Source organism: Pelosinus sp. IPA-1 (genome assembly GCF_030269905.1).
Lineage (GTDB): Bacteria > Bacillota > Negativicutes > DSM-13327 > DSM-13327 > Pelosinus.
On the sequence record NZ_BSVC01000010.1, the window covers coordinates 115,344 to 173,014 of the forward strand.

The window sequence follows — 57,671 nt, forward strand, 5'->3', positions numbered from 1 at the left end:
AAATTAAGGCAGAAGATACATTACGAGTCCTACAATCTGAGGATTTGTCTTATGGGGTAGAACCTGAACAGGGTCATATCGAAATACTCTACGAAGACGATACCATGTTAGTCTTACATAAACCAGCCTATCAGCTCGTTCATCCTACAGGGCAAACCACTAGCGGTACATTAGCAAATTATCTTGCTTACTTACTTAAAGAGCGAGGCACTATAAGCACAGTTCGCCCTGTACACCGACTAGATAGGGAAACCTCAGGTTGTATCATCTTCGCAAAGGATTCCCGTAGTCAATTCATCCTAGAACAGCAACTAAAGGCCGGAACCTTAAAACGTACCTATTGGGCTTTGGTAAAAGGAATCGTCAATCCAACTGCTGCAACCATTAATGCCCCAATCGGTTTTCACGCCACCTTGGCCAACCGACGGGCGATAAACGAAAAAGGTGAACATGCTGTCACTCACTACCAAACCATCCAAACATTATCCTCAGCTTCATTACTTGAATTACATTTAGAAACGGGGCGAACCCACCAAATTCGAATTCATTTAGCACATATTGGCTACCCTATTATAGGAGACGCCATGTACGGAATTCGCACGTCTTGGATGCCAAGGCAAGCTTTACATGCGGCTTCTATTACTTTTAGACAAGTAGAAAGCAATGAGGAAATTACAGTAAAAGCCCCCCTACCGCAGGACTTTCTAGAGGCCATCAACTTTTGTAAAAAAGAAAATCCCTTTTAACTGATACATTTTGATATTATAAGAAAAGACTTGGCTTGTGCCAATACATCGGACGCGGGCAGAAGCCTTAGTCGTTCTTACTTGGAATCAAGAAGGTGTTATACTTTCTGATTCCGTAAACAACCGGGTGATAATTCTTTTTTGAATTATCACCCGGTTGTTTCAAGACGACCTCATCACCAAATCTATGTAAACTTTTATTTAAGAAAAGACTTGGCTTATGCCAAGTCCTCAGACGCAGGCAGAAGCCTTAGTCGCTCTTACTTGGAATCAAGGAAGTGTTATACTTTCTGATTCCGCAAAAAAGCACCGCAATAGCTGCGATGCTTTGGTTTTTACTTGGTGCCGAGGACCGGAATCGAACCGGTACGGAGATCACTCTCCGAGGGATTTTAAGTCCCTTGCGTCTGCCAGTTCCGCCACCCCGGCATATTTTAATATGCCAAACTGTTAAAGGCAGTATATAAAAATCGAATTGGAGGCGACACCTAGATTTGAACTAGGGAATAAAGGTTTTGCAAACCTCTGCCTTACCACTTGGCTATGTCGCCATAATTTGGAGCGGGAAACGAGATTCGAACTCGCGACCCTCGCCTTGGCAAGGCGATGCTCTACCGCTGAGCTATTCCCGCATTAATAACCATGTCTTAAAGCAAAATGTTCTTTATTTTTCTATTTATAGAAGATGGTCGGAGCGGCAGGATTCGAACCTGCGACCCCCTGGTCCCAAGCCAGGTGCTCTACCAAGCTGAGCCACGCCCCGAAATTTTTATCACCATTTATTGAAAAAACAACCGTAATTGCTGTTCAATAATTTACTGGGGTGACGAGTTCTAATTATAGCAGACATTTAAATATACGTCAACAGGTTATCTTCTTGTTTTTTTATTTTTTTCTAATAAACCAAAATCAGGGATTTCAGAATTTTTTTAGCCAACTCATAAGAAAAACGCTACGCGTCCTTTTCAAACCACTAAGACACAAAGGTCACAAAGGATTTCTATCCATTTCATTCCCATCTTCTTTGTGTGCCGCGATAGCGGCATTGTGTTATGAATTCTGATACCACTAGAAAAACCCTACAGTTTATTCTTAAACTATAGGGCCCTTATATTCTTTTAACACATTATCATCAAATAATTGCTGCTGCGAGTTTTGCTCCTAGGTTTCGGCAAAGATCAAGTCCTGACTCATCAGGAGTATTGTGAATCATCAGCCCTTCTGCTTCCAATTTAGCTCCCTGCTCTTCCATTCTTTCTGCCCAGTCTTTCAGCCACTGTCCATCGCCCCAATCATAAGAACCAAACAGAACTAAAGGTATGGAAGATAAGTTTTCACCCTCCAAATCTTGAATAAAAGGTTCCATTTCCATCTCTTCTAACACTTCATTTCCCATTGCCGAGCAGCCCAATGCCACAGCATCCGACGTAAGTACATCAGCCTTGCTTGCTTTATCTACAGATAGCAAATTTACAGAAATTCCTTCTAAGGCAGCACCTGCTGCAATGGCTTCAGCCATCTGCTTCGTATTCCCTGTTCCACTCCAATAAATAACTGTAATTTTCTTCATATCCTATCCCCCATTTTCTTGAATTTCAATTGAGACTAATTGTCAATATTTTTTCTAAAAAAATATCACTCTTACTAAATTAAACATCCACAAAGCAAGAAATTATCCGATAAAATGCAAAAAGCAGGCCTGAAGATGCTACTTTCCGTCACTCGCAAATTGATAATTTTTCTCAATTACACAAGCTAATATTAACAACAATATTACTTTCTGTCAACAAAAAAATGCTTACATTCTTAGGCAAAAAACAGGGAGAAATTAGAGTCATCTAATAAAAAAAACAGGCCTGCAATTATTATAAATTGCAGGCTGTTTGATTAATCGCTTATTGATCAATCATTATTTCTTTCATTCTATAATAAGAGGGTTTTGGCTGATAATCAGCATCAAATAGCAATCCATTACCTAACTGAAAGTACTCAAACATAGGTGCTAGAGAAGAATACCGGTCAGTGACACCCCATTGTCCAAAACTTTTCAGCTTATCTTGCCTGATACTCATTGCCAGCATGTCACCAAAACCACGGGCTTGCTCATTTAGTCGACGAGGCGTCGGCTTTGCGTTTAGATTCACATCCATCTCAGAAACTCGAACCTCTAGGCCCAAGTCCACTATCTTTTGCATATTTATTGCTACGAGCTCAGGCTGGGAACCGACATATTTACCAGCTTCCATGTCCTCATGCATTTGAAAGCCAATTCCATGTATTGGCACACCACGAGCTAAAAGACGTTTTACCAATGCATATAAAACATCAAATTTCTCACCTGGCTCCTCAATACCATATTCATTTAAATAAAGTCGAGCATTTTCATCCGTTGCATTTGCCTCACGAAAGGCAAAATCAATATACTCTTCTCCCATAGCCTGAAACCAGGGATTGGCGGAACGCAGCCCCTTATTCGTATTGTATCCCATATCTTTCAACGGTTCATTTACAACATCCCACTCGGCAACTTTTCCCTTATAATGACCTACCACAGTTCGAATGTGCTCAGAAAGAATTTGTTTTACTTCATCTGACGAATGTCGTCCCTCCGTTACCCACCTAGGCAATGCCTCATGCCACACTAAAGCATGTCCATGGACGCGGATATTATTGTTTTGAGCAAATTCAACTAAAGCATCTGCCTCATTAAATGCATAAACAGTAGGACCTGGATGGATAAACTGAAACTTCATATCATTTTCAGGAGTAACCATACTAAATTCCCGTCCTACCAGAGACTGATATTTTTCATCTGTAACTAAAGGAATCGCCGCAACGGCTGCACCAATATAAATTGGCTTATCCCGAGAAGAAGCAATTGCCCGTAAGGAATCAGGGTTGAAAGTGTAGGCTTTAAGTGGTTCGCGGTCTATGACTTGTACTTTAGATACTGTAGAAAGAGACTGGGCTGAAAGTTGACGAATTGTAAACCCGCCTCCTTGTTCTGCATCGGCTCCAAATACAATTTCTCCATTACTAAATACTCCTGGATCAGCTAATCGTCCAACTTGCTTTCCATTTATTTCAAATAAGAAATTCCCACCTATTCTAGACACACTCATTGTTACAATCCCTGTCGCCCCATCACCAAATTTCTTGACGATTGGATCAGGTGAACTACCATCCCAAACAAATACCATAAGCACCCCATTCTTTACTCCCAAACGAAGTCTCTTACCTTCTTGCCGCCATTCATCGTAAATAATTGGCAATGTTCCGTAAAGATCTAAATAGGCCTCTTTATCAGACTTTGCATCTATCAGGGTTGAAATAATAAAATCCCCCTCTACCTGTAGCAGTGGGCCGCGTAAGTTGATTGGCGGATTCGGCGTTGGTGGCATTTTAGCCATCTCTGCCACATCTGGATCTTTTGTTTCCTTGGGAACAGAAATTTTAGGAACAATCATACGGCCGACTGGCATAATTTCTATGCCATTATCAGTAAGGGTAGCGCCAGTAAAGTGTCGCCAATCATGATTCGTAATTAAATCTGCCGCTAAGCAAGAGGGTGAATTTAAAAGAATCACTGAAAGCATTAGCCCTAAGAATATTCTTAATAATAACTTGCTAAATCGCTCCATGATACCACCTCTCATTGCATCATTTTAGTACCACTATCTTTTTATCCAGGAACCAAGTCGCTGTAAACCTCTTTTCCTTAAGTAAAAGATCCAAAGCGACTTGGTCCTAAGGATAATTGGCGCCTTAGTTAGAATTAAAATTCATCTGGAACTTTTTATCTAATCTATTTTGCTGTAGGATCGTTTGTGGAAAAACATTTTCCTTGATAGCTGCAAAGCACTAGTCCCTCTTCCTTGACTTCAATCGTAGCCGACTTAAACGTCTGTGCCAAAGCAACAGGCTCACTTTCAATAGCATACAATGTGCCTGTCTCTTCTAATGAGGGTGGTGGCACGGCACGACGACGGTTTAAGCTACCGAATCGAACCAAATTATATTTGGACCAAAGTAGCATGATGATAAATACAGCACTTCCTACTAAAGTAAGACGGATAAGCATATTTATCGTTGCTTCAACATCCTGGGGAGTAAAGAGATAGTTGTAAAAATACGTTCCTGCAGCACCCCATAAAGCAAGGGTTAACATGATTAGGAAAAAACTAAACACAGCAAGACCAATTGTGATGATCGTATTATCCGCTGCCTTCTGTTTACTTGATTGAAGTTTAGGCTCATTAATGATTGCCATTAGAATTACCTCCTCTTGCACCATCAATCACTCGTATTCCTCTATCTGGACTGGTCCACGTTGCTGAAGTGCCTTTTTTCTTTAGAAAGGCTTTGGGGATCGCCCGTATTACAGCAAGTGAATTAAACATCCAATAAATTACTGGATACCAGATAACAACGAAGTACACGGCAAGTAAATTGGAATCGTATTTCCTATCGAGAAATAAACTAAGGGAAAATTGAATGAGGCAAGTCAGGGCAATTATGCCACCAGTCCATTGAGGTATTGCATTTCCATAAGGTGCAAAGGCCGACTGGATTCCAAATAACACTCCCAATACCCCCAAAATAGATACGGTTATAAAGGTTAATGCCCAAGTAACACTTAGCACATAGTCAAGGTATAGAGGCCATAAGCGACATTCCTTCCAACTTGTAAGAACATCGGAGTGACGTCTTAGTACTTCAATACCACCTTGGGCCCAGCGCACTCTTTGCCTCCAAAGGCCACCCAAGGTTTCTGGAACTAATATCCAACCAAGAGCATTGGTCTCGTAACGAACATCCCACTTCTTTTTCTCAATCTTCCACGTCATATCAATATCGTCCGTAATCATATCTGTACTCCATAGCCCTACGTCAATCAAAGCAGATCGACGAAATGCAGCTATAACACCTGATACTGTCAAAATCTTACCCAACAGCCTTTGGGTTCGCTTGATGAGACCTATTACACTAGAATATTCGGCTGTCTGAATTTTAGCCAATAAACTGGTCCGATTACGCACCCTCGGGTTACCAGTAACAGCTCCTACTCTAGGAAATTTTGTAAAGTGCCATACTAACCAATGTAATGCTTTTTTATCTAAAAGACAATCAGCATCTATGGTTACAACGATTTCACCTTTACTCATTAAAAACCCATAATTTAAAGCTGCTGCTTTGCCCATATTCTGCTTGAGAATTAAGGAACGAACCTTCGGTGATTCCGCTACAATGTCATCAATCATTAAACAAGTTTTATCGGTACTGCCATCATCAACAACAATAACTTCAAAATTTGGATAATCTGATTCTAAAATAGCATGCACTGTTTCCTTTATCGAATCTTCCTCATTGTGAGCTGGAACCATGATTGTCATTAGAGGAAATTCTTGCAAATCCGGATACTCAGGCACGTTACGCTCATAGCGGAAATAAAAGTAGGAAGCTCCTATCATCCAAACAATACTCATAATGATTGGATATAAGAAAATAAACTGTCCTAAAAATTCCATGTCCTCGCCCCCTTGATATACTATGGTATCCGTACCGTTTTATCTTCAAACACGACATCAGGGATGAAAATAAAGTCAATGGCTCCCTTGCTACGCAACGTATCCATTTGCGCTTTTAGATCCTTTTCTTTAATCCACAAATTTCTATTACTATCAAAGGTTTCTAATTCAAAAGCGAACTTTGTTCCAGTATTAGCTAGAGTCGTCTCTGCTATTTTTCCTAACCACTGTAAGTAGTCACCATTTTGTTTTTGGTGAAAAGGATAAGTCCTTATCACAGTGTAGTTAAAAGAATCTAAGTAACTCCCGAAATCCCGATCTTGCTCTTTATTAAGCAGGTCCTCTGCAGCTATGCTTTGCGCAAACAATGCATATGGTCGATAGGTATGAACGGAATTCATCATTTGAATCGTTAGATTTTGCACAGCCTCTTTTTGCATTTTCGTCCATTGACTGCGAGTCGACTCATCTTTTAAAACTTCGGCCGTAAGCTCTTTGTTAAATTTACTTTGAAAGCTTGCTTTCGCTGCTGACGAAAAGTCTTCAATAGTTGTAGGATACAAATCATCTTGAAAAAGTACTCCATCTACATACGTATAGGCAGCTAAATCAGCATAAAGTTCAACAAGTTTTTTCTGTACTATTGGACTAAAAGGTGTCGCCCTAGTATATCGACTATTATTCTGAACATCTGATATTATGAATCCATCCTCTGGATGTTCTTTAGTAAGCCACTGGGAGGACAAATCTGGCATCACAGCATATACTAAAAAGCCTCCCTCGCGAAGTTTGCTGGCTATATGACTAAAAATATCGGCTTTTACAGGCATTACCGTTGTATAAAAGTAGGCACTTTCTATATCCTTATTTTCATTGGTAAATGCTCTTAAAAAGACGGTGTTAATACCTGTTTTATTAAACCTAGCGATAGCAAGATTTAAGTTATTATCCGTTGTACGTAAGCTATTCGAATCGTAGATAGCATCAATATCTAACCGAGCAGCCCTCATAGGATTATTGTCTAGTCCTCCACTCTTAACGAAAGAAGCAAAAGATGATACAGTAGGATTTTTCATGATAATCCCTCGACGCGCTTCAACTAAGCTCTTTTGACCAACTTCATTCATTCCGCCACCCAATGCAAACATTGACTCAAAACCCTTATTTTTTGCAATTTCTATGGCGGTAAGATTATACTCACCGTAAGGCCAAACTAGCGCCTGGACTTTATGTCCTAGCTCTTTTTCAAATACTTTTTGAGATTGCTCTAAATCATCGGAAACCCTTTTCGTATACTCTTCCATGTTTTCATAATGGTCATTTGCATAAGTACGAGTCGACAATAATTCTCCCCGATCACCTTGAGGATCCATTACCGCAAAACGATGGGACCTAAAAGAATGAGAAGCGATTGTAACTAGGCCTGAGGCCTCCATCTCTCTTATTTGCTGCCAGTTTACCATCTTCCCTACGTCAGCAGGAGCATAATCTAGCCAAGAACCAACAATAGCAAGCATAGCAGGATAGTTATATTGTTTGAGCAAAGGATATACTTCATTGTAAAAGGAAATATATCCATCATCAAATGTGAGCATGACTGGTTTTTCCGGTAATGGTGCCCCATCTTTCGTAAATGCAATATATTGTTCCAACGAAATAGGGTGGTAACCATTGGCCTTTAAGTAGGATAAATGACTAATTAGTGTTTCTTTCGTAACTGTATATTCATTATTGATAGTTCCCCCTACGTCATGGTAACAGATAATGGGTACACCTCTATCTGCTGCCATGGCATTAGAAGAAAAAATAAACTGAAAGACAGCTACCAAAGTAATAATCCATCTCTTTGGCATAGGATCCTCTCCTTTTTTACTTCTTACCAGATAATTTGATACTGAAGATCATATTGACGAGATCCAAAATGTAAACCACTTGAATTGAGGAGACGATTTGTCCTTGCACCATATTCTGCTCCCACAATCAACGCATGATTGGGAGAAAAATTATGTCCATACTCCAAACGGAAACTTGGTTCAAAGTCATTTGGATCTGGCCTATCCCTGCCCCAAGCTAAGGTAGTAGTAGCTTCCCAGTAACCTTTAGGAATGACCCAACGTTGGGTGAAACCAGTTCCATAAGCCTGCCTAACGGTAGGACTTTCATACACTGTATCAAGTCCATTAATTTGTTGAAGTTTATAGTTACTACGATTAACAAAAACAAACCAATCTACACTTTTCCTTTCATTGTCAAACAAGGTACGATCCCATCTAAGATCATAACTATTCACTTGATTGCCATCGCTATAAAGGCCGCGAGTAAAGTTAAAGGAATACGTATCTTTTAGACCTACTTGCCGTGTAAATCCTATCCGATAATTTGATGACATAATACGCCCTAGAAGTTCTGCATTTGCTGGGTTTAATGCCTGTACATCCAAAATAGGAGTTCTTTCAAAGTCTAAGTTTAATACTGCATGATCATTAAAATAGTAATTATTATAAACACGATACCCTGAAAAGGTTCCACTGCTTTGATAACTATCTACCCATAATCTCGTATCAAACTTCATTCCAAGATATTGTAAACCTATTGATTTGCTTTTCAGAGTGGTACTTTCATTAACGTCTTTATCGGTAATACGATTTGTACCAATGCTAGCTAATACAGAATAGCTGCCACCAATGTTCTGATCCGAAGTAACCACAAACTGCCTGGATTCAATTCCCTTATAGTCGGAAGTATAGATATAGGAAAAATCCGCTCCTCCTTTACGCCTACTGTCATAGCTCGCAATTGCTGCTTGGCTTATGGCATTTCGAGCATATTTCTCTCTGAGAATACCAACAGCTTGACCTGCTGCATGATAGTCACCCACAGTTACAGCACTCTCTACCATTCCCGCGTTACCCACTAACTGTCCACCAGGCAGTTTTGCTAAAGCTGCAAATTGTTCATAAGCCTGACGAGGCATTTGGTTATCAGCTAAGGAACTGGCCATTTCCTGACGAAAAGCTGGAATATCGGGAAATTGTTCAACTACTAATCCATAAATGGATTTACCTGCCGCATACCGATTTTTAGCAACAAAATCATAGGCATCATCTAAAATAACCTCGGCACGTTTGGGATCTTCCTTCAATACTTGCCGGTAAAGTTCTGTCCCCTTCGCCACATTCCCCTCAGCCATATAAGAATAGGCTAGGCCTAATTTTACGTTAACTGAATTAGGGTCACGCTTTAATATATGTTCGTATACTTTCTCTGCCTTCTGCAATTGTCCACTGCGAAGATAAGAATCTCCTAACGCTTGAAGACCAAAATTAGGGATCTTGCCGTAATCAGGCCATAAACGTTCACCTTCAGAGATAGCTGTTTTATAATCTGCATTCAATCTTAAAGCAGTAATATAATCACCCTGCATCCACACATCAGCCGTTCCATCTTGAATATATGGTTTGAGCAAAAGAATAGCTCTAGCTTCATCCCCAACTCTTATGTATGAAATTGCCATGTCATAGTTTATCTGACGTCGTTTATTTATTCCTTCATCACCTGCTGGAACTAAACTAAGTGCCTTTTCAAAATCAGCTACAGCAGCCGTATGTTGGTTCATCAAGACTAATACTGACGCTCTACTGAGATATACATCTATATCATCAGGATTTTTATCTAAAAGTAACTTATATATCTTATTACCAGCCTCTACTTCACCCATCCGCAGCAATGACTGCGCTTCCCATATTAAAGCTTTGTGATCACCAGTTACTGCAACTTCATGAAATAGTTTTTGGGCTGCTTTATAGTCGCCTGTTTGATAATAAGCTCCTGCTACACTAACTTTTACATATGTAGGCACTGTTTTACTATTTAACTTTTCAAACATCTCAATCGCTGCTAAATTATTACCTGCCCAGTTAAGAACAACGACATAATCATATTGAACTTCTTTATTATCAGGATATTTCTGATACAACTGCTTGAAAATATCTAAAGATTCGGAAAATTGTTGAGACCTAGCTAGTGCAATTGCATATTCTTTAGCAGCTACTAAATTTTCTTTATTTTGATTATAAGTTAGTTGCTTTTCTGACAGATTCGGATCTTCAGCAGCAATAACTACCCCAAGATTCGACAACATTAACGTAAAGCATAATCCTGATATCCAATTTCCTACTTTCATATCTGCTCACCGTCCCCAAAATAGTTTAGTCTATTTGTCTAAAACCTTAAAAAGAGTATCCATTAAGGGATAATAATTCCATCTGCTATTTTAATAATAGTATATATTGATAATTATTATCGGTCAATATATATTTTCTCTTTATTGTTGTTATTTATTATATTTTTTCTTTATACACTTCTTACCATCTTTTTTATACTTAGTTACCAACATATTCACACAATAAAAAAGGTGAATAGAACTCTACCCCCTTGTAGAACTCCATTCACCTTTTTATTTTAGAAAGATAAACTATAAATAAGTCAATTCTAAATGTAGCTTTGTTTCCCCAGCCTCAAATTCCATCCTTAGTTGTGATACGTTCTTCTTATACAAAATAAAATGATTGTCACCCACAATTGTAAGTGGAGGTGTTATGCGATAATAATAACCCGTTCCCGCCAACAAGGCTTTCGCCCTTCCCGCTATCATATTCACTAGCTCAGCAACCCCATCATATAGTTCTTCATCTGCCAATTCTATTACCCTAATACCAGTCATAAAAGAAACAATTGTGGCTGCATGCTGTTTACTCATTGCCATAGACAATATTGCATTTCGCTCACTTAGAATCATCATGACTCCAGTGATTTCACCCTTACTGTTCTTGGAATTTTCAGCTTGCTGTTTAATCTCACAACATTCCAGGCCAACCATAGTACTAAATACATCCGACACAGCTTGGGCTAAGCATTTTTGCAACAATATAGGATCTTCAATTTCCATATCATTACATCCCCTCTCCCATACATTCTAATACTTTCTTCATTAATTCTTCAATAGTAAATGGTTTTACTAGATAATTAATGGCTCCAGCTTGAATGGCTCTTATAATATTTTCTTTTTCACTCTCCGTGGTAACCATCATAATGGGTATATGTTTTAAGGAGGCTGTATTTTTAACCTTTTCTAAGAAAACTAAACCATCCATCCCTGGCATATTCCAATCTAATAAAATTAGAAGGATCTCTTCACCAGACTGTTCTAGTATAGTGAAAGCCTCCATCCCATCTGCGGCTTCCACTAGTTCGTAATCAAGCAATTCGACTCCGCTACGAATAATTTTTCGGATGATGGCCGAGTCATCTACTGATAATATTTTCACAACTCCCACTCCTTACGCGATAAAAATTGGCATTTTTATAATTCTCGGCTTCATAGCATTCTTTATAATCCAAAAAGACTTCTGAGTTCCCTAAAATTAATACACCCTTAAGTAAGAGGGATTTGTTAATTTTTCTGAAGACTTCTTCTTTGAATTGCTCGGAAAAATAGATCGCTACATACCGGAAAAAGATTACATCAAATAAACCTAAACTTGCAAAACTATTTTGCAAGTTAAATTGCCTGAATTGAACACTATTCTTAATTTTTTCGTCCAATAACCAAATACGCCCTTCCTGACGAAAATATTTATCTCGATAGCTCTCTTGCATTCCACGCACCATGGAAATATTGTCATACTTACCCATTTTAGCCATGCGCAGCACAGTGTGGGAAATATCAGTGGCAATTATTTCGAAATGATCTAGGGTAACATCTTTAATGTTCTGCTCTGCCAGGTAATTATCAATACACATGGCGATTGAATAGGGCTCTTGTCCCGTGGCACAGGCAGCACTCCAAATTCGAATTTTTCCACATACACCTTGCCTAATTTGCTCAATGTATTCTGGCAACAACTTATCCTCTAATGCTTGCCAAGGAGTTTTATCTCTAAACCATAAGGTTTCATTTGTTGTGATGGCATCAATAATTTGTTCCGCCAGGGTTGTCTGTTTCTGCTGGCTTAGCATGCGATATAGTTCATCAAAACTAGATAAGCCAAATGTAATTAAAAATTTGGAAAGCCGACTCTCAATCAAATAGGCTTTCTCATCGCGAATGACAATTCCACACTGTTCTTCAATGTATTTTTGAAATAAATGAAATGCTTGGGACGACAAGTTGGTACTCATTGATCATCCCCCCTATATTAATAATGAATTAATTTATACAGTAAAGCGTTTTGCCAATTCTTGCAATTTATTAGACACAATTACAAGTTTATCCGCAGCCTCAGTTGTTTGAACTCCCTTTGCTGCCGTATTATTAGAAGCTTTATCCATCTCATTAATACTTCTAAATATTTCCTCTACATTTACAGCAATTTTTTGTGAAGCATTCGCTACATCTTTCATTCCCACAGAAGCACTTTCTGTATTTTTGGCCAAATCCCCCGCCGTCAAGGATAGATCGCCAACTGAGCGAGCAATCTCTTTTACTCCTAGAGTACTTTCTGCCGCACCTCTTGCTACATCACGAGATTTTTCTGCAATATCACCAATTTCATTTGATATAACATTCACTTTTTCGGCAGCGATAATTACGGCGGCCGAAATATCCCCAACGACAGCCGATTGTTCTGTGACCGCCACTGCAATGTTATTGCTATTGTCATTAATAGCGCTAATTACTTGAGTAATGCCACTTACCGCCTGAACAGCTTCTGCCATTTCCGCCTGCATTGTTTCTATCTGATTGGCAATCTCATCTGTTGCCCCTGAAGTTTGTTTTGCTAATTCCTTAACTTCATTGGCTACAACGGCAAACCCCTTCCCTGCATCACCTGCACCTGCAGCTTCTATGGCTGCATTTAAGGCTAGCATATTGGTTTGATCTGCAATATCATTAATTAAATTTATTACCTTACCTATCTGTCTTGATACACTACTTAACTTTTGTATAATAACAGTAGTTTCCTGAGCTCTCATTTCTGCATCTTTTGCTACAGAAATTGAACGTTCGCAATTCTTACTTACTTCACTTAACGATGAATTTATCTCTTTAACAGCAGTCACTACATCTGTTACAGAGCATGAAACATCTTTTGCAGAACCAGCAACCAAATTGATCCCGCCGGATATTTTATCTACCAGAATACTAACTTGATCCAAGTTAACGGAAGCCTGCTCAGAAGCTGATGCTAAGCTATGAATCGTTGCAGATATTTCTTCCGTGGCAGCAGAAATGGAATTAATGTTACCACTGAGCTCTAGAGATGTGATTGCTCCATTATTCACGCTCACAGTAATTGCTTCAGTAGCTTCGCTTGCCCCACTAATAACAGCGCTCATCTCTTCGCTATTGGCTGCTACCACTTCAGCAACAGACAACATATTACTAGAAGATTCATTTAAGATAATGGCTGTATCGTATATTTCCTTGTTCATGTGATGCATCGTTTCCACCAGTCTATTAAAAGACAAAATTAACTTCCCCATCTCATCTTCAGAATTCACCTTGCCCTGCACAGTAAGATCTCCTCTCTCGACTTGGGCCATGAGAGACTGTAATTCTTTTACTGAGTTTGTACTAAGGCGTGTAATCAAAACAACGAGAGTAAGAGCCGCTAAAAAACTGACTACAAGTAAAATCGACATATTCTTGGTGGCTGCCTTTGTTATTGCGGAATTACTTGCTGCTTTCTGACCAGCTTGCGCCATTTGCAACTCCATTAAGCGATCAATAATTTGACTGAGTTCTACTGAATATTGATTCCCTTGCGTCGAATAAAGAGCATAAGCTGCTTGATTCTGACCTGTCAACGTCAGCCGCAGAACATCGTCCAAAATAACAGCCCATTTTCCTTGAATGGTTTTTAGCTTATTGAATTCCTGACGCACTTCTGGTGATTGAATATTTTTTTCAAAATTATTCAATTCCGTGTCCATTGTTTTATGCAACTCAGCTACAGTATTTACATACTGTTTCTTCTTCTCTATATCATCTTCTGAGATCAATTGTCCAATACTCACACGAATACGCTGATAAGCCATTCCAGCTTGTGCAATATCTCCAATCGATAGTGTATTTATCTCATATAACTCAGCATCAATTACCTCAATTTCTTGGATATTACGTATACCTACTACCCCCACCAGGGCGGTAAGAATGACGATTATCATAAAGCTCACCATAAGTTTTTTACCAATGTTTAAGTTTCTAAACCATTGCACGCTACCCTCTCCCATCACATCTTCTTTATACAACATCAATTATTTTTTCTATATCTAGCAGTAACATAACCTGTTCATCTAGTTTTACTACTTCTGAAATAAATTGCCCTTCTACATTCCTTATATTCGCTGGCGGCAGTTCACACATCGCAGACGTTACATCAACTACTTCTCCCAAATTATCAATAAGAAACCCGATCTGCTCTCCATGAGATACCCTTTTAAGGATAATACACCGAGAACTTATCCTATCATTTTTCTCTACAAAATGTAATACTTCAGTCAAATCAAATAGGGTAACTACCTGTCCCCTTACATTTAATAATCCGACTATATGAGCTGCTCCACCGGGGACAGATGTATATTTGATATTACGATTAATTTCTTTCGCCAAGGTAATATCAATACCACACAAGCTGCTTCCAAGATAAAAGGTCAAAACTTTTCCTGTCATGTTAAGCATCCTCCACTTGCACAGCCGCAACTTTTTCCAATAAATCCTTACGATCAAACTTACATCCGTAGGAGTTAAAACCAGCCTTTAGCATGGCTTTTTTTTGTATTTCATTTTGGGACTCATCAGATACCGCGATCACTGGTATCTCCGCCAAATTTTCATCAGCACGAATACGTTGTAACATTTCCATACTGTCCATATCGAGGGCAGTGACAACAACATCAATTTTTTGCTGACGAAGAAATCGTAATGCCTCTCTTCCATTCTGAGCGACAAAGACTTGATAGCCAGCATATCCTAAGTACTTTTTCACAAGTCTTTTACAAAACGGTGTATCTTCTACTAGCAGCACATTTTTAACTACCTTTTGTAACTGATTGTTTCCCCAAGGGATTTCTTGCAGTGGTACTGCCATTTCCAATAGTTCATATAAATCCAATAATAATACAATTTTTCCATTTACAATCGTAGATCCTAATAAGCCTTTGGACTGTATGTCATCCTCCGTCATCAGTAAGTCAATTTCCACTGTGTCTTGAATTTTTCCTACTAGAATGCCAACAGACTCTTTGACTGTTTTAGGATGAATGACATACCTTTTTTCTCCTACACTTTCTTGATAAGCAACCGGAAGATACTTTTCTGGCCTGATTAATTCTACAATATTTCCCTGGAAATGATAAAATTCTTTGTCGCCAATTCGTTCAATTTGGTGAGAACTAATTTCATTAACCCTAGCTACCATAGATAAATGTAAGGCAAATGTCTCCGGTCCAGAACACTGAAATAGCAATATTTTTTGTAAATGTTCTCTTTTCGCTTCTCCTGCTGCCAATTCGATTTGCGAATTAGTAGCTTCCTCTTCGGTAAACACTAGAGCAGCTTCGGCAATGCCAGTGGCATCCAGCACCATGGCAATACTGCCATCACCTAAGATAGTGACTCCAGAATAAACCTTTCTATCTCTTAAATGAGTTGGCATTGGCTTAACCAAAATTTCTTCTCGCCCATGAATTTCATCGACAATAAGGCCAAAAATGTTTTTCTTAACTTTTATGATTAAAATCCGTGTTATGCGTTTATTCTGTTTTTCTGGCAGTTTCAATCCAATTACTTCTGCCAAGTGAATAATCGGGACTAATTTTCCCCGCAGCCACAAAACTTGCTGCCCTTGAATGGATTGTATATTACTTATATCTTTGTCTTCTACAACTCTTACAATTTCCTGCAAATGAGTTTGCGGCAAGGCAAAAAAATGATTCTCTACGCCTACAATTAGTGATGGTATTATGGCTAGTGTTAAAGGTAACAGTAAGCGAAATGTCGTCCCTTGCCCCTTAGTCGTATACACCTCTACCGTACCACCGAATTTTTCAATATTCGATCTTACTACATCAAGTCCAACACCCCGTCCAGAAATATCACTCACCTTAGAAACAGTGGATAATCCTGGTGAAAAAATATAATCAAGCACCTTACTCTCACTCATAAATTTTCCTTGTCCCTGATGAATTAATCCCTGCTTTAAGGCCTGCTGTCTAATCTTCTCTACATTAATACCTGCCCCATCATCTTTAATATCAATAATGACACGCCCACCTTCATGACGAGCTTGTATCTCTAGAGTCGCAGTAGGATCTTTGCCCAATGACTTTCTCAAAGCAGCATCTTCGATGCCGTGATCTAAGGCATTGCGTATTAAATGAGTAAATGGATCAACCAACCCTTCCAAAATTGATTTATCCATTTCTACGTCCTTGCCTTCCATACGCAGAGTTAATTTTTTTCCCAGCTTTTTCGATAATTCCCTTATCAAGCGCGGTATCGGTTGGTATAATATCGATACTGGCTGCATACGTGTACGCATAATTTTTTCTTGCATTTCTGTCGTGGTATGGTCAATTTTTTGCAAGATAGGCCGAATTCCTGGAATACTATCTATCTCTTTTTCTAATGCTCGTAGTAATTGGTTGCGTGCCAAAACCATCTCACTCGCTAAATTAACTAAATTATTAAGTAACGTTACATCTACTTTAATACGCTCCGTATCAAAATCTTGACTGCTTCTTTTTTCTTCCCCCGCATCAAACTCACTTCGCTCCGCTTCTAGAAGATTATATCTGCTAGAACCAATTTTATTTGGGGCTTCTATAACTTGAAAAATCTCATTTTCCTGACTGGAAACATCAAATTCCACGATATCTTCCTGGTTTGCACCAAGGGCCATAACCGCAAGTTCTTTTTCCAATACTGTACTAAATAAAAAGATTGCTTCTTGCTGAGAAGCAGCTCTAGTACCTTCTTGAGCCTGAATAATATAATGGGTTAACATAACACCTATTGATTGGATACTTTTAGTTGTATTCCCGCACAGCCGCTCCGCCTCATTAGGCTCTATGGAATGGATGTCATACTGATATTTATATACTCTATGACCTTTTCTGCTTAAATCTTCTAGCGTCACTTTGACATCATGATAAGGTTTATTTGTCTTGGAGATTGTCTCTTGCATTTCGCTAGTCAAAGAACTCGTCGTACCCCTTACCTTTTCATCCATTCCAAAACTTTCGCTGGAATAGGCTTGTTTTAGTTCTTTTACATAGATAGTAATATCTTGTTGTTCGCTAGTTGTAATATAATCCAACAATACCTTAAGTTCATCATTCGCTGCTAACAATGCATCAATGATAGGTAAAGTAATGCCTATCTCTCTACTGCGCACTTTTCCTAGCAAACTTTCAATGGCATGAGACAATTCAACAATTTTGTGGAAACCAAAAAATCCAGCTGTCCCTTTGATATTATGAGCAGAACGAAAAATGGAGTGAATGATCTGCTCATCCAGTTGCCCCTTCTCAATAGTAAGCAATCCTGACTCTATCTTCTCCACGTGGCTTTTGGCCTCAGCAACAAATTCTTGAATGAGTTTTTCATCCTTTAACACTACATGCACCTCTCCCTACATCAATAGCAACCCATCTGTTTCTACCTTCACGTTTTGCTTGATACAAGGCATCATCTGCTTCTTTTTTTAAAGTCTCATAGGATGAATTGATATCTGGTATTATTGTTGCAATACCCAGGCTTATGGTAACATAAGGGCTGACTTTAGATGCTTTATTGAGTATTGCAAGTGATTCTACAGCAAGTCGAAGTTTTTCCGCTACCTTTTGTCCCCCTGCTGAGTCAGTAGCATGCAGAACTATGGCGAACTCCTCACCGCCATAGCGGGTGATTATATCACTGCTGCGTTTCACATTTTCAGCTAAGATAGCAGCAACTTTTTTCAAACATTCATCTCCCGCAGGATGTCCATAGGTATCATTGTAAAACTTAAAAAAATCCACATCTACCATAATGAAGGTCAACGCTTCTTTTTCCCGTAATGCATGCCACCATTCTCTAGCTAAATAATTCTCCAAACTTCTCCTATTGGGAATTCCTGTAAGTTCATCTTCTAAGGAAAGTTCTTTTAGCTTACCATTTACAACTTGCAGCTCTCGCATTACATTTTCCATCACGCGAGTCGTTTCTTGTAAGGTAGCATTACGTTGTTCTAAATCATGCTGATATGTTAAAATACGCCGGCCAACGGACAGGCGACAACTTAATTCTCTTGGATCAATCGGCTTCGTCACGAAATCATCAGCCCCAGCATCAAAGCCAATTACCACATCTTCGACATCACTTCTCTTGGCAGTTAATATGATAACGTAAGTATGTGCTGTCTTCTCACTCTGTTTTAACCTTCTGCATAATTCAACTCCATCTATCCCTGGCATAACCCAATCGAGGAGCACAATAATTGGTTCATTAATAACCTGAAAAATTTTCCAAGCACTTTCACCATCAGCTGCAAGAACAACCTCGTAACCCCAATGTTGTACCATTTCTGAGAGTATAGTGCGAATACTTTTTTCATCATCAATGATTAATACTTTCATTTGATCTCACCTTATTTCTATTAAAAATTATGTTCAATTGAACTGTTATGAGTTTTAATGATAGAAAATTACTTCCACTTTGACAATCTATCCATTTTTTCTTACTTCGCTACTTTTCATGAAATAACCTTCCCTTTTAGGCATGCATTGCATTGACAGATTCAGGAACCTATGCATCTGTTATACTAATGAGCTTTAAAAGCTAGTCTAGCGCAAACTTAATACTAAAGGCCCTCCTTAACGGAGGGCCTTTAGTATTATTCTATATCCTAAACTTTCTCACAACGCCTTGAAGTTCTTCTGCCATCTTAGCTAATGCCTGACTAGATGCAGCAATCTCTTCCATGGATGCCGATTGCTCCTCAGTAGCTGCAGATACAGTTTGGGTTCTACTGGCCGTATCTTTACTAATTTGGTCAATATCATGCACAGATGCTACGATCTTTTGGCTGCCGGACGCCATTTGTCCAATAGAAGCGGAAGTTTCCTTAATTTGATCTGCCAATTGATCAATAAAAGTAGAAATTTCTTTAAAAGCTTCCCCAGCAGTGTTTACGACTTCAGCTCCCACATTGACTTCGCGACTTCCTTCTTTCATAGCGTCTACAGCCTGCTCTGTATCCATACCAGCCTCTGCAATTAAATTTGCAATTTCCTTTGCTGATTCTTGAGACTGTTCTGCTAACTTTCGTACCTCTTCCGCAACTACAGCAAATCCTCTGCCATGCTCGCCTGCACGGGCAGCCTCAATAGCTGCATTCAAGGCGAGTAGATTGGTTTGTGCCGCAATCCCGGAAATCGTCTCAACAATTTGTCCCATTTCTTTCGATCTTTCTCCTAGTTTTTCAACAACGTTAGCTGATTTGGTCACCGTTTGTTCCACGATATCCATCTGATTCATTGCAGCTTTTACTGCCTTACCACCATCTTGGGCTGCCTTAGAAGTTCTATCGGATACCTCTCTCATTTTCGTTGCATTTAGGGCAACTTGTTCAATACCCGTGGATAACTGTTCCACTACGCTAGTAGTTGTAGTTACTGCACTAGCTTGGGATTCAGCCCCTTGGGCTACTTCACTAATGGTAGCTGCTACCTGATTGGTAGCTTGCGCTGATTGTTCCGCACTTGCTGTCAATTCTTCTGAAGACGCTGCCACCTGTTCAGCTGATTCAATCACCTGACGGACAACTCTTTTTAGATTATCAGCCATCTTATTTAAACCATGGCCTATTTCACCGATTTCATCCTGCTCAGCGATTTTTACGTTTTCTAGACCTAAATTCCCATTTGCGATTTCAGCTAAAAAAGTTCCTACAATTCCTAATCTGCTGACAATCATAGTAGATAGTTTCCATCCCAGTAAAATACTTAGTAAAGCAAAAAATCCTGTTAGTGAGAAAATGACTTTACCTGCAAAACTAGCATGTTCTTCCCCTTCTCGATTGGCTCTATCACTTTTTTCCGCCATATAGTTTGCCAATTCTTGGAGGGTTATATTTACCGCTTCTAGTTTACCTGCTGCCTGCTGGGTAAAATATGTATAGGCTTCTTGCTTTTTCCCTTGTTTTGCTAGATCTATTGCTTTTTGGCGCTCTGTCCGATACTGACCAATTGCTTCTTTTAGTTTAAGAAATTTCTCTTGCTCATATGGAGTTAGTTTTTGACTTTCATAGGCTGTTAAAGTTTTGTCCGTTTCTAACGCTAATGTTTTTATTTCAGTTGTTAACTTATCTTCTGTTCCCTTATCTACATTACCAAAAATAAGTTCCAGAATCATTCCGTGAACTGCCCTAAAATTATGACGAGTCTCATTTAATCTTTTAATAGACAAAAGATTTTCATTGTACATAATTTTCATTTCATTGCTCATAGCATTTGTATAATAATACCCTATCGAACCTACCGTGAGCATAGCCAGTGAAACTACTAAAATAATGGTAAGAATTTTCCCCTTAATTTTAAGTTGCAAAATAATCCTCCTAAAATAAAAAAATTAGCATCAGTTCACTATGTCCTGCTGCTAATTACAATTCCGAATTGAACCGGCAGCTTGGCAGTCATAGAATAGAATCCCTTAGACCCATAGCTTTGCGTCCTTATCTTTTGATAAGTTTGCCCAATATTATATTACCTAAATTTTCTTTATTCTACATTATATTACATATAATGTCAATATAACCAAATTCTTTTTGTACTATAAAAATCTATCATTTTTTGTCGATTCGGTTTAGAAGCAGGGCCGTAATGGCAGCTGTTAGTGGAATGGAGCAGATCAATCCAATGCTCCCTGTCAGAGCCCTCGTTATTTCTGTAGCAACAATATTTAAATTCATAACTCGTACTAAGGACACATTCTCTTGGGATGTAATCAGAAAAATCAAAGGTAAGGAACTCCCCGTATAAGCTAAAATTAAGGTATTTGCCATAGTTCCCATAACATCTCGTCCAACGTTTATACCAGATTTAAATATTTCTATAAAGCCATAATGAGGACAAGACTTTTTAATTTCAAATTGGGTAGAGGCAATCGATATCGTTACATCCATCACAGCACCTAGGGATCCTAAAATAATTCCTGCAAATAGAACTTCTTGAAAGTTCATAAAGGATAATGTAGTGACTTTGAGCATCATAGCTTCTTCACTATCTAAACCTGTTAAATGCATCATTGAAATCGAAATTGCTGCTAAAATCCCTGCAATAACAACACCGCTTACAGTACCAATGATTGCCCCCCAGGTCTTTGCATTCCAACCACTAATTGTAATCTGCGTTACGGTAGCAATCACTGCACAAACAAGCATGGTAGCTAAAATAAAGTTCCAATGATAACTCAAAATAAGGGGAATCATACCCTTAAGAATCAAAATTACAGAAAAACAAATAACAAACAAGGTCTTAACACCAATCTTTTTCCCTAACAACAATAATGATAAAATAAAGACACCGACTAATATATACATAGGGAAAAGGCGATTATAATCCGCAACATGGTATTGTTTTACACTTTGTGTCTCGTTTACAGCCAAAATAATTTTATCACCAGGACTAGGGTTTATGTCAAACAATGGCTGGTTGGTAGTATAATTGATACTCTGCACCTCTTTACCAGCTTCTGGCCCTGTTGTAAGTTGAATCGTTATTAAGTTTTTCCCACTAACCCCCATATTCTTATTAGACGGTATTTCAAGGGGTTGTACCGACAATACTACACCATTTATATAATCAATCGGTTGGGGATTGTTAGCTGCCGCAAAGGCGGGCGCTACATCCAAACGTAAGAAAACAATAACATTCATTAAAATATAGAGTAAAAAAATTCGTTGTAGTTTCATGATAAAACTCCTTGCTATAAAAAAATAAAATGTGCTGGACCTATCTGTACAGATAAATAAAACTTGATTTATAAGTTATTGTACTTCCAAATCTCGTAAATAAAGCATAGCTTGCCCCGAAAGACAAATTATGCCATTTTGTGAGGCTACAGTCTATTGTACTCCATAAAATCCTAGTTATGAATTAACCAATTCTTGCTGTTCTTCCAAAAAGCGGGCAAAGGTGTATAATACATCAGACAAGCGATTTACATATTTCATTAAAGATGAACTTACTGGTTCTATCTCTTCTAGTGACGTCATAAGCCTTTCAGCACGTCGGCAAACAGTACGGGCTACATGTAGAATCCCAGAAGCCTGGCTGCTGCCTGGCACTATAAATTTAGGAGCAGGATTCATAAGCTTGACGTATTCATCAATCCAAGTTTCAAAACGCAGAATTTCAGCCTCGCCGATTTTGGAAGGGTACATTTCCCCTTTAGGATCCGCTAGCTCAGCGGCGACGGCAAAAAGCTCTAACTGCACAATATGGATTTTTTCTACGATAGCTGAATTGATAATAAAATGCTTCCCAAAGCCTAATAATGAATTCAACTCGTCAATGGTTCCGTAACTATCTACGCGTATGCTATTCTTCCGCACGCGACTACCATCTAGCAGACTAGTCATTCCCTTATCACCTGTACGTGTATAAATCATATGTAAGCCTCCTATCTTTTTCTCATTACACCTATTGTTCTGTTTCTTAAACATTTCGACTTCTAGCTACATATTCCTGCAGATAGAGAAAGACTAAGATGTAAGTGGAGTGAAAAACGCCACCTACATCTTAGTCTTTGAATGTTATTGATTATAAGAAAAGACTTGGCTTGTGCCAAGTCCTCGAACGCAGGCAGAAGCCTTAGTCGTTCTTACTTGGAATCAAGAAAGTGTTATACTTTCTGATTCCGTAAAAAACGTAACAGTATTTCTTTATACTCTGAATTTACGGACAGCATCCTGCAATTCTTCTGCCATATGAGAAAGGCTGCGACTAGTTGCCGCAATTTCCTGCATAGATGCAGTTTGCTGCTCAGTTGCAGCGGAAACAGTTTGAGTCTGAAGAGCATTCCCTTTGGTGACTTCATCAATCCCACGAACTGCGCCAACAATATCTTGGCTCCCAATTGAAATTTGATTAGCGGCATTGGAAATTTCCTTAACTTGTGTAGTAACCTCACCTACAAGTTGGATAATCTGATTAAATGCATTCCCCGCCTCCAAAACTACTCTTGTACCATCCTTTACTTCTTCCGTACCAGTGTTCATTACCAAAACAGCTTGTTCCGTTTCCTGTTGAATTTCACTAATTAACGTTGCAATTTGTTTTGCTGCTTCTTCCGATTGCTCTGCAAGCTTACGTACTTCTTCAGCGACTACAGCAAAGCCCTTACCCTGCTCTCCTGCACGAGCAGCTTCAATTGCTGCGTTAAGAGCCAGTAGATTGGTTTGCCCAGCAATACCAGAGATGGTATCTACAATTTGCCCTATGTGCTTAGAGCGTTCTCCTAACTTGCCTACAACTTGCGCAGAATTTCCTACAGTAGCTTCGATATTCGCCATTTGTTCTTCAGCCGAGTTAATAAGTTTACCACCATTTTGAGCCGCAGAAGTTGTTCTTTGGGATGTGTCCGTGGCATGCTGCGCATTTTGAGCTACTACTTTCGCATCAGAAGCAGATTTTTCAGCCACAGTTAAGGTAGTATTAACTGCATTTGCTTGTTTTTCGGTTCCTGCTGCTACATCCATGATGGAATCAGCAACTAAGGTGGCAGCCTGCGCAGATTGTTCTGCACCAGCAGTTAGTTGTTCTGATGCCGCTGAAAGTTGCTCTACTTTCTCTTGCACTTGTGAAAAAAGTCGTTTTAAATTACCTTTCATTTCTGTCAGCGACTTGGCAAGAATACCAAATTCATCGGAACGCATGCTAAGTCCTTGATGAATTGATCCTGAAAAATCGCCCGCTGCCATAGTAGTCAGCTCTGCTGTGATATGCTTTATCGGATATGTAACCTGTTTTGTTAGGTAGACACTCAGTATTACACCCAAAATCAAAGCTATAACACTTAATGTAATTGCCATAGTCACATTATAAGATACATTATGGTTGGCTTCATCCACCTCTGCGAGAGCATGCTTAGCATTTTCTTCTACAGTAGTATGTAGTGTTTGTTGTATAGACTGAGCAAATGGTGTTAACTCACGAGTTATCGCACCACTTGTCAGAGCTTTTTCATTCGCTTTTTCGATATTGCCAGCTATTCTATCTTTATGTTGTTCCCGCAACACTGGAATAAGTCGAGTCACTACACCAGTCTTATATTTAGTCGTATCATCAATTAGTTTTTCTATATCTTTTAACTTGTCAGGTGGCGTCAAAGCAAGAAGTTGTTTTTCTAATTCCTCAACAGCAGTCAACTTTTCCTCAAAGTTTTTACTATATTTTTCATCTCCATCTGCTATGTAACGTCTGATTTCTAATACTGCACTCGTATATTCATTTTCAGCTTTGGCTGCAGTAATTGCCGCTGCATTACTAGTCTGAATATTATTGATACCTTTTTTTATTTGATTAGAAGACCATAATGAATATACACTCATCCCCACCATTAAAAATAAGATTGCTGCTAAAGATACAATAATTTTTTGTCGAATCTGCATTACTTTATCCCCCTAACGCTTTACATAGTAAGACTATTGTGTGTGCCCTGACATTTCTCAGTTTTTCCAGAAAGATTTGATACAAAAAAATATCATATTTCTGATTCAAAAAAGATATTTTTCTAACATAATTTCATACAACTTGTCAGTTATTGTCACTTTTTATTCCAATAAATATTATAAACTATAACATTTACTTAATAAATATACAAGTTTTTTCAAGTAAATTTCCCCTTATTTAGCCATATTCTATAAAAATCATTAATATAACGACAATATCAAAAATTTATCTACTTAATAAATATGCGAAAAATTAATTACTACTTAATTCTCTATTTTTGATGCTATATTAAAAACATTACCAGACTATCGCCTTGTTAATTTGGAAAACTATTATCAGCTCTATTAATTAAGGAGGTATATCTTTTGGATAATAAAAAAGTTTATCAGCAATGGAACGGCAAAAACATTAATGGCGAAGTTGAATCCAATAATAATATTCTTTCAACAGAAGCAAAAAAGAGTACTACTGCAGATATGGAATGTACAGTAGGTGTTGATACTTTTTCAGGTAATGAACTGTTAGAGGACACAGACTATTAAAAATCTCCCTTAAAGTAGTTTTACAACAAGAGTCCTGCAGATAATGTCTGCAGGACTCTTATTGTGCTATAGAGAGTACTAGTTGACTCTTCTAGACTCCTTATATCCTATGTCCCATAAAACTCATGCTCTGGCTAAACGTATGGCCTCAACGAATTCTTTAGCCTTTGTTGTAATAGAAGCATAATCACCAGTTTTGGCTCCTCCAGTAAGGTTACTACCTACACCCACTGCCACGCAGCCTGCCTTGATCCATTCTCCCACATTATCAACGCCAACACCGCCTGTAGGCATCAGTCTTGCCTGAGGTAGAGGGCCCTTAATGGCTTTAATAAAACCAGGTCCGAAAAGTTCCCCTGGGAACACTTTAATAATGTCTGCACCAGCTTCCATGCCTTCCACTACATCTCTAATAGTCATTGCACCTGGCATGATTGGTACCCGATACCGATTGCATAATTTGACAGTGTCTACATTCAGACAAGGAGATACAACATATTGCGCACCACTTAAAATAGCAATTCTTGCTGTTTCTGGGTCAAGAACTGTTCCAGCTCCAAGTAGAATGTCCTCTGGTGAATAAAGTTTTGCCAATTCACTTATGATTTCATTAGCGCCTGGAACGGTAAAAGTGATCTCAATGGCTACAACACCACCTGCAATGCAAGCTTCTGTAACCTTCTTTGCCTCTTCTTTGGTTTGCGCTCGCACAACGGCAACGAGGCCTCCCTCAATAATCTTAGTGATTACCTTTTCTTTCTCCAATTTTTTATCCTCCTGATCTTTCGATTCTACTCATGTTTTAACGGCGAACTGCGCCTTTAGCAGAAGAAGTCGTATTTGCTCCATATAATTTAAGAAATTCACTTTCTACGTCCTTAATAACTGGTTGATAATTTTCTTTCCTGTTTTGATATTCTTCTTCTGTAATTTCCCAGTGAATACTTCGCTCGTAAATATTGATACTTACTCTGTCACCATTTTGCACAAAAGCAATGGGTCCTTTTTCTGCAGCTTCTGGAGAAAGATATCCGATTGACAATCCTCCCGAAGCCCCTGAGAAACGTCCATCTGTAACGATTGCAGCATCACCCACTGCAGCAATAATCTCAGTGGCTCTATGCATCTCCCTCATTCCTGGGCCACCAATAGGACCCTCATTACGAATTATAAGTACATCTCCAGAAGATAATTCGTCTTTTTGCGCTGCATTAATGCAAGCTTCTTCTGAATCAAATACCTTCGCAGGACCTGAATATATCCATTTTTCTTTAGGAACAGCGGAGCACTTAACGACAGCCCCTTCTGGTGCCAAATTACCATATAACACAGCAATACCACCTTCCCTGGAAAAAGCATCTGTAAAGGAGTGAATAATAACTCCATCTGCATCTGCAGCGCTTTCTAAGTTTTCAGCCAAACTTTTTCCATTCACACCTACTGTATTTGTGGCTAAAACAGGGATTAGTTCCTTCATAATAGTAGGAATTCCACCAACAGGATAAAGATCAGCTACTGTATATTCCCCACCATTTGGCGTCACCTGTGTCAATAGTGGTGTTTTACGACTAATACGGTCAAAATCACGATAAGTCCATTCAATACCACATTCTTTGGCAATGGCAGGTAAATGCAATACACTATTTAAAGAAGCCCCCATAGCTAAAATAACAGCTGTTGTATTATGAAATGCCTCTTTTGTCATGATATCACGGGGTTGTATATTTTGATTTACCAAGTTTACAATCGTGTAACCTGTATCATAGGCATTTTGTTCTTTCTCTCTACTAATGGCTGGTATTAGAGAAGATCCAGGTAAGGAAAGGCCTAGTGTCTCTACTGCAATACTCATCGTATTGGCTGTTCCCAAAAAGGGACAAATACCAGCCGTAGGATAATACTTTACCGTTGCTTCAACAAGTTTTTCCTCATCAATTTCACCACGAATAAATTGTTGACGAGCGCTCTTAGATTCACTGGGTTTAATCTGATTGATCATAGGCCCCCCAGTAACCATGGCAGTTGGAATATTTAACTTTGCTGCCGCCATTAGCATAGCTGGCACAATCTTATCACAAGAACCTAGTAATACCATTCCATCAAAAATACCATGGGCTTTTATCATGACTTCAATTGAGTCACTGATTAATTCACGACTTGGTAACACATATCTCATTCCATCATGCCCTTGAGCAATACCATCACAAATCGCTATGGTATTAAATTCTAATGGATGCCCACCATTATCAATAATACCCCGTTTTACATGAGCAGCTAAATCCCTAAGGTGTGCATGCCCTGGTACGATTTCATTCCATGAGTTGACTACTGCAATGATTGGCCGATCTAAATTTTTATAGTTAGCTCCACAGGAACCTAGGTGCCCTTTTGCTATCGCCCTTTGGTATGCGGGCATTTTTGATAATACATTATCCATAAGAATCCCCCTACTCATTTCAAGAATTAACACCACTGCCCAAACTTAGGCTACAGATAAAGAAGACTTGATTCAGATGGAGTTTTAACTCCATTTGAATCTTAGTCGCACTTATCCAGGGACTTAGCCGCTCTTAACTCACACTTATAGAAGATGGGAGTCTTAGAGCGGTTTAGTCATCGGATAAAATCCATTACATTGATTTTTCTTATCAAAACGTCGTACGATAAGAGTAGAATAATTAGTTCGCAATATGGGTTGTCGCTACATCGGAAGAAGAGGTTTTTGTAACCAATGTCAGTATGACTGCTAGTACTAATGAGCTTGCCATAAATATATAGGATGCACTTGGCCCGCCTGTGGCACCATTGAGATACCCTACAATATAAGCTCCGACAAATGAACCTAACGCTCCAAAGCTATTAATGAGTGCCATGGCTCCCCCTGCCACATTTCTCGGTAAAATTTCTGGAATGATGGCAAAAAATGGTCCATATGGAGCATACATCGCACCACCGGCAATAACTAACAGAAAATAAGATAGCCAAAAGTTAGAAGCCCCTAATAAATAAGATCCGAAAAAGGCAATGGCACCAATGAGTAAGGATATCCATACAAAACCTTTGCGATTTTGCGTTTTATCAGAATAGTATGAAACAATTACCATCAAAGCTGCCGCCAAGGCATAAGGTACCGAAGTGAGCCAACCTGCAGCAACGATCCCCATATTAGATGCGGACTTAATAATAGATGGTAGCCACATCACAAATCCATAAACACCAATACTCCAAAAGAAATATTGAAAAGCAAGAGTAATAACCTTCGGTGATTTGAAAGCTTCTGCGTAATTTTTAACTGGTTTTAAGCCTTTCTGCTCTTCTAGTAAGGCTTCTTCAATATCCTTTTTCTCAGAAGATGTAAGCCAATTGGCTTCTTTGGGATGATCTGTAACCATCATCCACCAAATAACGGCCCAAATAATCGAAGGGATACCTTCTATAATAAACATCCAGCGCCAACCAAAAGAATTTACAAGATATCCTGATACGATAGACATCCATAATACAGTAATTGGATTCCCCAAAATCAAGAAAGTATTGGCTCTAGAACGCTCCGATTTAGTAAACCAATGGCTCAAAAATACCAGCATCGCTGGCATAACTACGCTTTCCACGACCCCCAACATAAATCGAATAACATATAGGGCAGAGATATCGTTAACCATACCTGTTGCAGTAGCCAAGCCACCCCATAAGATCAATGTCCAAAATACGAGTTTTTTTGCACTGCGTTTTTCAGCATAAAGTGCACCTGGAATTTGAAAAAAGAAATACCCTAAGAAAAATAATGCACCAAGTAATGAGGATGCGGATGCCGTAATGTTCAGATCCCGAGCAAGGCCAGAAGCTGCCCCAAAACTATAATTCGCCCGATCAAGATAAGCTAAGCTATAAGTGATAAATGCCAACGGAATCAATTTCATCCAACGACTAGGAGCCAACGCTTTTACTTCCATTTTACTTTCTCCTTCTTCTCTTAACATTTTTATACCCTACTCACATCTTGCTATGCTACCTCACAGGATAGTGAGGTAGATTGCCACCTAAAACTGCTACCACATCAGTAGCAACCATTATGCTCATTCTTGCCACCGTTTCACGAGTATTTGAACCGGCATGTGGGGTTAAGACAACATTTTTCAAACTAAAAAATCGTTCATCAAGCAGAGGTTCCACTGCAAAAGTATCTAAACCCGCACCAGCAATTACCCCTTCCTGCAAGGCCTTAATTAGATCTTTCTCAACAATCAGATCGCCACGGGCTGTATTGATAAGTACAGCTGTATTTTTCATACTTTGCAAGCTTTTTGCATGAATCATACCAACGGTTTCAGGGGTAGAAGGTGCGTGCAATGAGATAAAGTCTGCTTTTTTAAAGAGCTCTTCCAACGATACATACTTGATTCCATACTGAGCAGCAAAGTCAGGATTAGGCCAAACATCGAAAGCTATTATATTCATATCAAAGGCCGCAGCCCTTTTAACAACTTCCCTACCGATATTTCCTGTTCCTACAATTCCTAACGTTTTACCTGATAGCTCTGTTCCCGTAATTCTTTCCCATTTTCCTTGCCGTACCAATTGGTCCATAGCGGCAATATTACGAGTCACTGCCATTAATAGTCCCATGGCTAATTCAGCTACTGATTTCGTCAGAACGCCTGGAGTATAGGTCACTTGTATCCCATGTTCTTTCGCAGCAGCAACATTAATATTGTCATACCCTACGCCATATTTACCGATAACTTTAAGGGTAGGCATTCCTGCTGCAATTACCTTTTCAGTTACCTCATCCGTCCCTGTAATCAACGCATCCATTCCTGGTATTAACTCTAAGAGTTCTGCTTCTTTTAAAGGCCTTCCAACTGGATTCCATGTAATTAAATATCCTTGGGATTCCAAGAGGGCTTTTGCCTCATCACATAATGCAAATGATCTTGCCGTTACTAATACCTTAACCAAATACTCATCTCCCTCACACCTACATTTTTTTACAAAACTAGTTTTCTACACCCTGTTATCCAAAATTAGTCTGCAAATATGATTCAAGTTGTAGTGAATTTGGTAATCCATCATTATCACCTGGGAACATGACTGCTAATGCTCCAATCGCATTTCCCCTCACTACTGCCTCTTTAAGGGATAGACCAGCCTGCAGGCCACTTACTACACCTACGGCAAATCCATCTCCTGCACCCACAGTATCTACGACCTTTTCCACCTTGAACCCCTGCACTTCGAAAGAAGAATCTTGTGTTTTAACAAAAGCCCCCTTCTCACCTAACTTAATAACGACAGTGGACACCCCTTCTTTCAAATAGAAGTCAGCAATCTGATTTGGATCATCACTACCTGTTAAGATTTTACCTTCATTAACCCCAGGTAATACAAGATCGCTGAGAAAAGCTAAATCATTAATAACACTTACCATTTCGTCCTTACTTTTCCATAATTGTGGTCGTAAGTTGGTATCAAAGGAAATAGAAATCCCTTTTTCTCTAGCAGCTGCCATTAGTTTGTAACTCACTTCCCGGCAAGTAGAAGATAGAGCAGGAGGTATTCCTGTTAAATGAAGATGTTTGACTTTGTCCCAGAGAATATTACTAACATCTTCTGTGTGTAAGTGAGAGGCTGCTGAATGCCTGCGAAAATAAAAGACTTCTGGATCACCGATTTCTACTTTTGATTTTAATTGAAAGCCTGTAAAATGCCCTGCATCATAGGTCACATACCGAGTATCAATGTTATTTTCTAAAAGAAACCGATTAATATATGTTCCAAAAGGATCTTCTCCTAACTTTGTAATATAAGCTACCTCATGACCTAGTCGCGCCATGCCGATTGCAAAGTTTACTTCTGCACCTGCAACAAGCTTAGTAAATTCTTCGATTTTATCAAGCTCTCCCTTTTGATTGGCTAAAAAGAGTGCCATAGGTTCTCCAAGAGTAAGAATTTCACACATATATTTTCCTCCTGTCATTTAAAACAAAAATAATATCGAATGCCCTAGTGAGTATTATGATTCTAGAATTACTTAATTAGGATCTACTATTCTTTCAATCGCGCCCTTTAACACTTCAACTGGCTTAGGGCCACAAGGATATTCAATCCCCAAAGGAACATTTTGCGGCAGCATCTTTAGTATTGCCCGCCAATCCAATTGCCCTTGATCCAAAGCACGAGCAACTGGTTCGTCGTTTTCATAAATTACATCCTTCAAGTGGATATATTTCACATATTCTCCAAGTTGAGAAGTATTACTCACTGGATTTTCATTAACCCAACACCAGTTGCCGATATCGTAAGTACAGTAAATAGGAATTTCATATTCTTTACAACAATCTAAAAACTCTTTTAGCACTGTTACTTTCCCACTTAACAGAGTTTGATCATTTTCTACAGTGACAACCATATTTCTTTTTTGTAAGCTAGCTTTTAAGGCTTCAATTTCTTCAACATTACTAGCATCAAAATCACCAATCGTAAACTTTACCATCTTCATCTGCATACGTTCAGCCTCATCTAGGCAAGAAAGAACGTTACTACGATCAAAACGTTTTTTACTGAAAAGGTCGACTGGAACTGAATATAGCAATTGAATTTTTTGTTTCTCTGCTTCTAGCACCATTTGCTTTATTTCCCCAGGGAAATCGACAATCCACTCTCGGCGAATCTCAATTTTCGATACTCCCAAAGATTTAACTAATTCAAATGTTTGCCACTGTCTAATTCCTGCATCAATCAACTCCTTAAAAACAATCGTGTTGATAACAATATTTTCTCTCATCCTCTTCAAAATCTGCCTCCTCAATTTTACTAAATGCTTTAGTTTACCAATTTCGTTTATCGGTTTCTAAATCAAAAAAATATCAACTTCTCAAATAATAGTTTACCGTTTTAGTTTATCGGTTACTAAGTTAAAAATTTTTTATTTTTTTAGCTTAGTAGATCCTCTAATAATGAATTGACTTTCCAATTCAATGACCTCAGGACTACTTTTCGAATTTTCTTCTAATCTAAACATCATACGTTTGACGCACTCAACACCAACATCATAAAAAGGCTGGGACACTACCGTGATTCCTGGTCCAATCAACTCCATCCAAGGCCAGTTATCAAAACCGCATATGGCAACATCTTGCGGGATAGTTAGACCCAAACGATGCATTGCCCCTAATACACTTATCATAGTGACACCATTAGCAGTAAATATTGCATTTGTCTGTCCCTGATTGTGAGCCAGAAATTGTTGCACTTGATTTTCAATACCACTTTCATCTTTACTATCAATCACATATTCTTGTGGCTCCAATTGTAGCATGTGACATGCTTCCTTATAGGCCTGCTGCCGAATCATTCGAGTTCCAATGTTATTAATCGGTTCTGTAAAATAGCCTACTTTTGTAAATCCTTCTTCTGCAAGATAGGTAATCGCATCAATAGTAGCTTGATAGTCATTTGTTTTAACAGTATCAAACATAGTAGGAAAAATAGGTCTATCAGCTAATACAATAGGAACGTGATTCTCTGCAATATCGCGTAAAAATTCGTTATTATCGCCTGACACATTGATAATTAAGCCTTCTACTCTTTGATCAATCATCGATAAAATATATTCTCGTTCTTTTTCACTATCATTATCTGTGTTGGCAACCACAACATTATATCCACATTGTTTACAGTAATCTGTAATACCCTTTACCAATATAGAAGAAAATGGATTGCTGATATCAGCAATTAGTACGCCAATTAGATGGCTCTTACTTGATTTTAAGCTTCTCGCCAAATTATTAGGACGAAAATTTAATTCCTCAATAATACCTTTAATCCTCTGTTGGGATTCAGCCGACATAAATTCAAACTTCCCATTCAGATATCTTGATATTGTTGTCTTAGAAACTCCTGCTCTTTTAGCAACATCCGCAATTGTGATATTCGTTTTACTTTTTTCCATCTATATTCTCCCTACTAGAGGATGTTTATCGGTTTCTGAAACCAATAAACATGAATCTTTTTTCATAATATCTGATAATTCCAACATTGTCAATCTACATTTTTGAGTTAAATCTAAAAATGTAGGCACTCTTCCTTATAGGAAAAGTGCCTACATAGGTATTATATACTCGCCTATCTATAATCGGAATTGGGACACAATTACCTGCAGTTCAGCCGCCATGTTGGCTAATGCTTGGCTGGAAGACGCAATCTCTTCCATGGAAGCAGATTGTTCTTCGGTTGCTGCAGAAATGGTTTGGGTATCTCCTGCCGTTTCAGCAGCTACGGTTTTCACGCTGTCTACAGAATGAACAACCTGACCACTAGAAGCGGATAAGACTTCTGCAGCTGAGCCAATTTCTTGGATTTGACGATTAAGCTGCTCTACCAAGCCTGTAATAAAATTGAATCGTTCACCAGTTGCAGTAATAACCTCCGTTCCCTTGGCTACCTCATTCGTTCCCTGATTCATGGTTGTTACGGCTGCACTTGTATTAGATTGAATTTCACGAATAATAATAGCAATTTTCTGCGCTGCTTCATGGGACTGTTCAGCTAATTTTCTTACTTCATCAGCCACCACAGCAAACCCTCGCCCTTGCTCACCGGCCCTTGCTGCCTCAATCGCAGCATTAAGTGCTAATAAATTTGTTTGTCCTGCAATACCGCTAATTACATCTACAATTTCTCCGATTTGTTGAGAGCTTGCTCCCAGTTGCTGAACCACTTGGGCAGCTTGGGCAACCGATTCTTTAATTAATTGCATTTGAGCTACAGCTTGTCCGACTGCCTCACCACCAGCATTCGCAGCTTCAGCAGTCTCCCCGGAATTAGTAGAGACATTTTTTGCATTACTGGCAATATTGTCAATCGCGGTTGCCATCTCCTGCACAACAGAGATTGTTTCCTCAACGGCGAAAAGTTGACCCGATGCACCAGTAGCTACGTTCGTAACTGTTTCCGCAACTTGACCTGCTGCTTGTGCCGACTGCTCTGAACTTGCAGTTAATTCCTCACTAGCTGCCGCCACTTGTTCCGCCGACTTTGCTACTTGGCTTATCACCTTACGCAGATTCTCTGTCATTGCAGTAAAGGATTGTACCATATCTCCAATTTCATCCTTACCAACATATGTAATCTTCACTAGGCTTAAATCACCATTGGCAATGTTTTGAGCCGATACTGCTACCTGACTTAGAGGCCTCGATATACGTCTTGCTAAAATCAATGCAGCAGCGCAGGCTAAAATAAAAATAATAACATCCAGTATCCCAACTATTGCCTGCATATGATCCACAGCTTCCCCATTTTCTTTTACACGTAAATCCATACGCTCCGCTAAAAATTTCACTGTATCATTCATGTTTTTTTCAGCAGTTTCTATTTTCCCGCCCGCTGCAGCTACGGATTTCAGAGCTTCCTCCTGCCCAATCGTTTTCCGAGCAAGAATTCCTTGATCTGAAACCTTATGATACTCAGCCAATGATGCTCTAAGGCCAGCTACTTTCTCTTTCCCCTCTGGTGTAATCAATTTCTTTTCCAAGCTGGATAAGGTATCCTCCATTTTTTTTCTTGATGTTTCATAACCTTGAACATATTTAGGATCTGCTGTTAATATAAAACCACGAACTTGAGATGCTTGATTGTTTAGCTCAATGTTAAGATCCTTAATCTCAACTACTAGAGGAACGCTTCTTTTTAATACACCATCGTAGCCGTCTTGTACATTGTCAATTTTGTAGTAGGTAAACACACTTAGCCCTGTAAAGGCTAGCACAATTGTCATGCACACCAATAGAATTTGTTTGCCAATCGTTAGTCGCATAAATTACCCCACCTTATATTATAATATTTACAAAAAAGATTTCCTTATATTACTACTTCTGGCTATTTTACATTTTTCTCCACATCAAGACAAAAGTCCTTTTTATATTGTTATATTTATGATTTTTTGACATTTTATTTACTTTAAATGATATAAGCCATAGGAATAATTTACTAGTTAATCCAATTATAAAAACGACTCTGTAATTAAAATAACTAAATTCATTAAAGTAACTAAAGTAATTAAAGTTACTAATTGCTTTTTTAAACATCACTTAATAAAAATTGCTCCGAAATTATCATTTCAGAGCAATTTTTAACTAACTATTTAATATTTAGTTGTCTTGAAATGGCTTCTACATGCTTCTGTCTTAACCATTCTCCAATTTCTTTACCTTGCAAGGTTTTAGGAACCACTTCTCCTTTAGGCAAGACCATTGCCGCTCTCAGCGGTCCTAGTTTTAGATTTATTAATCCTGCAGCATTAACAATGAGGTCGTATTCCTCTATTGCAAGAGAACCACGTCTTAATTTAGTAATTATATCTACAATCTGACTAGGAGTTGGATTATCTAAAATGCCTATAATTTCACTGACAGTAATCGCCGCATCCAGCCAATCACCAGGTAATGTCATCCTATTATTCCATAAAACTAAGCTCTTCTTGTCCAGCACTAAGCCTAATGATGCAAATCTTAGTTTCGGATTATGTGTTACGCCTGCTACTAAATCTAGCATGTTGATTGCTTTTTCAAACTCTGTAATAGATAACGCTGCTATTTCTTTAAATGTAACCTGTAGCAAAAAAGCCTCTGCTAGAACCTTGAAAAATTCCCCTGGTTGCTGAGCTTCTGCTAAAACCTTTGTAAATTCACTAAGCACCCGCTCTACAGGCTCTTGTGCAAGTTCTTCAGCGGTCTTAGTGGCAAGCTGTAAGGTCTCTTTATCGATGCTAAAACCAAAACGGGCAGATTGTCCAGCCAGCCTCAAAGCTCGCATAGGATCATCGGAAAAGTGTTGACTTGTCGCTCGTAAGACCTTATGTTTGATATCCTGTATCCCGTGAAAAGGATCAATAATCTCTCCCGTCAAACTATCCTGAGCGATGGAATTGACTGTAGTATCACGCCGAAAAAGATCTTCTTCAATGGTTATTTTGGGCTTAGCTGACACTTTAAAACCTTTGTATCCGCTTCCCTCTTTTCGTTCTGTTCTCGCAAAAGCTACTTCCCGCTTTATGCCATCAATCCCCATGTGAAATACAGGAAAAGACTTTCCACATTCCTTAGCTTCAGGAAACAGTTCCTTAAAATTTTTCTTAACCATTCCCACTACGCAAAAATCAATATCCTTAGGGATCACTCCCATAAAACTATCCCGAACACAACCCCCAACTCTAAAAACACGTCCGCCATTCTCTGCAATAATTTCAGCAAATCGTTTCTCTGTTAATCCGCTATCACTCATTTTTGTATCCTTTTCCTCTCAACTTTTGCCTCTTACCCAGTTTATATGGATTATATACTAGAAAAACCTACTTCTTTTACCTTATGTACCTTGCCTTTTATCTTTGTTTCTTGGAGCCCGTCTATGACAAGATCTCCTTTATCTCCAAGGATCTCAACATAGGAGCAGGTATCTTGGACATCAATAATGCCAATATCGCCTCCGCTAATTCCCGAAATGGTAGTAAGCGCTCCTAGTATATCTCCTGGTCGCATCTTCGTCTTTTTTCCTGCATTTATCCTAAGTCTAGTAATCTGGCGATTTAATGCTTCGCTTTTATCAAATTTTAACGTAGGCCCAATTTCAGCATGTTGATTAAACATCAATTTTCCTGCTGCCACGTCTTCCCTATTCGGAAATTCTTGTTTTGGTATCTTATATTCTACATATTCCTCTATTTCACGCAAAATCCTATATTCATTCCCAGTTACAAAAGAAATAGCCCTACCTATATTCCCAGCCCGCCCTGTTCTGCCAATTCTATGAACATAGCTTTCATTATCCTGCGGCATATCAAAGTTAACCACAAGAGATATATCATCTATATGAATCCCTCTTGCTGCCACATCCGTCGCAATCAGAAATCGGTACTCTCCTCTTTTAAAATCTTGAATGGAGTGCAAGCGATCTCTTTGTTCCATTCCCCCATGCAAGCTTCCACAAGAATAACCTTTTTGTTCCATCTTTGCAAAAAGATTTTCTACCTTGTCCCTTGTATTGCAAAAGACAATACAACTATCCGGTCTTTCAACATAAATTAGGTTCGTAAATAGATCAAACTTATCATTTTCTTCTACTTCATAATAAACTTGCTCAATGCTTTTTACACTCGGATTTTCTGCATCAACTTCTATCTTTATCGGATTCTTCATGTATTTTTTGCATATTTCCTGAATCTTATCTGGCATGGTAGCAGAAAATAACATGGTGACCCTGCTGAGAGGCAATACTGTTAGGATAGCTTCCACCTGCTCGATAAAGCCCATATCCAGCATTTTGTCTGCTTCATCAATAATCAGATACTGCACTTCTTCTAGATTCATATTTTTTCTTTCAATGTGATCTAAGGTTCTTCCTGGAGTACCAACAATAATATGTACTCTTTGCCTTAATTCTCTTTTTTGTACTTCCATTGGTTGTCTACCAAAAACAACGGCACACCTGATTCTTTTAAACCTTCCTATATTGGAAATCTCCTGTTTTACTTGTACTGCCAATTCCCTAGTTGGTGTAAGAACCAATACCTGAGGATTTTTTTGCTCGATTATTATTTTTTCACAAACGGGAATGGCAAAGGCAGCTGTTTTACCACTACCAGTCTGAGAGCTCACTACGATATCCTTCTCTGCAAGAGCCAAGGGTATTACCTCTTCCTGAACCCTAGTAAGTGTCTCATACCCTAACTCCTTTAACGCTTTTGCTATTTCCTTACTAAAAATATACTTCTCAATATTCTGACCATCCATATGATGTACAACCTCATTTTCCTCAAATTATCTTATCGTTAGCCTGCAGTAGTTTGTCTATCGTTATACATATAATAGCATAGCTGAGAGTGATATAAAAATGATCCCTATAAGTAGGGATCATTAAGAATCATTTAACTATATTTTTTTAGTGTAATAGACACAAATCCGTATTTATTGACCATTGGCATTTTTTAAGTATTGTAAAGTTTCCTCTGCTTCCTAGGATACTCTACAACCCTTTCACTACATGTTGAAGCTCTACTGGCAGAAAAAGCATCTCATCTTCCCGGACTTGTGGTGGATTGATGGGAATAAATCCTGCTGTATTCATAAACTCTTGTCCATCCGTCAAAAGGAACTCTAAAAATTCTAATGCTTCTTTACGATGAGGTGCATTATTTACTAAGGTTAAGCCATAAATAATCGGTTGTCCTTTTACCTCGACAAAAGATCCCTCTGCCTTGCCAGTAAGTTTTAAAACAGCTTGCTGATAATAACCTGCATACTCTAAAGATGAAAAGTCTAGTTGCTCTGGTAACTTCACATAGTGATAACCGCCTTGTTTCGCTGAGGATTCATACATAAAGAAATAATCTAATTGACCTGCATGAAGTTTTTCTTGAATTACTTTGCCATCATTCACAATATTAGTAGGATGAAAGTTATTTTCGAGTCGTTGGTATAAACCAGGTAATTGATAATATTTTTCGGCCAATTGCAGCGACAAGACGGCTCGATAACCACCTGGATCTAAATTGGGATCTGTGTGACCATATTCTACATCTGGTCTAGCTAAGATCTCATACCAATTCTCTTCATTAATTTCATTACCATATTTGCTTTTATCCGTATACACTAGGACAGCCTTGTTTCTAGCAAAAAACACATTAAACTTGGCAAATTCCGGCTTCATTAACGTATCAATGGTTTCATAGTCTGCTGAGGCGACAATATCACAGGGCCTGTTCAATTCTGTTACTTTGCGGGCAGCTTCACGACTACCGCTACCTTCTAATACTACCTTGATTTCTGGATGAATGGCTTCATAAGCATTAGCAATTTTTTGAAAAGGTCCATTTAAACTGCCTGCATGGAATACAATGACCTCTGTTCTTTGAGGGTTTTCGGCAGCCTGTACAACTGAGAAAAACGATAAAAGTAAAAATAAACATATTAAAAAACTATACTTACTTTTCATAATCATAACCCCTTTCCATTTTTGATTTGTTCTATCTTACAGGTAAAATCCAATGGCGCAGCGTATAATACAGAACTTAGAACAATAAGATCCACATGTTTTGCAAATTCTTTAATGCGAGCTGCTTGGATTCCCCCTGCGACACCAATTTTCAATTGACTATAAATCTCCTTTTTTAAAATGTGATGTATTTAGAGATTGTCCCGTTGTTAAATCCAGAAAAATACGTTATGCTGTACACAGAATAATCAAGTAACCATGAGGTGATAGTAATGTCAAACACTATAGCTTACACCCCAGAAGAAGTGGCTAAAATTCTTAAAATTTCACGTTTCACCGTCTATGAATTTATCAAGCGCGGCGATTTGACAGCTTACCATATCGGACGCAAACTACGTATAGAAGCATCCGATCTAGAGAAGTATATGAAAAATGCAAAAGGTATAAATGTAATAGAATCACCAGTCGTCACTCAAACTGCTAACGTCTCTTCTACTGCTCAAGATGGTTTAATTATTTATGGACAAGATGCTGTTTTAGATGTGTTAACTCGTCATCTCGAAAAAAAGATGCCTCAAGTTCGCTCTTTACGTTGCTTTAATGGTAGTATGGATGGCTTGATTGCTTTATACCGTGGTACAGCCAATTTGATTACAACTCACCTTTGGGACGGAGATACGGGAGAGTACAACACTCCTTATGTACGTCACCTGCTACCAGGCCAAAGGGCACTCATTATTAATTTAGTCTATCGCCAAGAAGGATTTTATGTAGCTCCTGGCAACCCTAAAAATATCAAGGACTGGCCAGATTTGCTACGATCTGATATTCGGTTCATTAACAGAGAACGCGGCTCGGGTGCCAGAGTACTGCTTGATGAAAAGTTCCAACAGCTTAACCTTGATCCAAGATCCATTCCAAACTATGACCAGGAAGAAACCAGCCATCTGGCTATCGCCAGTTTGGTCGCCCGCGGCGAGGCTGACGTAGGGTTAGGTATTGAAAAGGCAGCAATGCAAGTACAAAATGTAGAATTTATTCCTCTACAAAAAGAACGATATGATTTAGTTATGTTGCGGCATGATTTAGACAAACCTCACTTCCAAGCCTTGTTGTCCATATTGCGTTCTCCTGCATTTCGCAATGAAATCGCAGGCATGGGAGGCTATGATGTATCACGAATGGGTGATATCATCGCAGAACTGTAAATATAAAATCCTCCTCCCAAAAAGAAGTACCGGCTGAGAACGTCATAAACGATCCAGCCGGTACTTCTTTGTACACACAATTGGTTATCCATAACCAAACACTATCAAACTCAACTTAACCGCATTATACATCTATACAACGTATAATTCAATGCATTTATTTTATAAAATGAAGACTTTTTTATTGACTCTAGTATCCTTTTGTAGTATTTTAGTTATAAGTTAGCACTTATTCTGTCTATTTAATTCTACGCAGCAATTGACCTTATTTTAAATTGAGATACAAAGTTGTATCAACTAATCTAGTTCTGTTGAGCTATGTTAGTTGTTTTTTTTATCCGATGACTAAACCGCTCTAAGACTCCCATCTTCTATAAGTAGGAGTTAAGAGCGGCTAAGTCCCTGGATAAGTGCGACTAAGATTCAGATGGAGTTAAAACTCCATCTGAATCAAGTCTTCTTTATAAAGTATACTAATTAATAAAAAACAGAGGAGGCAATTTAATTGAAAAGTCGTTTACTAGTATTTTTAATGGCAGCCCTGCTAATAGTAGCTGCCATGACTACAGGGTGCGGTGGCGAAAAATCAGCAGCTCCAGCCACACCGCCACAAAAAGTTGAGTTAAACGTATCTGCAGCCGTCAGTTTAAAAGATGCCCTTGCTGAAATCCAAAAAAATTATGAGGCGAAAAATTCCAATATAAAACTAGTTTATAACCTCGGAGCATCAGGTGCTCTCCAAAAGCAAATTGAGCAAGGTGCTCCCGCTGATATTTTCATCTCTGCGGCTCCAAAACAAATGAATGATTTAGAAGAAAAAAATCTAGTGAATAAAGCTACTCGCAAGAATTTGGTAGAAAACAAACTGGTTATTATTGTACCTACAGCATCGACTCTCAATATCACAAAATATGAAGATTTAACAAAGGATGAAGTTCAAAAACTAAGTATCGGTGAAACAGCATCTGTACCAGCCGGGCAATACGCACAAGAAGTCCTAAAGAAGTTAGGGATTTGGGATAAAATACAAAATAAAGCCGTTCTCGCAAAAGATGTTCGCACTGTTTTGACTTATGTGGAAACAGGCAATGTAGAAGCTGGCATCGTTTATAAAACGGATGCCGCATCTAGTGACAAAGTAAAAATTGTAGCTACCGCGCCGGAAGGTTCTCACCAACCAATCTTATATCCCATTGCTATTTTGTCAGGAACCAAACAACAGAAAGCCGCTGAAGATTTCCTCACCTATCTAAGCACTCCTGAATGTAAGGCTATATTTGAAAAATACGGTTTTACCATGAGCAAATAATATGTAGTTAACGCACTGATTATTTGAATTGTCAGGATCTTATAAAAGCGGTACAGTATAGGAATGTAGCCTTATAGAGATCTTGATTTATGCACATCTTTAGTGCGTTTTTATTCTATAAATATAAAAGATGGCGCAGGTGAAAAATATGGTTGAATGGCAACCCGTTATTCTCTCCATCAAGGTTGCTTCTATTTCAGTACTATTTGTATTTTTTCTTGGAGTATTATCGGCTTATGTGATGAGAAGTATAGATATTCCAGGTAAAGCAGCTTTAGAATCATTTTTTACTCTGCCCTTAGTTTTACCTCCTGTAGTCATTGGTTTTTTACTATTAGTCTTAGTTGGCAAACAAGGACCAGTGGGTATCCTATTAACAAAATATTTCAATATGCAGATTATATTTACCCAATCTGCCGCCGTTCTCGCTGGTACTGTTGTCTCCTTTCCATTGATGTATCAAAGTACCAAGGCAGCTTTTGAGGGTATTGATAAAACCCTGGAAGATGCCGCTCGTACTCTAGGTGCTAGCGAGTGGCGGGTATTTTGGACAGTAACGATCCCATTATCTTGGCCAGGTCTTGTATCCGGCTTGGTATTATCCTTTGCAAGAACCTTAGGAGAATTTGGTGCTACGATTATGATTGCCGGTAATATTCCTGGTAAAACCCAGACTATCCCCTTGGCGATTTACTTCGCAACAGAATCAAATGATCTAGTAACTGCAGGGATGTATGTAATCATCATTAGTGTACTCACCTTTTCTATTATTTTCGGTCTGAATCATTGGAAAGGAAAAACACATTAGCTGAGACAGCAATAGGAAGGGGTATTCTATGCTAACAGTAGATATAAAGAAAAAATTATCTGACTTCACTTTAGACATCTCATTTACTGCTCCGAATAAAACCCTTGTTTTATTCGGTCCTTCCGGCTGTGGCAAAACAACCATCTTGCGTTGTATAGCAGGCTTAATGAAACCAGATGAAGGTAGCATTGTATCTAATAAAACTGTTTTTTATTCTTCGAAAGCAGCAACTCATTTACCACCTAGAAGTAGGAATGTCAGCTATATGTTTCAGGACTTTGCACTATTTCCTCATATGAATGTAAAACATAATATTTGGTATGGAGTGAAAACACATAGCCAGCAAGCAACTGATTTGTATGAAAAACTCATTACCCTATTAAGAATTGAGCATTTACCCCATCGAACAATAGTCCAATTATCTGGCGGAGAAAAACAACGGGTGGCTATGGCTCGTGCATTAATGGCTGAACCACAGATTCTTTTGTTAGATGAACCTTTATCGGCACTCGATGCCCAAAGTCGTTATGAATTACAAGATGAATTAAAAAAGTTGCAAGAAATCTGGAATATTCCATTTATACTTGTTACCCATTCACCAGAAGAAGCCCAAGCCCTCGGTAGCGAAGTAATTTTTCTTCATCAAGGACAGCAGGTTTCAGAGCCACCACCCTCCTGGTACATGAATAGCAATGGTAAAACGACAAGAAGTTCTTTTCAATATTTTTATTAATCCATAATAAGAGAAAAACATTAACACATATTTTTTTAACCACAGAGGCGCAGAGGACACAGAGAAAAGATAGAGTTATAAAATCCCCCTCAGCGTTCTCTGCGCCTCTGCGGTTCATCATTTATTCTCGTCTTTTTAACAAATCATTTACTTTCTAACATAACAAAGAAGAAGGCGTTTTTTATAATCGCCTTCTTCTTTGTTATGTAGGAGTATTATTTTATGATCATAACTTCTGTGGACTTGATCAATGCAGTGACTTCATCTCCGACTTTTAATCCTAAATCATCAATTGAATCCGTAGTGATAGTAGCGACAATTTCATCACCTTTATAGTCAACTACAACTTTGGCCATTACAGTGCCTTTTACTACCTCTTTGACAATACCTTGCAATTTGTTTCTACCGCTGATTTTCATAGTAATATCCCCTCTCTTATTATAATTTTGCACAAAGAGCTAAGCTCTTGGATACAAACTTTATCATCATTTTATATTTTCACATAGTTAGCTATATAAAATACATTCTATGTTATCTGTATGTCCAATAAAATGTTGTCAATTTGTCCACCACTACGTAACAATTCCCGAATCGCCAGCATTTTTTGATCTATTCTAGTCAATGTCACTAGATTTTCTCGTTCTTTCTCGGAGGTTTCAATGACCCTACAGATACCGCCATTTTTAATCACAATCCTTTTATCCCCCATCAATGCCAATATGGGGTCATGAGTTGCCATGAGTACAATTTTTTGTTTATCAATCAATAATCGTAAGGCCTTTTGACGATCAATACCTGCATTTTCAATTTCATCAATCAAGACAATCGGTGATGAACTTAAATAGGCCGTATCGGCAATCATTAAGGCCCGAGATTGCCCTCCACTTAACGATGTAATAGGTGTATCTGGTGTAAATTGTTCTCCTGCCAATTCATTGGCTTTGGCGATAATATGACTTTTTATTTCTTCTATATTCTCCAACATCCTACTTTCTGCATGCATACTGACAAATTCGTCTACTGTTAGATCCATAATAAAATTCATATTTTGCGAAAGCTGGGCTACCAACTTATGTTCAACAGAATAACGGCATTTCATATCAGGCAACTGCCCATTTATCAGTATTTTGCGATTCGTGGGTGTATCTTCTTGTGCCACCCATTCAATATCGGCAAGTAATCTGCTCTTGCCAGAACCAGTAGGCCCCACAATGCAGACAATTTCCCCTGCCTGTATTGTCAGTTCTATCTCTTCTGATTTTCCATACTTGTCATTGCCGCCTAAGATAGTAATTGACTGGATTTTGATCTTATCTTCTTTTAATTTCTCCATTTGTATCATAAACAAAAGAAATTGATCCAGTAATTCTTGGCGTCCTATCCCTAAATCCTGTAGCGCATCTTCCTCTATCGCAGCAAAATATTGAGCAACAGAACATTCTTCACTTTGCTGAAGATTCGGTAGTGAGGAAAAAAAGTCCATCGCATAGGGGTACTTACTAAATAATTGTTTCAATGTCATTAGGCTTAGACTATCCCACATGGCACTCCCACCTTCCTAGTAACATAAGTCCGTTATTATCTATCTCTTCAACTCAGATCCATTTTACGTACATTGCCCATCTGAAAGTTTTGACCAATGCGGGTTTGCCCTAAACAATAGGAACAGGTAGCTGCTGGCATAGAAAATCTTAAATGATAATCCGTAAGACTTTCCACACTTTCAGATTTTTTAAACATCTGACCAACTTCCCGAGCCCCTTGACCTGTAATACCATTTACATGAACAATCATAGCACTTGGATTTGCCTGTTTTACTCGAAAGGCAAATACTTCCCGTTCGGCCTGGGAAACAATATCCCCTTTTGTAATAATAACTATATCAGCTAATTTAAGCATAGGGCCCACTTTCCTCGGAGTGTTTACGCCGCTCAAATTATCAATCACACATACTGCCATGACATTACGAATATGAGGAGAACACCGATTACATAAACCGGCACTTTCCGTAATTAACAAATCCAATTTATTTTTTTGCGCCCACGCCAAGCAATCCTGGATATTACTCACAAAAAAATGATCTGGACAAATATTCCCCGACAGACCGATCTTTGCTTCAATGCCCTTTTTTTGATATAAAATCTGATCTTGGGTAGATAGGCAATCAAATTTCACCACCCCCACTTTCAGTTTTTCATCTTGAAGAGCTTCAATAATTTTTATTATTACTGAGGTTTTCCCTGCTGAAGGCGGTCCTGCAACGGTTATTAACTGCATATTTTCTTTCCTCCACGACGATAGACACTCATAAACTTATCATTCATTGTTTCCACGAGAACTTTCATATCATGGTTCTTTATAAAGTCCCAGCCTAACCACTTTAAATTTGCCTTTTCAGGAAGCGTATTTTTTACATCAACGTGCACAGCAGGAAAATGTGCATCAGAACAAATCCTCCCAATCTCAGGCCCCATCAAATAATCCGTCAACTCTTGCAGCTCTTGCATTTTATCCTTTTTTATCAACACAGAGACGGGATAACTCAGCGCCCCTTCTTCTGGCCATATTACCTTTATATTTTTACATTCCTTCATTGTTTTGTAAAAGAAGTAAGGCATAATATGAATAGGCGGTACATCACTACGATTACTAGTTAACTCTTTTATCATTTGCGCCGGATGTAAACCATATTTAACCGAACGTCCTAATTGTTCAACACCAGTTTCCCCATAATCTTTATAATAATTCATTTGTACAACATCGCAGAAAATATCGCCATGCCCCCGCATCACCACTTTATTTTCATAAACAGGCTTTAACAAATCACCCCATGATTGGGGCATGGGAGCGTCTCCGAGACGATTTTCATCCACTGCCATAACTAGAATATTAATCGCGATCACACTAAAATGACCATCAGGATCAATAATACCACTTTCGGCTAGGCGAGAATTTATAGGACGGTTTATTACATCGGCGAAGACTCCTTTCGCAACAAACCGCTCCATGAAATTTTTATAAAAAAAACTATAGCCAGCAGTCATGATGATATCAGGTATTTCATCAGCCTCTTCAAAATACTCTAGATAATCTTCGTAATCGAGATGATCATTAAAGAAAGATTCAATACAATAATTTAGCGGCAGTTTTTTTTCTTCTCGCAAATAATCTAAAAAAAGTTTCAATTCACTCTGCATAGGAACTTTTAAGGGACAAGGCAGTAAAGACAACATATTTAAATGCTTCGAACTATTTTCAAGCACAGTAGTCTCTAGCTTTTTATATCCTTGTCTTTCGGCAATTTTTTCTTCTAATAACAAGATAAATGGTGCTGGATTTATGCCCTTACTCTTTAAAGCCGTTTTTAATTTTAAAACCACTCCTAACTGCTTTATGACTGTATCATCGGCGAAAATGGAAAATCCATTATTAATAAATACCTCTCGCGTTTCAGGATAAATCTTTATAATTTCACCAATTGTCATAGTAAGCTGTATCCGTTCCACGCCGTTCCCTCCTAGCATTTTTACAACATATTATTTGTTACTATAGCCATTTTGCTTTTAAGTTGATGCCATTTAAAACTAATTGATACGAGTTTAAAATAAAAACCGACTCGAGGCGCATAAATACACCTTAGTCGGTACGTCGTTGTACATAAAACATTATACTTTGATATAGCTTTATTATACATATATGTTACATCGCATTCAATCTATTTATTTTATTTATTAGAAAAGCTAACATTCTACTAGATCGTAAATTGTTAGCTTTTCTATATAAATAAAAAAAGAAATCAATGTTTTAACCACAGAGGCGCAGAGAACACAGAGAAAAATAGATAGAATTAAAAATTCCTCAGCGTACTCTGCGCCTCTGCGGTTAAATCGTTATTCTTTTCTTTCCTTCTAAATAACAGATCTGACAATAGCAAAGAATTTATCATGAATTACTGCGCTTTTGGGTTAAACAATTGATCTGTTTCCACCGTGTTCTCTTTGGCCGTCATTTCCTGTGGTGTCAGTCGATACACCAAAACCCCATTCCCATCCATTCCAGAACGATACTTCTCAATCAAAGTACTGGTTAAAGGATGATCGTAATACTTTGGCATAAATTTCTCCAGCAATTCCTGGAGAACTGTGGCAGCCTCTTCATAATCAGTCACTTTTTCAGCGGTACCGAAAAGCATTACACTCATATAGGAGGTATCGGCATGACAAGGCACCGGATCGGTCACAGTGCCGTGTTCTTTATAGACTGTGAACGAAACGGGCGGCTTTTGGGAAAGGATCGTTACCTTTTTACCTGACCCCATGCCATGAAAGTAAATAGAGCCATTGTACCATACATAATTAACTGGCACGGCGTAGGGCAAACCATCACTTACCATTGCAAGCACGCCTGTTCTTTCTCGTGAAAGAAACGTTTCAATTTTACTTTGATCTGTGCAATTTCTCTTGGTATAACTAACCTGATGCATCATAGCTCCCCCTCTCTGTACATTTTCTCTAATTGCGTAAGAAACTGATTCATCCACATATTATTTTGCTCAATGTATTCAGGATGAGTCAAGAGTTCTTCCGGTGCCTGCACATAAATATCCGGTACCATTTCGTCTCGGCAATTTTCTACGAGGCCTTCAATGATGGAAGGCGTGTTCTCCATATGATATTGAAACCCAAATACTCTTTTTTTATAAATGAAGGCCTGATGTTTGCAAGCTTGGCTTTGGGCTATACACTCAGCATCTTCTGGCAGAACACTGAACGTGTCGCCATGCCACTGAAATACAACTGGCTGCTCAGGGAAAAATGAAAATAGTGGTGATAACCTGGCCGCCTCACTCAAATGGACAGGAAACCAGCCAATTTCCTTATAAGGATTTTGGGTTACTTTGCCGCCTATACAATCGGCAATCAATTGACCTCCGAGACATAGACCAATAATTACTTTACCAGATGCAATGGCTTCCCCAATGAATGTCTTTTCAGCGGCAAGCCATGGATATTGATCTTCTTCATAGATGTTCATCGGCCCCCCCATAACCACAAGCCAATCAAAATCCTGCTGCTGGGGAAGAGGGCCATTTTGATATAATTGCGTATTGGTTATAACATGATCATTGTCCTTTGCCCATATTAGAATGCTGCCGGGATTTTCAAATGGAACATGCTGTAAATAGTGGAGTCTCATACTTATTACGATCCTTTCAAAACTAATTTTAAAGGGAATCCTATTCACCACAATCGCCACAAGTTACGTTCATATAACTAAACTTCGATTTTCTCACGAGGGGCACTGCATAAGCAGCAGGTTTTGTTATCCTATTCTGCAATAGAGCTATATACCCTTCTGGCAAGCCTTGTTCTTTTGCGCTTTGTATAATGAAATTTAAATATTCGCTGCTAGGAGGCGTCTCCTCGCCGCCTTTATCTTTTTTATAAATCACAGCATCGATTGCTCTTTGCTCACTATCAATTACATCCAGTGGATAGTGAAAATACTGTCCTGTACCATCAAAACGAGCATCTACATACATATCCAGTTGCTCGCGATCAAAGAACTGCAGCTCGTATAATACACCCCAAACTTCCGAATTGGGATCAGTAACTACCGTTTCCTGCGCTCCGTCCCAAATGGCAGAATATCCATAAAATTCAACTCTATAACCAGGCAAACGAGCAATGCCAACTACCTTTGGGTTCAAACATCGCTGCTGCATTTGCGCCAAATTCATATTAGAACCATAGGCGAAATAATGGTGAGCAATTGTCTTCATTATTTTTCTCCTCTTTTTGAAAACTTAATAAAAGTTGAAGATTACACTCTTCAATCATCATGAAGATACTACTCTCCCTCATACTCACTACATAATCATGCGACAGATTGATCCTACCACGGGACGATAAGGAAATAAAGGCCTGTTACTTGCTTTTGCTACTAACTCCGCTAATGAACCTAAAGCACCTGACTCAACGCCACAATGATAGCCATAAAATTTTTCTAAGGAAGCCACAACCTCCTCTAATGATGCATTTCCCGCCCGTTCACCAATTCCTGCTAACGTAACACTTGCAAATTCAGCTCCAGCCTGAAAGGCAGCTAACGTATTTGCTGTCGCCAAACCAAAATCATTATGACCATGAAACTCGATCGGCAGGGAACATCGACTAACTAAGTTTTGCAAACGATCGAAAGTCATGAAAGGATCTAGACAGCCTACCGTATCGGCAAACCGTATCCTCATAGCCCCAAACTGAGCAGCGACATCCGCAAAACGCAAGAAAAATTCTGGATCAGCCCTGGAAGTGTCTTCTGCCCCTACAGTGAAATCACAACCATAACTTTGAACTAACTGCAACGCCGTTTTTAATTGATTAATAACCCATTTCCGATCCTTTTTTAGTTTGTAGTCAATATGCAGATCAGACACAGGCAAAGAAATATGAATACAAGAAAACCCACAGGACAAGGATGCACGAATATCTGCCAAATCCGCTCGATTCCAGGCAATCAAGGTTGCGTGCAAAGGCAAAGCCAAAAGAGTACGCAAGGTTTCCTGTTCTTCTTGCCCCATGGCTGGAGTACCAGCCTCAATCCAGGAAACACCAGCCCGGTCAAGTGCAATCGCCATAGTTATTTTTTCTTCTGTAGAAAAAACAACACCAGCCGATTGTTCACCATCACGAAAGGTTGTATCGACAATTTGAAATCTGGTCTTATGATCCACAATAAGCGCCTCCCTACCTTCATAAGCCATTAACTAATCTGACTGTTTTGTAGTTCATCTCTGTGCCAATATAATTGATGCAGTTGCAAATCAGATAATGGGCTTTTTTGCATGGAAGCAATTCTCCTTACTTTTTCCAGCATATGCAGCGCTTCTGTCTGACTTAGGTCTAAATTCCACTGCAAGAATTTAATCCTAAGAGAAGCCGTCCCAGAATGTTTACCAATTACCAATTGCCGTGTTTGCCCGACTTCTTCCGGCTCTATGACTTCATAGAGTAAAGGATTTTTAGTAATACCATCAACATGTATTCCTGATTCATGGGCGAATACATCGCGACCAATTAAAGCCTTATCCACAGGTAACTGTACTCCCATATACGACAATATCTGTATGCAATCCGCTGTTAAGGAAATTCCAGACGGCATTTGTTCCTGTTTCCATAAATGTTTGACCACCATTAAGACTTCTTCCATAGCAGCATGATTTGGCGATCCGACACCACTGACGGCTGCTGCTACATATTGAACTCCCGACCTGAGGGCTGCTAGACTATTAGCGCTGGCTAATCCGTAAGCATTATGCCCATGAAATTCCATAGGACAAGGTATCGTCCGCTGCAATTTTTCTAATTTGCGATAAACGCCAAACGGCTCTAGAGCACTTCCTATATCTTGATAAATCAAGCGTTTCACTTGATACCGAACTAGCAGGGACCAATAAAGCGTTAGTTCAGAAGTAGAAAGTTCTGCAGCATTTTCAATGCATACATATACTTCCTGCGCAAATTCTTGGGCTGCAGCTAATGCATCTGCAAGCTGATCCATTGATGGATGCAAAGGCTGATGACACCAGGTAATGATTAACCTTGTAAACCCCATCTGTTTTGCTTCTGCTATTTCTTCTAAGGAGGAGTGAGTTTTACAACGCAACAAAGGTAGTAAAAGGGACTGTTCTAAACTAGTACCACTTCTTTGCAAATGATGCAATGATACATCTACCGTTTCTATTGAATATTTCTTTAAAAGTGGTATCATCAGCTCAATAGCAGCTATCGGTGTACCTAAGCGCAATGCTTCGTTTATCGTCTGATCAACCACCATAACCATTTGTTTCATTTCTATCACTCTCCCGCCTATTTTTTAAATGCTCCCCTTCTATGAGAGTTGCTGTTGTGCAAACAGTAATCCTTGCTCAACGGTATCACAATATTCTACACTGACAATGCCACGTTCCAGAAGTTTCTGCTGGGCATGATAACCGATACGCATGGTAAGTACTGCATCACAGTCAGCAATGGTATCAATTAATGCCTCGCGGCGTAACTGCTCTTCCTCACAATCATCCATTCCTAAACAGTATTTATCAACTTGACGGGTTTCCGTAAGGGAAATTCCTGTACCAGCTATTTCATAAATCAAAAATTCTGTGGCATGACCGAAATGCAGGTTAACTAATTTCCCTTGTTTAGAAGTTACAGCCACCTTCATTTTCTTTTCCTGTACCCCTTGTTCAACACTTGCTGGCAAAGGTGTAAGTGGTGACTCATTATCCCGAAATTCTTGGGAACGATCCGCGCCAAGCAGTCCAATGGCATCCGCACGGCATTGCTTGCAGTGGCGCATCTGCATGACATCTAATTCACAGGAATTTCTCATTTCATTGACATCTTTCATGGTAGTTTGGGGAAAGCTTTCAAAAACACTGCCCGGGGCTGGAATCAGCGGCATAATATTGGTAATATAAACACCAAGTTCCTTCATCTTCTTAACGACTTCTGGGATATGGAGATCATTGATGCCTTTTAACATGACAATATTAATTTTTACGACGATTCCCTGGCTTGTGAGTTTTTGAATGCCAGTTAATTGATTTTCAATCAGAATTTTTACGCCCGCTTCCCCTTCATAATGCTGTCCTTTATAGTTAATATGCTTATAGACCTTCGCCCCAATAACAGGATCTAAACAATTTACCGTTACTGTCACATGAGTTACACCAAGCTCCACAATTTCCTGGGCATATTCTGGCAATAGCAGCCCGTTTGTTGAAAGACAAAAAACAATTTGCGGGTTTTCCTCGCGAATTAAGCGTATCGTCTCCCGCGTATTTTCCCAATCCGCTAAAGCATCCCCAGGCCCTGCAATTCCTACCACACTAAGCTTTTCAACCGTTGCACTTACTCTGTCATATTTCTTTTTAGCCGCCTGTGGCGTAAGTATTTCACTAGTTACACCTGGACGACTCTCATTTACACAATCAAATTTACGATTACAATAATTGCAGCTAATATTACAGTAAGGCGCAACAGGCAGATGCATCCTGGCAAATTTTTGATGAGCGTCAAAAGAGTAACAGGGATGCTTCTGGTTTTTTTCCAACAAAGCAGCAGCCATTTGCATTTTGGTATCCGACGTTGAACCTGGGCAATCCATATTCTTCACCTCAAACTTCTTCTATAATGGTTCTGCCAGAACCTGATCATCATCAGGAACTGGCAGAATCCTATAAGATTACAGTCAATCATTTCATGCGCTTACCAAACATTGAGAACCCATTCCTTGTTCTTCTTGTACTCCATATCAGTAAACAGCGTATTTGCCATCTCTTCGGCTAGCCACGTGGCTCCTGTGTAGCCAACGACTGGATGACGATGCAGTCCCGCACGGTCGTAAGTGGGGAAGCCTACGCGCACCATGGGAATATTGTAATCGATCGAGATAAACCGCCCCTTAGAATGACCGAGAATCAGATCCAGCTCAAGTCCCTCGTTCTTAATCCGGTTTTCCAGTTCCCACAAATCCGCATTCATAATGATTTCCATATCAAATGCAACATTTTCCTGCAGCGCTTTAATGCGGGGATCGTTAGGATAAGACGTGTTATCATCTCCTAGCAGCAGCAGCATTGGTTTCATCTCCAGATCAAGACAAAACTCTGCAAGACCGACGACCAGATCAGCATTCCCGTAGATAGCGACTTTCTTATCAGCAAAAAACATATGAGTAAGATCAGTCAGGGCATCAATAGCTATGCCTCGCTCACGAACCAGAGGCTCAGGTATTGGCTTGCCGGTCATCTTCTTCACGTTCTGAAGAAAGATATCCGTGTTTCGAATGCCGATGGGAGTCGGCCCAATAATGGTAGGAATATCGAATTCGTTTTCCAGATATTTAGCGGCTTGGCCGCCTTCATACCTGTTTAGCGCAATCGTTCCCAGAGCATTTGCCGTTCCTGTCAGATCCTCAATCGTCGTGTTACCATAGGATACAGCATTGCCGTCTGGCATAAGAGGGGAGTCGAAGCTCTCGATTTCGAACAGAACCGTCGCATCTACCTGCATTTCTGCTAAAAGGTGTTTGAGTGCTGTTACGTCTCCAGGATTAACCCATCCCGTTAACAGGTTAATTTTTCCGTTTGGTTGATCTTTCTTGGCAAAATGACTTACAATATCCTTCACTGCAACATCATAGCCGCTTACCATGCTTCCCTTAAAGCTGGGTGAATGAATGGGAATCAGATGAACTTCCCGACCAGCATATTTTTCTTTCAAAAGTCCATTATTCAGCTTTAATACAACACCATCAATATCATCACCGATAACCTCCGTCGAACAGGTGGAAATAATGGGTATTACTTTCACATGAGGATATCGCATCAAAAGCACATCGACTGCTTCTTCTACACGATGAGTAGCACCAAACACTGCACCATCTTCATGCAGAGAAGAGGACGCAATCTCAAAACTCTCCTTGAAATGCTGGGAGAACAGCAGGCGGACGAACATAACGCAGCCCTGCCCTCCATGAACGATCCCAATACATTCCTTTATTCCTATACTGGCATACTGCGCGCCACAAGGCTGGCATGTTAATATTGGATTGATAACGCCGGCACGCTCTTTGTTTTTCACTTCACAATGCATAGAAATACTCCTTTTCTTCTTTGTTTATTTTGCGTCCGCCGTGACGGCACAGTTTTTATTTGTACTCTTTAATAGTGAGGGTCGGTAAGCTCGGCATTCAGGGATCCCGTTATGGTTAAGTAATCCATGCGGTCTTTCAGTCCCTGCATAAGCAGCTTAATTTCACCTTTGTCTAACGTAGTCAACCAGGAATAACGCTCTTTAAAAGCATCCGCCAAACATACCGCATCTACCCAATACACTTTATCCGTAGGAGTTTCTTTTTCAACAGGTTCTTCGCATAATATCTGCATGGTCTTAGTCAGGATACCCTCGTTTTGCTTTTCTCTATCCCAGGCACGGGAGTGAAACTGCCACAAACAATTTTTCATAATATAATCTACTAGTTGTTCAACTCTGTCTTTCATCATATCCTCCATAACTATCCTCCCTTACACCGCCGAGAGTTTTTTTTTCGCTGGGAAATCTGGATACGTCTTGTTACGCAATGCCGTAATGGTTTCATAGTTACCCGTATATTCCCGCAAATCCTTGGAAAAAGTTATTTCTTCACTTAAATTCACATCGGAAATCATCTTTTGTGTTAAGAAATTTGTCTCGGTAGGTATTTCATCTTTGCTGATATCCACAAAGGAAAGCTGATGAATGGGGGAATAAATTCCATTGTAGATATCCCGGGCAAATCTTACCCAGCCTTCAAAACCTTTATATGGACCATTATGGTACGCATGGGCATTGAGGTAAGGAACCCGAAGTTTTTTAGCAACTTCACCAGGACGCTTCCCGGTGAATATAATATCAGGCTTCAAGATTTCCAAAGCTTCCAGTGCTTCTAATTCATTGGGATCATCGATAGCAAGGGCACCTTCTTCACAGCGGGCAATGCCCTTTTCCATATCACCTTGGTGACCAAATTTCGTATATACGGAGACAACCTCGACACCCATCTCAGCATGGATTGCATGGGCCCAGTGCCATAACTTGGAACCACCTGGCCAGAGACATACTTTTTTACCTTTTAAACGTTCCTTATACCAATCCAGTTCTGGTTTCCATCTGGCAGTTTCTTCATCAATAATCGCTTGTGCTCTGTCTTCAATGCCGAAGAATAAACCAACTTTTCTGAGGGATGACGCCAATGCTTCAAAGCCAAATCCGTCAATATCAAGCCGGGGCGTACCATATCTTACTTTAAGCTCATTGCAGATGTACTCGGCCGAACGGGCACATTCCAGTACGTTAAGATGTGCTCGATGCATTGACCTGAGATCGTCATAGGATCCATTGCCCGTAAAGGTGGAAAGAACCTGAATACCCATTCTTCTGAAATAGTCCACCATGACCTCCTGATCACCCTGAATGTTGTACTCACCCACATAATTGATAACGTAATCACTGGTGATTTTAGGTTCCACATTCCCTACCTTTTGATTAATCCAGGCAATATTAATTTTATGATGTCCCCCTGACTGGCTCGGTCCCCCGAAGCCAGGAGAATTGCAGACGAAGATATCCACTTCGGGCATTTCTTCCATCACTTCTGCCGCAACGGCATTAATATCATCGCCAATCAGCGCGGAAGCACAAGTTTGGTAGAGAGTCATCCGTTTGATATTGGGAAATGCTTTAAAAGCCTCAATAATGTTTTGCTTCAGCAGTTTTTCAGCACCAAATATGATATGCTTTTCCTTCATATCGGTGGCATAGGTATATTTGAGCTGAAAATTATCGTTATCGCTAATATAACGTTTGGTTTGCCAGGTATCATAAGTACATCCGACTGGTCCATGACTCATATGAATAACATCTTTCATCGGTGTACCGATAACATGTTTTGCTCCGCAATAGGCGCAGCCCCGTTCTGAGATTGACCCTGGAATGGTGTTAAGGTATCCAAGAGGAAGAGCCGACGTTATATCCTCACCAGGACCTTTTACAACAGCGTGTTTTTCCCTTTCAGGGATACACTCGCTACATTTAAATTTATGATATGGCATGATTGGTTCCTCCTTTATTTAATGGCATAATCCTTCACCTATACAAGCAGTTTGCTTAATCCGATTGATTGTTTTCACAACATATCAACGCTGCATCACAGACACTTATGGAAGACTTCGTTGTCTATCTCATACAAATCTGAATACACTCTCACTATAATCGCACTAAATTGCCGCATCTCCTGATTCTTTAGTTCTAACCCGAACCGCATCAAGCACTGGTAATACAAAGATTTTTCCATCGCCAACATTGTACTCTGTTTTATTGGCGTCAATGATAGCATTGACAATCTTTGGGACATCTTGGTCATGGGCTAAAACGGTAAACATTCTCCGGGGAAATAAACGGGTCCCGTCTAGAAATTCAGTTATCATCTTATCCGTATTCTGATCATCTTTCTGAGCCAACGCTAATAAGGTTGCTCTACGTTCAGCAATGATAGCTTTATCCTCTACCAATCTGCCCCGCCCCATGACCTTCAAGGCTGTAAAACCAGCAGCCCCCACTTGTACTAGTGCCTTTTTTGTAGCACTGACCTTATTCATCCTTACTACGGCTATAATTTCTTTCATAACACCATCTCCTTATAGCCCAGCAATGCCGCTGGAAACGGTATATACTTCATCCGTAGAACTAATAAATATTTTCCCATCGCCAAAAGCGCCTTCTTCACCAGTCTTAGCATGGCGGAGAATAACATCCAATACATCATCTTTATCTTCATCATTAATCACTAACATAATGAGACTCTTAGGAATTTCATCATATACAACATCGCCAAACTTAATACCCTTTTGTTTACCGCGACCTACAACATCCACTACAGTAGCAGCATGAAACCCAGCGCTAGAAAGCTCATCAAGAACCACTTCTTTTTTATCGGGTCTAACAATTGCTCTAACCATAATCATATATGTGTTCTCCCCCTAGTTTTTTTGTTTTCAATTAATCAGCAATGCCGTATTTAACAACCATAGCCTCTAATTCATCCATGCTGAGAGGTTTAGGAATAACAAAATTCTTATTCTCAATTATCTTGCGTGCTAGCTCTCCGTATTCTATCGCTTGGTTACACTCAGCGTCATATTCCACAACTGTTTTTTTGTTAAATTCAGCTTTTTGCACGATATTATCGCGCGGTACAAAATGAATCATTTGTGTGCCGATTGCAGCCGTGAATTCTTCCAAGAATTCTCTTTCCTTATCTACTTTACGGCTATTACAAATGACCCCACCAAGACGCACACCGCTTTGTTTTGCATATTTAACAAGACCTTTGCAAATATTGTTTGCTGCATAGATCGCCATCATCTCTCCGGAAGCAACGATATACACTTCTTGCGCTTTACCATCACGAATCGGCATTGCAAACCCACCGCATACAACGTCACCAAGTACATCAAAGAACACAAAATCTAAATCCGATGTATAGGCT

General features: G+C 39.2%; 51 protein-coding genes, 4 tRNA genes and 1 riboswitch (2 of these 56 cut by a window edge). Of the genes, 6 read left to right on the top strand and 49 right to left on the bottom strand.

Annotated features, from left to right (window positions below; translation table 11 throughout):
* On the top strand, nt 1-746 hold the 3' portion of the coding sequence (locus QSJ81_RS21925) for an RluA family pseudouridine synthase (protein WP_285719484.1). Its footprint begins 160 nt before the window's first position; only the last 746 of its 906 coding nucleotides appear in the window; its start codon lies beyond the left edge, outside the window; the stop codon is at nt 744-746.
* 340 nt (nt 747-1,086) lie between these two features.
* On the opposite strand, the gene QSJ81_RS21930 is transcribed toward QSJ81_RS21925, so the two are convergent.
* The 21 genes from QSJ81_RS21930 to QSJ81_RS22030 all read right to left on the bottom strand — a co-directional run bounded on the left by QSJ81_RS21930 (nt 1,087) and on the right by QSJ81_RS22030 (nt 24,930).
* Nucleotides 1,087-1,175 (bottom strand) — tRNA-Leu (locus QSJ81_RS21930).
* A gap of 47 nt (nt 1,176-1,222) precedes the next feature.
* A tRNA-Cys gene (locus QSJ81_RS21935) sits at nt 1,223-1,297 on the bottom strand.
* 6 nt (nt 1,298-1,303) lie between these two features.
* Nucleotides 1,304-1,378 (bottom strand) — tRNA-Gly (locus QSJ81_RS21940).
* 54 nt (nt 1,379-1,432) lie between these two features.
* Nucleotides 1,433-1,509, bottom strand: a tRNA-Pro gene (locus tag QSJ81_RS21945).
* Nucleotides 1,510-1,878: 369 nt separating this feature from the next.
* On the bottom strand, nt 1,879-2,316 hold the full coding sequence (locus tag QSJ81_RS21950; RefSeq protein ID WP_285719485.1) for a flavodoxin: 438 nt from the start codon (nt 2,314-2,316) through the stop codon (nt 1,879-1,881).
* Between the two features lie 325 nt (nt 2,317-2,641).
* On the bottom strand, nt 2,642-4,387 hold the full coding sequence (locus QSJ81_RS21955; RefSeq protein ID WP_285719486.1) for an endo-1,4-beta-xylanase: 1,746 nt from the start codon (nt 4,385-4,387) through the stop codon (nt 2,642-2,644).
* Between the two features lie 164 nt (nt 4,388-4,551).
* Nucleotides 4,552-5,016: a poly-beta-1,6-N-acetyl-D-glucosamine biosynthesis protein PgaD gene (gene pgaD, locus QSJ81_RS21960; RefSeq protein ID WP_285719487.1), complete on the bottom strand. Its 465-nt coding sequence runs from the start codon at nt 5,014-5,016 to the stop codon at nt 4,552-4,554.
* Nucleotides 5,003-6,274 carry a poly-beta-1,6-N-acetyl-D-glucosamine synthase gene (gene pgaC / locus QSJ81_RS21965; protein WP_285719488.1) on the bottom strand — a complete coding sequence of 424 codons (1,272 nt, stop codon included), beginning with the start codon at nt 6,272-6,274 and terminating at the stop codon, nt 5,003-5,005. Before pgaC ends, pgaD begins: the two co-directional genes overlap by 14 nt.
* A 20-nt stretch (nt 6,275-6,294) precedes the next feature.
* Nucleotides 6,295-8,127, bottom strand: a complete 1,833-nt coding sequence (pgaB, locus tag QSJ81_RS21970) for a poly-beta-1,6-N-acetyl-D-glucosamine N-deacetylase PgaB (protein ID WP_285719489.1) — start codon at nt 8,125-8,127, stop codon at nt 6,295-6,297.
* A 23-nt stretch (nt 8,128-8,150) separates the two neighbouring features.
* A complete protein-coding gene (locus QSJ81_RS21975; protein WP_285719490.1) occupies nt 8,151-10,457 on the bottom strand; it encodes a tetratricopeptide repeat protein in 2,307 nt (768 codons plus the stop codon).
* Between the two features lie 291 nt (nt 10,458-10,748).
* Nucleotides 10,749-11,222: a chemotaxis protein CheX gene (locus tag QSJ81_RS21980; protein ID WP_285719491.1), complete on the bottom strand. Its 474-nt coding sequence runs from the start codon at nt 11,220-11,222 to the stop codon at nt 10,749-10,751.
* A gap of 4 nt (nt 11,223-11,226) precedes the next feature.
* On the bottom strand, nt 11,227-11,601 hold the full coding sequence (locus QSJ81_RS21985; protein ID WP_285719492.1) for a response regulator: 375 nt from the start codon (nt 11,599-11,601) through the stop codon (nt 11,227-11,229).
* A complete protein-coding gene (locus QSJ81_RS21990; RefSeq protein WP_285719493.1) occupies nt 11,579-12,454 on the bottom strand; it encodes a CheR family methyltransferase in 876 nt (291 codons plus the stop codon). The genes QSJ81_RS21985 and QSJ81_RS21990 overlap by 23 nt, the downstream gene beginning before the upstream one ends.
* 33 nt (nt 12,455-12,487) lie before the next feature.
* A complete protein-coding gene (locus QSJ81_RS21995) occupies nt 12,488-14,494 on the bottom strand; it encodes a methyl-accepting chemotaxis protein (protein WP_285719494.1) in 2,007 nt (668 codons plus the stop codon).
* 25 nt (nt 14,495-14,519) lie between these two features.
* Entirely contained in the window at nt 14,520-14,948 is a 429-nt protein-coding gene (locus QSJ81_RS22000) for a chemotaxis protein CheW (RefSeq protein WP_285719495.1), read from the bottom strand.
* 1 nt (nt 14,949) lies between these two features.
* A complete protein-coding gene (locus QSJ81_RS22005; RefSeq protein ID WP_285719496.1) occupies nt 14,950-17,895 on the bottom strand; it encodes a hybrid sensor histidine kinase/response regulator in 2,946 nt (981 codons plus the stop codon).
* Nucleotides 17,882-18,895, bottom strand: coding sequence for a GGDEF domain-containing response regulator (locus QSJ81_RS22010; RefSeq protein ID WP_285719497.1), 1,014 nt, complete (start codon nt 18,893-18,895; stop codon nt 17,882-17,884). Before QSJ81_RS22010 ends, QSJ81_RS22005 begins: the two co-directional genes overlap by 14 nt.
* A gap of 262 nt (nt 18,896-19,157) precedes the next feature.
* Nucleotides 19,158-20,864: a methyl-accepting chemotaxis protein gene (locus QSJ81_RS22015; RefSeq protein WP_285719498.1), complete on the bottom strand. Its 1,707-nt coding sequence runs from the start codon at nt 20,862-20,864 to the stop codon at nt 19,158-19,160.
* Between the two features lie 72 nt (nt 20,865-20,936).
* Nucleotides 20,937-21,022: riboswitch (cyclic di-GMP riboswitch) on the bottom strand.
* A gap of 80 nt (nt 21,023-21,102) precedes the next feature.
* On the bottom strand, nt 21,103-22,230 hold the full coding sequence (locus QSJ81_RS22020; RefSeq protein ID WP_285719499.1) for a YibE/F family protein: 1,128 nt from the start codon (nt 22,228-22,230) through the stop codon (nt 21,103-21,105).
* Between the two features lie 177 nt (nt 22,231-22,407).
* Nucleotides 22,408-22,929: a cob(I)yrinic acid a,c-diamide adenosyltransferase gene (locus tag QSJ81_RS22025; protein WP_285719500.1), complete on the bottom strand. Its 522-nt coding sequence runs from the start codon at nt 22,927-22,929 to the stop codon at nt 22,408-22,410.
* A 273-nt stretch (nt 22,930-23,202) separates the two neighbouring features.
* Nucleotides 23,203-24,930 carry a methyl-accepting chemotaxis protein gene (locus tag QSJ81_RS22030; protein ID WP_285719501.1) on the bottom strand — a complete coding sequence of 576 codons (1,728 nt, stop codon included), beginning with the start codon at nt 24,928-24,930 and terminating at the stop codon, nt 23,203-23,205.
* A gap of 426 nt (nt 24,931-25,356) precedes the next feature.
* Between QSJ81_RS22030 and QSJ81_RS22035 the strand changes: the two genes are divergently transcribed.
* Entirely contained in the window at nt 25,357-25,533 is a 177-nt protein-coding gene (locus tag QSJ81_RS22035) for a hypothetical protein (RefSeq protein WP_285719502.1), read from the top strand.
* 123 nt (nt 25,534-25,656) lie between these two features.
* On the opposite strand, the gene QSJ81_RS22040 is transcribed toward QSJ81_RS22035, so the two are convergent.
* The 12 genes from QSJ81_RS22040 to QSJ81_RS22095 form a co-directional block, all read right to left on the bottom strand.
* Complete coding sequence (locus tag QSJ81_RS22040; RefSeq protein WP_285719503.1) at nt 25,657-26,298, bottom strand: bifunctional 2-keto-4-hydroxyglutarate aldolase/2-keto-3-deoxy-6-phosphogluconate aldolase; 642 nt, start codon at nt 26,296-26,298, stop codon at nt 25,657-25,659.
* A 37-nt stretch (nt 26,299-26,335) separates the two neighbouring features.
* The gene (ilvD, locus tag QSJ81_RS22045; RefSeq protein WP_285719504.1) at nt 26,336-27,970 is read right to left on the bottom strand and encodes a dihydroxy-acid dehydratase; all 1,635 of its coding nucleotides are present in this window, start codon (nt 27,968-27,970) and stop codon (nt 26,336-26,338) included.
* A 241-nt stretch (nt 27,971-28,211) separates the two neighbouring features.
* Entirely contained in the window at nt 28,212-29,513 is a 1,302-nt protein-coding gene (locus QSJ81_RS22050) for an MFS transporter (RefSeq protein WP_285719505.1), read from the bottom strand.
* A gap of 28 nt (nt 29,514-29,541) precedes the next feature.
* Complete coding sequence (locus QSJ81_RS22055) at nt 29,542-30,492, bottom strand: phosphoglycerate dehydrogenase (protein ID WP_285719506.1); 951 nt, start codon at nt 30,490-30,492, stop codon at nt 29,542-29,544.
* 55 nt (nt 30,493-30,547) lie between these two features.
* Nucleotides 30,548-31,492, bottom strand: coding sequence for a sugar kinase (locus tag QSJ81_RS22060; RefSeq protein ID WP_285719507.1), 945 nt, complete (start codon nt 31,490-31,492; stop codon nt 30,548-30,550).
* A 72-nt stretch (nt 31,493-31,564) separates the two neighbouring features.
* Nucleotides 31,565-32,326, bottom strand: coding sequence for a sugar phosphate isomerase/epimerase family protein (locus tag QSJ81_RS22065; RefSeq protein ID WP_285719508.1), 762 nt, complete (start codon nt 32,324-32,326; stop codon nt 31,565-31,567).
* A 132-nt stretch (nt 32,327-32,458) separates the two neighbouring features.
* Nucleotides 32,459-33,484, bottom strand: a complete 1,026-nt coding sequence (locus tag QSJ81_RS22070; RefSeq protein ID WP_285719509.1) for a LacI family DNA-binding transcriptional regulator — start codon at nt 33,482-33,484, stop codon at nt 32,459-32,461.
* 177 nt (nt 33,485-33,661) lie between these two features.
* A complete protein-coding gene (locus QSJ81_RS22075; RefSeq protein WP_285719510.1) occupies nt 33,662-35,350 on the bottom strand; it encodes a methyl-accepting chemotaxis protein in 1,689 nt (562 codons plus the stop codon).
* Between the two features lie 323 nt (nt 35,351-35,673).
* Nucleotides 35,674-36,816 carry a CCA tRNA nucleotidyltransferase gene (locus QSJ81_RS22080; protein ID WP_285719511.1) on the bottom strand — a complete coding sequence of 381 codons (1,143 nt, stop codon included), beginning with the start codon at nt 36,814-36,816 and terminating at the stop codon, nt 35,674-35,676.
* 50 nt (nt 36,817-36,866) lie between these two features.
* Entirely contained in the window at nt 36,867-38,321 is a 1,455-nt protein-coding gene (locus tag QSJ81_RS22085) for a DEAD/DEAH box helicase (RefSeq protein ID WP_285719512.1), read from the bottom strand.
* 232 nt (nt 38,322-38,553) lie between these two features.
* The gene (locus tag QSJ81_RS22090; protein WP_285719513.1) at nt 38,554-39,522 is read right to left on the bottom strand and encodes an extracellular solute-binding protein; all 969 of its coding nucleotides are present in this window, start codon (nt 39,520-39,522) and stop codon (nt 38,554-38,556) included.
* A gap of 2 nt (nt 39,523-39,524) precedes the next feature.
* On the bottom strand, nt 39,525-39,677 hold the full coding sequence (locus QSJ81_RS22095; protein WP_285719514.1) for a hypothetical protein: 153 nt from the start codon (nt 39,675-39,677) through the stop codon (nt 39,525-39,527).
* Between the two features lie 117 nt (nt 39,678-39,794).
* Between QSJ81_RS22095 and QSJ81_RS22100 the strand changes: the two genes are divergently transcribed.
* The 4 genes from QSJ81_RS22100 (at nt 39,795) to QSJ81_RS22115 (ending at nt 43,580) form a co-directional block, all read left to right on the top strand.
* Nucleotides 39,795-40,730: a helix-turn-helix transcriptional regulator gene (locus tag QSJ81_RS22100; RefSeq protein WP_285719515.1), complete on the top strand. Its 936-nt coding sequence runs from the start codon at nt 39,795-39,797 to the stop codon at nt 40,728-40,730.
* Nucleotides 40,731-41,235: 505 nt separating this feature from the next.
* Nucleotides 41,236-42,039, top strand: a complete 804-nt coding sequence (modA, locus tag QSJ81_RS22105; protein WP_285719516.1) for a molybdate ABC transporter substrate-binding protein — start codon at nt 41,236-41,238, stop codon at nt 42,037-42,039.
* A 148-nt stretch (nt 42,040-42,187) separates the two neighbouring features.
* Nucleotides 42,188-42,847, top strand: coding sequence for a molybdate ABC transporter permease subunit (gene modB, locus QSJ81_RS22110; RefSeq protein ID WP_038673492.1), 660 nt, complete (start codon nt 42,188-42,190; stop codon nt 42,845-42,847).
* A 28-nt stretch (nt 42,848-42,875) separates the two neighbouring features.
* Nucleotides 42,876-43,580, top strand: coding sequence for an ATP-binding cassette domain-containing protein (locus QSJ81_RS22115; protein WP_285719517.1), 705 nt, complete (start codon nt 42,876-42,878; stop codon nt 43,578-43,580).
* A 215-nt stretch (nt 43,581-43,795) separates the two neighbouring features.
* Here the strand turns inward: QSJ81_RS22115 and QSJ81_RS22120 are convergent, their stop codons facing one another.
* From QSJ81_RS22120 to nifH, 16 genes are all read right to left on the bottom strand, one after another.
* Nucleotides 43,796-43,999 carry a TOBE domain-containing protein gene (locus QSJ81_RS22120; RefSeq protein ID WP_285719518.1) on the bottom strand — a complete coding sequence of 68 codons (204 nt, stop codon included), beginning with the start codon at nt 43,997-43,999 and terminating at the stop codon, nt 43,796-43,798.
* A 107-nt stretch (nt 44,000-44,106) separates the two neighbouring features.
* Nucleotides 44,107-45,123 carry an ATP-binding cassette domain-containing protein gene (locus tag QSJ81_RS22125; RefSeq protein ID WP_285719519.1) on the bottom strand — a complete coding sequence of 339 codons (1,017 nt, stop codon included), beginning with the start codon at nt 45,121-45,123 and terminating at the stop codon, nt 44,107-44,109.
* Between the two features lie 47 nt (nt 45,124-45,170).
* Entirely contained in the window at nt 45,171-45,857 is a 687-nt protein-coding gene (locus QSJ81_RS22130) for a GTP-binding protein (RefSeq protein WP_285719520.1), read from the bottom strand.
* Complete coding sequence (locus QSJ81_RS22135; RefSeq protein ID WP_285719521.1) at nt 45,848-47,086, bottom strand: ABC transporter substrate-binding protein; 1,239 nt, start codon at nt 47,084-47,086, stop codon at nt 45,848-45,850. Before QSJ81_RS22135 ends, QSJ81_RS22130 begins: the two co-directional genes overlap by 10 nt.
* A 443-nt stretch (nt 47,087-47,529) precedes the next feature.
* Complete coding sequence (locus QSJ81_RS22140) at nt 47,530-48,066, bottom strand: pyridoxamine 5'-phosphate oxidase family protein (protein ID WP_285719522.1); 537 nt, start codon at nt 48,064-48,066, stop codon at nt 47,530-47,532.
* Entirely contained in the window at nt 48,063-48,776 is a 714-nt protein-coding gene (locus QSJ81_RS22145; protein ID WP_285719523.1) for a type 1 glutamine amidotransferase, read from the bottom strand. Before QSJ81_RS22145 ends, QSJ81_RS22140 begins: the two co-directional genes overlap by 4 nt.
* 40 nt (nt 48,777-48,816) lie before the next feature.
* Nucleotides 48,817-49,362, bottom strand: a complete 546-nt coding sequence (locus tag QSJ81_RS22150) for a gamma-glutamylcyclotransferase family protein (RefSeq protein WP_285719524.1) — start codon at nt 49,360-49,362, stop codon at nt 48,817-48,819.
* An 87-nt stretch (nt 49,363-49,449) separates the two neighbouring features.
* Nucleotides 49,450-50,313 (bottom strand): hydroxymethylglutaryl-CoA lyase-like TIM-barrel protein, encoded by an 864-nt coding sequence (locus QSJ81_RS22155; protein WP_285719525.1) that lies wholly within the window; start codon nt 50,311-50,313, stop codon nt 49,450-49,452.
* Between the two features lie 29 nt (nt 50,314-50,342).
* Complete coding sequence (locus QSJ81_RS22160) at nt 50,343-51,431, bottom strand: homocitrate synthase/isopropylmalate synthase family protein (RefSeq protein ID WP_285719526.1); 1,089 nt, start codon at nt 51,429-51,431, stop codon at nt 50,343-50,345.
* 39 nt (nt 51,432-51,470) lie between these two features.
* A complete protein-coding gene (gene nifB / locus QSJ81_RS22165) occupies nt 51,471-52,748 on the bottom strand; it encodes a nitrogenase cofactor biosynthesis protein NifB (RefSeq protein WP_285719539.1) in 1,278 nt (425 codons plus the stop codon).
* 101 nt (nt 52,749-52,849) lie between these two features.
* Nucleotides 52,850-54,238: a Fe-only nitrogenase subunit beta gene (gene anfK / locus QSJ81_RS22170; RefSeq protein WP_285719527.1), complete on the bottom strand. Its 1,389-nt coding sequence runs from the start codon at nt 54,236-54,238 to the stop codon at nt 52,850-52,852.
* A 68-nt stretch (nt 54,239-54,306) separates the two neighbouring features.
* Nucleotides 54,307-54,657 (bottom strand): Fe-only nitrogenase subunit delta, encoded by a 351-nt coding sequence (gene anfG, locus QSJ81_RS22175; protein ID WP_285719528.1) that lies wholly within the window; start codon nt 54,655-54,657, stop codon nt 54,307-54,309.
* A 12-nt stretch (nt 54,658-54,669) separates the two neighbouring features.
* Nucleotides 54,670-56,235: a nitrogenase iron-iron protein, alpha chain gene (gene anfD, locus QSJ81_RS22180; protein WP_285719529.1), complete on the bottom strand. Its 1,566-nt coding sequence runs from the start codon at nt 56,233-56,235 to the stop codon at nt 54,670-54,672.
* Between the two features lie 165 nt (nt 56,236-56,400).
* A complete protein-coding gene (locus tag QSJ81_RS22185; RefSeq protein ID WP_285719530.1) occupies nt 56,401-56,808 on the bottom strand; it encodes a P-II family nitrogen regulator in 408 nt (135 codons plus the stop codon).
* Between the two features lie 12 nt (nt 56,809-56,820).
* Nucleotides 56,821-57,147 carry a P-II family nitrogen regulator gene (locus tag QSJ81_RS22190; protein ID WP_285719531.1) on the bottom strand — a complete coding sequence of 109 codons (327 nt, stop codon included), beginning with the start codon at nt 57,145-57,147 and terminating at the stop codon, nt 56,821-56,823.
* Nucleotides 57,148-57,181: 34 nt separating this feature from the next.
* A protein-coding gene (nifH, locus tag QSJ81_RS22195) for a nitrogenase iron protein (protein ID WP_285719532.1) crosses the window boundary here: on the bottom strand, nt 57,182-57,671 show its 3' portion. The gene runs 338 nt beyond the window's last position; the window shows 490 of its 828 coding nt (coding positions 339-828); its start codon lies beyond the right edge, outside the window; it ends in the stop codon at nt 57,182-57,184.

Excerpts from the sequence above, each read along its gene's own strand:
- QSJ81_RS21950 (WP_285719485.1), bottom strand. The coding sequence starts at position 2,316 with ATGAAGAAAATTACAGTTATTTATTGGAGTGGAACAGGGAATACGAAG.
- QSJ81_RS21955 (WP_285719486.1), bottom strand. The coding sequence starts at position 4,387 with ATGGAGCGATTTAGCAAGTTATTATTAAGAATATTCTTAGGGCTAATG.
- pgaD (WP_285719487.1), bottom strand. The coding sequence starts at position 5,016 with ATGGCAATCATTAATGAGCCTAAACTTCAATCAAGTAAACAGAAGGCA.
- pgaC (WP_285719488.1), bottom strand. The coding sequence starts at position 6,274 with ATGGAATTTTTAGGACAGTTTATTTTCTTATATCCAATCATTATGAGT.
- pgaB (WP_285719489.1), bottom strand. The coding sequence starts at position 8,127 with ATGCCAAAGAGATGGATTATTACTTTGGTAGCTGTCTTTCAGTTTATT.
- QSJ81_RS21975 (WP_285719490.1), bottom strand. The coding sequence starts at position 10,457 with ATGAAAGTAGGAAATTGGATATCAGGATTATGCTTTACGTTAATGTTG.
- QSJ81_RS21980 (WP_285719491.1), bottom strand. The coding sequence starts at position 11,222 with ATGGAAATTGAAGATCCTATATTGTTGCAAAAATGCTTAGCCCAAGCT.
- QSJ81_RS21990 (WP_285719493.1), bottom strand. The coding sequence starts at position 12,454 with ATGAGTACCAACTTGTCGTCCCAAGCATTTCATTTATTTCAAAAATAC.
- QSJ81_RS22000 (WP_285719495.1), bottom strand. The coding sequence starts at position 14,948 with ATGACAGGAAAAGTTTTGACCTTTTATCTTGGAAGCAGCTTGTGTGGT.
- QSJ81_RS22010 (WP_285719497.1), bottom strand. The coding sequence starts at position 18,895 with ATGAAAGTATTAATCATTGATGATGAAAAAAGTATTCGCACTATACTC.
- QSJ81_RS22020 (WP_285719499.1), bottom strand. The coding sequence starts at position 22,230 with ATGAAACTACAACGAATTTTTTTACTCTATATTTTAATGAATGTTATT.
- QSJ81_RS22025 (WP_285719500.1), bottom strand. The coding sequence starts at position 22,929 with ATGATTTATACACGTACAGGTGATAAGGGAATGACTAGTCTGCTAGAT.
- QSJ81_RS22030 (WP_285719501.1), bottom strand. The coding sequence starts at position 24,930 with ATGCAGATTCGACAAAAAATTATTGTATCTTTAGCAGCAATCTTATTT.
- ilvD (WP_285719504.1), bottom strand. The coding sequence starts at position 27,970 with ATGGATAATGTATTATCAAAAATGCCCGCATACCAAAGGGCGATAGCA.
- QSJ81_RS22050 (WP_285719505.1), bottom strand. The coding sequence starts at position 29,513 with ATGTTAAGAGAAGAAGGAGAAAGTAAAATGGAAGTAAAAGCGTTGGCT.
- QSJ81_RS22060 (WP_285719507.1), bottom strand. The coding sequence starts at position 31,492 with ATGTGTGAAATTCTTACTCTTGGAGAACCTATGGCACTCTTTTTAGCC.
- QSJ81_RS22070 (WP_285719509.1), bottom strand. The coding sequence starts at position 33,484 with ATGGAAAAAAGTAAAACGAATATCACAATTGCGGATGTTGCTAAAAGA.
- QSJ81_RS22075 (WP_285719510.1), bottom strand. The coding sequence starts at position 35,350 with ATGCGACTAACGATTGGCAAACAAATTCTATTGGTGTGCATGACAATT.
- QSJ81_RS22080 (WP_285719511.1), bottom strand. The coding sequence starts at position 36,816 with ATGAGTGATAGCGGATTAACAGAGAAACGATTTGCTGAAATTATTGCA.
- QSJ81_RS22085 (WP_285719512.1), bottom strand. The coding sequence starts at position 38,321 with ATGGATGGTCAGAATATTGAGAAGTATATTTTTAGTAAGGAAATAGCA.
- QSJ81_RS22090 (WP_285719513.1), bottom strand. The coding sequence starts at position 39,522 with ATGAAAAGTAAGTATAGTTTTTTAATATGTTTATTTTTACTTTTATCG.
- QSJ81_RS22100 (WP_285719515.1), top strand. The coding sequence starts at position 39,795 with ATGTCAAACACTATAGCTTACACCCCAGAAGAAGTGGCTAAAATTCTT.
- modB (WP_038673492.1), top strand. The coding sequence starts at position 42,188 with ATGGTTGAATGGCAACCCGTTATTCTCTCCATCAAGGTTGCTTCTATT.
- QSJ81_RS22115 (WP_285719517.1), top strand. The coding sequence starts at position 42,876 with ATGCTAACAGTAGATATAAAGAAAAAATTATCTGACTTCACTTTAGAC.
- QSJ81_RS22120 (WP_285719518.1), bottom strand. The coding sequence starts at position 43,999 with ATGAAAATCAGCGGTAGAAACAAATTGCAAGGTATTGTCAAAGAGGTA.
- QSJ81_RS22125 (WP_285719519.1), bottom strand. The coding sequence starts at position 45,123 with ATGTGGGATAGTCTAAGCCTAATGACATTGAAACAATTATTTAGTAAG.
- QSJ81_RS22130 (WP_285719520.1), bottom strand. The coding sequence starts at position 45,857 with ATGCAGTTAATAACCGTTGCAGGACCGCCTTCAGCAGGGAAAACCTCA.
- QSJ81_RS22140 (WP_285719522.1), bottom strand. The coding sequence starts at position 48,066 with ATGATGCATCAGGTTAGTTATACCAAGAGAAATTGCACAGATCAAAGT.
- QSJ81_RS22145 (WP_285719523.1), bottom strand. The coding sequence starts at position 48,776 with ATGAGACTCCACTATTTACAGCATGTTCCATTTGAAAATCCCGGCAGC.
- QSJ81_RS22150 (WP_285719524.1), bottom strand. The coding sequence starts at position 49,362 with ATGAAGACAATTGCTCACCATTATTTCGCCTATGGTTCTAATATGAAT.
- QSJ81_RS22160 (WP_285719526.1), bottom strand. The coding sequence starts at position 51,431 with ATGAAACAAATGGTTATGGTGGTTGATCAGACGATAAACGAAGCATTG.
- nifB (WP_285719539.1), bottom strand. The coding sequence starts at position 52,748 with ATGGATTGCCCAGGTTCAACGTCGGATACCAAAATGCAAATGGCTGCT.
- anfK (WP_285719527.1), bottom strand. The coding sequence starts at position 54,238 with ATGCATTGTGAAGTGAAAAACAAAGAGCGTGCCGGCGTTATCAATCCA.
- anfG (WP_285719528.1), bottom strand. The coding sequence starts at position 54,657 with ATGGAGGATATGATGAAAGACAGAGTTGAACAACTAGTAGATTATATT.
- anfD (WP_285719529.1), bottom strand. The coding sequence starts at position 56,235 with ATGCCATATCATAAATTTAAATGTAGCGAGTGTATCCCTGAAAGGGAA.
- QSJ81_RS22185 (WP_285719530.1), bottom strand. The coding sequence starts at position 56,808 with ATGAAAGAAATTATAGCCGTAGTAAGGATGAATAAGGTCAGTGCTACA.
- QSJ81_RS22190 (WP_285719531.1), bottom strand. The coding sequence starts at position 57,147 with ATGATTATGGTTAGAGCAATTGTTAGACCCGATAAAAAAGAAGTGGTT.